General features: G+C 52.6%; 57 protein-coding genes and 3 pseudogenes (1 of these 60 running past the window's edge). 11 read left to right on the top strand and 49 right to left on the bottom strand.

All coding sequences use genetic code 11. The features are described 5' to 3' along the window. The 33 genes and pseudogenes from ACTNBU_RS01135 to ACTNBU_RS00975 all read right to left on the bottom strand — a co-directional run. Positions 1-119 carry the start of a relaxase/mobilization nuclease domain-containing protein gene (locus ACTNBU_RS01135; RefSeq protein WP_441029880.1) on the bottom strand. The gene continues 1,333 nt to the left of window position 1, outside the view, so 119 of the gene's 1,452 nt are visible here — the first part of the coding sequence; the start codon lies at positions 117-119; its stop codon lies off the left edge, out of view. A 100-nt stretch (positions 120-219) separates the two neighbouring features. Next, positions 220-510, bottom strand: a complete 291-nt coding sequence (locus tag ACTNBU_RS01130; RefSeq protein ID WP_441029878.1) for a CD1845 family protein — start codon at positions 508-510, stop codon at positions 220-222. A gap of 135 nt (positions 511-645) precedes the next feature. Continuing rightward, positions 646-981: a plasmid mobilization protein gene (locus ACTNBU_RS01125; RefSeq protein WP_441029876.1), complete on the bottom strand. Its 336-nt coding sequence runs from the start codon at positions 979-981 to the stop codon at positions 646-648. Between the two features lie 2 nt (positions 982-983). Continuing rightward, the gene (locus ACTNBU_RS01120; RefSeq protein WP_441029874.1) at positions 984-1,505 is read right to left on the bottom strand and encodes a DUF3849 domain-containing protein; all 522 of its coding nucleotides are present in this window, start codon (positions 1,503-1,505) and stop codon (positions 984-986) included. A 2-nt stretch (positions 1,506-1,507) separates the two neighbouring features. Further along, positions 1,508-10,288, bottom strand: coding sequence for an SNF2-related protein (locus ACTNBU_RS01115; protein WP_427796882.1), 8,781 nt, complete (start codon positions 10,286-10,288; stop codon positions 1,508-1,510). Positions 10,289-10,467: 179 nt separating this feature from the next. Further along, positions 10,468-10,686, bottom strand: a complete 219-nt coding sequence (locus ACTNBU_RS01110; RefSeq protein ID WP_427796881.1) for a transposon-transfer assisting family protein — start codon at positions 10,684-10,686, stop codon at positions 10,468-10,470. Further along, a complete protein-coding gene (locus tag ACTNBU_RS01105; RefSeq protein WP_441029961.1) occupies positions 10,683-10,991 on the bottom strand; it encodes a DUF4316 domain-containing protein in 309 nt (102 codons plus the stop codon). The genes ACTNBU_RS01110 and ACTNBU_RS01105 overlap by 4 nt, the downstream gene beginning before the upstream one ends. Next, positions 10,977-11,261: pseudogene (locus tag ACTNBU_RS01100) on the bottom strand (YodL domain-containing protein); the annotation flags it as partial. The gene ACTNBU_RS01105 and the pseudogene ACTNBU_RS01100, both read right to left, overlap by 15 nt. A 183-nt stretch (positions 11,262-11,444) precedes the next feature. Next, positions 11,445-12,869: pseudogene (locus ACTNBU_RS01095) on the bottom strand (LPD16 domain-containing protein); the annotation flags it as partial. Further along, positions 12,869-13,177, bottom strand: coding sequence for an immunoglobulin (locus tag ACTNBU_RS01090; protein ID WP_441029871.1), 309 nt, complete (start codon positions 13,175-13,177; stop codon positions 12,869-12,871). The gene ACTNBU_RS01090 and the pseudogene ACTNBU_RS01095, both read right to left, overlap by 1 nt. Beyond that, positions 13,174-15,225, bottom strand: a complete 2,052-nt coding sequence (locus tag ACTNBU_RS01085; protein WP_441029869.1) for a DNA topoisomerase 3 — start codon at positions 15,223-15,225, stop codon at positions 13,174-13,176. The genes ACTNBU_RS01090 and ACTNBU_RS01085 overlap by 4 nt, the downstream gene beginning before the upstream one ends. A 47-nt stretch (positions 15,226-15,272) precedes the next feature. Next, positions 15,273-16,253: a CD1107 family mobile element protein gene (locus ACTNBU_RS01080; protein WP_427796877.1), complete on the bottom strand. Its 981-nt coding sequence runs from the start codon at positions 16,251-16,253 to the stop codon at positions 15,273-15,275. Beyond that, a complete protein-coding gene (locus ACTNBU_RS01075) occupies positions 16,243-16,491 on the bottom strand; it encodes a DUF4315 family protein (protein WP_441029867.1) in 249 nt (82 codons plus the stop codon). Before ACTNBU_RS01075 ends, ACTNBU_RS01080 begins: the two co-directional genes overlap by 11 nt. A 12-nt stretch (positions 16,492-16,503) precedes the next feature. Beyond that, positions 16,504-18,255 carry a CD1108 family mobile element protein gene (locus tag ACTNBU_RS01070; RefSeq protein ID WP_441029865.1) on the bottom strand — a complete coding sequence of 584 codons (1,752 nt, stop codon included), beginning with the start codon at positions 18,253-18,255 and terminating at the stop codon, positions 16,504-16,506. A 35-nt stretch (positions 18,256-18,290) separates the two neighbouring features. Beyond that, complete coding sequence (locus ACTNBU_RS01065) at positions 18,291-19,058, bottom strand: BRO family protein (RefSeq protein ID WP_441029863.1); 768 nt, start codon at positions 19,056-19,058, stop codon at positions 18,291-18,293. Positions 19,059-19,074: 16 nt separating this feature from the next. Then, complete coding sequence (locus ACTNBU_RS01060; RefSeq protein WP_441029861.1) at positions 19,075-21,456, bottom strand: VirB4-like conjugal transfer ATPase, CD1110 family; 2,382 nt, start codon at positions 21,454-21,456, stop codon at positions 19,075-19,077. Beyond that, the gene (locus ACTNBU_RS01055; protein WP_273581553.1) at positions 21,410-21,808 is read right to left on the bottom strand and encodes a PrgI family protein; all 399 of its coding nucleotides are present in this window, start codon (positions 21,806-21,808) and stop codon (positions 21,410-21,412) included. Before ACTNBU_RS01055 ends, ACTNBU_RS01060 begins: the two co-directional genes overlap by 47 nt. 15 nt (positions 21,809-21,823) lie before the next feature. Then, positions 21,824-22,687, bottom strand: a complete 864-nt coding sequence (locus ACTNBU_RS01050; RefSeq protein WP_273581554.1) for a VirB6/TrbL-like conjugal transfer protein, CD1112 family — start codon at positions 22,685-22,687, stop codon at positions 21,824-21,826. Positions 22,688-22,774: 87 nt separating this feature from the next. Continuing rightward, on the bottom strand, positions 22,775-22,990 hold the full coding sequence (locus ACTNBU_RS01045) for a Maff2 family mobile element protein (protein WP_117445211.1): 216 nt from the start codon (positions 22,988-22,990) through the stop codon (positions 22,775-22,777). A gap of 214 nt (positions 22,991-23,204) precedes the next feature. Continuing rightward, on the bottom strand, positions 23,205-25,013 hold the full coding sequence (locus ACTNBU_RS01040) for a VirD4-like conjugal transfer protein, CD1115 family (RefSeq protein ID WP_441029858.1): 1,809 nt from the start codon (positions 25,011-25,013) through the stop codon (positions 23,205-23,207). Beyond that, on the bottom strand, positions 25,010-25,501 hold the full coding sequence (locus ACTNBU_RS01035; RefSeq protein ID WP_117445209.1) for a PcfB family protein: 492 nt from the start codon (positions 25,499-25,501) through the stop codon (positions 25,010-25,012). The genes ACTNBU_RS01040 and ACTNBU_RS01035 overlap by 4 nt, the downstream gene beginning before the upstream one ends. A 41-nt stretch (positions 25,502-25,542) precedes the next feature. Further along, positions 25,543-26,148: a DUF3846 domain-containing protein gene (locus ACTNBU_RS01030; protein WP_273581557.1), complete on the bottom strand. Its 606-nt coding sequence runs from the start codon at positions 26,146-26,148 to the stop codon at positions 25,543-25,545. A 9-nt stretch (positions 26,149-26,157) separates the two neighbouring features. Next, positions 26,158-26,640, bottom strand: coding sequence for a hypothetical protein (locus ACTNBU_RS01025; protein WP_273581558.1), 483 nt, complete (start codon positions 26,638-26,640; stop codon positions 26,158-26,160). A gap of 11 nt (positions 26,641-26,651) precedes the next feature. Continuing rightward, the gene (locus ACTNBU_RS01020; RefSeq protein ID WP_272040824.1) at positions 26,652-27,542 is read right to left on the bottom strand and encodes a ParB/RepB/Spo0J family partition protein; all 891 of its coding nucleotides are present in this window, start codon (positions 27,540-27,542) and stop codon (positions 26,652-26,654) included. A gap of 188 nt (positions 27,543-27,730) precedes the next feature. Further along, positions 27,731-28,669, bottom strand: coding sequence for a DUF6017 domain-containing protein (locus ACTNBU_RS01015; RefSeq protein ID WP_441029856.1), 939 nt, complete (start codon positions 28,667-28,669; stop codon positions 27,731-27,733). A 415-nt stretch (positions 28,670-29,084) separates the two neighbouring features. Further along, positions 29,085-30,758: a BREX-1 system adenine-specific DNA-methyltransferase PglX gene (pglX, locus tag ACTNBU_RS01010; RefSeq protein WP_441029854.1), complete on the bottom strand. Its 1,674-nt coding sequence runs from the start codon at positions 30,756-30,758 to the stop codon at positions 29,085-29,087. A gap of 16 nt (positions 30,759-30,774) precedes the next feature. Continuing rightward, positions 30,775-31,584: a TIR domain-containing protein gene (locus tag ACTNBU_RS01005; RefSeq protein WP_441029852.1), complete on the bottom strand. Its 810-nt coding sequence runs from the start codon at positions 31,582-31,584 to the stop codon at positions 30,775-30,777. 11 nt (positions 31,585-31,595) lie between these two features. Further along, positions 31,596-35,231, bottom strand: coding sequence for a BREX system P-loop protein BrxC (gene brxC / locus ACTNBU_RS01000; RefSeq protein ID WP_441029850.1), 3,636 nt, complete (start codon positions 35,229-35,231; stop codon positions 31,596-31,598). Between the two features lie 13 nt (positions 35,232-35,244). Continuing rightward, positions 35,245-35,820 carry a DUF1788 domain-containing protein gene (locus tag ACTNBU_RS00995; RefSeq protein ID WP_441029848.1) on the bottom strand — a complete coding sequence of 192 codons (576 nt, stop codon included), beginning with the start codon at positions 35,818-35,820 and terminating at the stop codon, positions 35,245-35,247. Continuing rightward, complete coding sequence (locus ACTNBU_RS00990; RefSeq protein ID WP_441029959.1) at positions 35,820-36,422, bottom strand: DUF1819 family protein; 603 nt, start codon at positions 36,420-36,422, stop codon at positions 35,820-35,822. Before ACTNBU_RS00990 ends, ACTNBU_RS00995 begins: the two co-directional genes overlap by 1 nt. Before the next feature lie 5 nt (positions 36,423-36,427). After that, entirely contained in the window at positions 36,428-36,661 is a 234-nt protein-coding gene (locus ACTNBU_RS00985; protein ID WP_441029846.1) for a helix-turn-helix domain-containing protein, read from the bottom strand. A 156-nt stretch (positions 36,662-36,817) separates the two neighbouring features. Further along, a complete protein-coding gene (locus ACTNBU_RS00980; protein WP_441029844.1) occupies positions 36,818-37,261 on the bottom strand; it encodes a hypothetical protein in 444 nt (147 codons plus the stop codon). Continuing rightward, positions 37,242-37,703, bottom strand: a complete 462-nt coding sequence (locus tag ACTNBU_RS00975) for an SLOG family protein (protein ID WP_441029842.1) — start codon at positions 37,701-37,703, stop codon at positions 37,242-37,244. Before ACTNBU_RS00975 ends, ACTNBU_RS00980 begins: the two co-directional genes overlap by 20 nt. A 152-nt stretch (positions 37,704-37,855) precedes the next feature. On the opposite strand from ACTNBU_RS00975, the gene ACTNBU_RS00970 reads away from it, so the two are divergent. Next, positions 37,856-38,179 carry a helix-turn-helix domain-containing protein gene (locus tag ACTNBU_RS00970; RefSeq protein ID WP_441029840.1) on the top strand — a complete coding sequence of 108 codons (324 nt, stop codon included), beginning with the start codon at positions 37,856-37,858 and terminating at the stop codon, positions 38,177-38,179. Positions 38,180-38,248: 69 nt separating this feature from the next. Here ACTNBU_RS00970 and ACTNBU_RS00965 read toward each other — a convergent pair whose 3' ends face one another. From ACTNBU_RS00965 to ACTNBU_RS00890, 16 genes are all read right to left on the bottom strand, one after another. Further along, positions 38,249-39,616, bottom strand: coding sequence for a relaxase/mobilization nuclease domain-containing protein (locus tag ACTNBU_RS00965; RefSeq protein WP_441029838.1), 1,368 nt, complete (start codon positions 39,614-39,616; stop codon positions 38,249-38,251). Next, positions 39,577-39,906, bottom strand: a complete 330-nt coding sequence (locus ACTNBU_RS00960) for a plasmid mobilization protein (RefSeq protein ID WP_441029836.1) — start codon at positions 39,904-39,906, stop codon at positions 39,577-39,579. Before ACTNBU_RS00960 ends, ACTNBU_RS00965 begins: the two co-directional genes overlap by 40 nt. A gap of 261 nt (positions 39,907-40,167) precedes the next feature. Beyond that, positions 40,168-40,827 (bottom strand): vWA domain-containing protein, encoded by a 660-nt coding sequence (locus ACTNBU_RS00955; RefSeq protein ID WP_441029834.1) that lies wholly within the window; start codon positions 40,825-40,827, stop codon positions 40,168-40,170. 95 nt (positions 40,828-40,922) lie between these two features. Beyond that, positions 40,923-41,345, bottom strand: a complete 423-nt coding sequence (locus ACTNBU_RS00950; protein WP_441029832.1) for a hypothetical protein — start codon at positions 41,343-41,345, stop codon at positions 40,923-40,925. Then, positions 41,342-42,850 carry a Y-family DNA polymerase gene (locus tag ACTNBU_RS00945; RefSeq protein ID WP_441029830.1) on the bottom strand — a complete coding sequence of 503 codons (1,509 nt, stop codon included), beginning with the start codon at positions 42,848-42,850 and terminating at the stop codon, positions 41,342-41,344. Before ACTNBU_RS00945 ends, ACTNBU_RS00950 begins: the two co-directional genes overlap by 4 nt. Positions 42,851-42,876: 26 nt before the next feature. Continuing rightward, a complete protein-coding gene (locus ACTNBU_RS00940) occupies positions 42,877-43,260 on the bottom strand; it encodes an MmcQ/YjbR family DNA-binding protein (protein ID WP_441029828.1) in 384 nt (127 codons plus the stop codon). Between the two features lie 24 nt (positions 43,261-43,284). Continuing rightward, positions 43,285-43,809, bottom strand: coding sequence for a WapI family immunity protein (locus tag ACTNBU_RS00935; RefSeq protein WP_441029826.1), 525 nt, complete (start codon positions 43,807-43,809; stop codon positions 43,285-43,287). Positions 43,810-43,862: 53 nt separating this feature from the next. Then, positions 43,863-44,228, bottom strand: coding sequence for a hypothetical protein (locus ACTNBU_RS00930; RefSeq protein ID WP_441029824.1), 366 nt, complete (start codon positions 44,226-44,228; stop codon positions 43,863-43,865). A 65-nt stretch (positions 44,229-44,293) separates the two neighbouring features. Beyond that, positions 44,294-45,298: an O-acetyl-ADP-ribose deacetylase gene (locus ACTNBU_RS00925; protein ID WP_441029822.1), complete on the bottom strand. Its 1,005-nt coding sequence runs from the start codon at positions 45,296-45,298 to the stop codon at positions 44,294-44,296. A gap of 28 nt (positions 45,299-45,326) precedes the next feature. Then, positions 45,327-45,602: a hypothetical protein gene (locus tag ACTNBU_RS00920; RefSeq protein ID WP_441029820.1), complete on the bottom strand. Its 276-nt coding sequence runs from the start codon at positions 45,600-45,602 to the stop codon at positions 45,327-45,329. Positions 45,603-45,628: 26 nt separating this feature from the next. After that, complete coding sequence (locus ACTNBU_RS00915) at positions 45,629-45,934, bottom strand: carboxylate--amine ligase (protein ID WP_441029818.1); 306 nt, start codon at positions 45,932-45,934, stop codon at positions 45,629-45,631. Then, complete coding sequence (locus ACTNBU_RS00910) at positions 45,931-46,650, bottom strand: hypothetical protein (protein WP_441029816.1); 720 nt, start codon at positions 46,648-46,650, stop codon at positions 45,931-45,933. The genes ACTNBU_RS00915 and ACTNBU_RS00910 overlap by 4 nt, the downstream gene beginning before the upstream one ends. Positions 46,651-46,690: 40 nt before the next feature. Next, positions 46,691-47,176, bottom strand: a complete 486-nt coding sequence (locus ACTNBU_RS00905) for a hypothetical protein (RefSeq protein ID WP_441029814.1) — start codon at positions 47,174-47,176, stop codon at positions 46,691-46,693. Positions 47,177-47,224: 48 nt separating this feature from the next. Next, complete coding sequence (locus ACTNBU_RS00900) at positions 47,225-48,049, bottom strand: hypothetical protein (protein WP_441029812.1); 825 nt, start codon at positions 48,047-48,049, stop codon at positions 47,225-47,227. Positions 48,050-48,059: 10 nt separating this feature from the next. Next, entirely contained in the window at positions 48,060-48,569 is a 510-nt protein-coding gene (locus tag ACTNBU_RS00895; protein WP_441029810.1) for an ImmA/IrrE family metallo-endopeptidase, read from the bottom strand. Positions 48,570-48,614: 45 nt separating this feature from the next. Next, complete coding sequence (locus tag ACTNBU_RS00890) at positions 48,615-49,034, bottom strand: helix-turn-helix transcriptional regulator (protein WP_441029808.1); 420 nt, start codon at positions 49,032-49,034, stop codon at positions 48,615-48,617. A gap of 205 nt (positions 49,035-49,239) precedes the next feature. Here ACTNBU_RS00890 and ACTNBU_RS00885 point away from each other — a divergent pair, with 205 nt between their 5' ends. From ACTNBU_RS00885 to ACTNBU_RS00840, 10 genes and pseudogenes are all read left to right on the top strand, one after another. Further along, positions 49,240-49,500: a hypothetical protein gene (locus tag ACTNBU_RS00885; protein WP_069432491.1), complete on the top strand. Its 261-nt coding sequence runs from the start codon at positions 49,240-49,242 to the stop codon at positions 49,498-49,500. Then, a complete protein-coding gene (locus ACTNBU_RS00880; protein ID WP_441029806.1) occupies positions 49,497-50,228 on the top strand; it encodes an ImmA/IrrE family metallo-endopeptidase in 732 nt (243 codons plus the stop codon). The genes ACTNBU_RS00885 and ACTNBU_RS00880 overlap by 4 nt, the downstream gene beginning before the upstream one ends. Next, a complete protein-coding gene (locus ACTNBU_RS00875; protein WP_441029804.1) occupies positions 50,225-50,470 on the top strand; it encodes a hypothetical protein in 246 nt (81 codons plus the stop codon). The genes ACTNBU_RS00880 and ACTNBU_RS00875 overlap by 4 nt, the downstream gene beginning before the upstream one ends. Before the next feature lie 68 nt (positions 50,471-50,538). Further along, complete coding sequence (locus ACTNBU_RS00870; protein ID WP_441029802.1) at positions 50,539-51,147, top strand: hypothetical protein; 609 nt, start codon at positions 50,539-50,541, stop codon at positions 51,145-51,147. 520 nt (positions 51,148-51,667) lie between these two features. Then, positions 51,668-51,910, top strand: coding sequence for a DUF6870 family protein (locus ACTNBU_RS00865; protein WP_441029800.1), 243 nt, complete (start codon positions 51,668-51,670; stop codon positions 51,908-51,910). A gap of 208 nt (positions 51,911-52,118) precedes the next feature. Continuing rightward, positions 52,119-53,753 (top strand): recombinase family protein, encoded by a 1,635-nt coding sequence (locus tag ACTNBU_RS00860; RefSeq protein WP_441029798.1) that lies wholly within the window; start codon positions 52,119-52,121, stop codon positions 53,751-53,753. 15 nt (positions 53,754-53,768) lie between these two features. Beyond that, positions 53,769-55,478, top strand: a complete 1,710-nt coding sequence (locus ACTNBU_RS00855; RefSeq protein WP_441029796.1) for a recombinase family protein — start codon at positions 53,769-53,771, stop codon at positions 55,476-55,478. Beyond that, positions 55,479-57,092 carry a recombinase family protein gene (locus tag ACTNBU_RS00850; protein ID WP_441029794.1) on the top strand — a complete coding sequence of 538 codons (1,614 nt, stop codon included), beginning with the start codon at positions 55,479-55,481 and terminating at the stop codon, positions 57,090-57,092. A gap of 5 nt (positions 57,093-57,097) precedes the next feature. Further along, a pseudogene (locus ACTNBU_RS00845) lies at positions 57,098-57,307 on the top strand (hypothetical protein); the annotation flags it as partial. A gap of 73 nt (positions 57,308-57,380) precedes the next feature. Continuing rightward, a partial coding sequence (locus ACTNBU_RS00840) for a transposase (RefSeq protein ID WP_441029792.1) occupies positions 57,381-57,671 on the top strand: 291 nt, incomplete at its 3' end.

Genomic DNA, 57,671 nt, shown 5'->3' with positions numbered 1-57,671 from the left:
ATCAGCTGGCCCTCCTGGGTTTTATCCGGATTTTTGCCGTAGTCCAATCTGTCGGACAGGCATTGCCGGATGGTTTTTCCCTTGTTCTGATGCATGGGGATAATGCGCGTTGTTGCCATACCGGTTCACCACCTTTTTCAAAAAAGAAAGGCTCCTGCCGGCAAAAGCAGAAGCCCTCATCAATGTAGTTACCTTGCGCCAAGTTGGCGCAAAGTTTCGTTATCCGTACACGCTGTCCTGAATCCAGTAGCGGAATTTCTGCACCTGTCCCAGAAGTATGATGGAGATCATCGGCAGTCCGAACGGGGTAAGGAGAAACGCCGCAATCAGTCCGCAGATGCCCTGGGCGGTCTTTCCGTCAAAAAGGATGCAGAGTGCGCCAAGCCCCACGGCAATGGCGATGAAATTCATAACAACAGCGGATATCTGAACCAGTTTCGACGCCAGCCAGACGAAAACGGACAAAACGGCAATCATCGGTGCGCAGAGAATTTTCAGTAATATTTTCATGGTCAGAGCCTCCTGTTCTTCTTTTCTGATTCTATTGTAATTCCGAAATTCAAAACGCTCAAGGATGCGAAGCCGGATAGCAAAAAATGCGGGCAGCAAAGCGCGCGGCTCTGCTGCCCATGGGGTGTATTGTCCTTATTTCAAGGCGGACAATTTGGTGAGAATATCGTTCAGACGGGCAGTGGTTTCTTTCTGAAACCCCAGTATTTCCTCCAAATCTGTATCGTAGATGCGTCCGGTATCATGCAGATGTCTGGCAATCTGATTGATATTGGCGTTTGCGCGCCTGAGCAGATGCAACATCTCCTGAATCTCCGGCATATCCAGCTTAATGACCATGCCGTCAATGGCCATCTTCCGCAGGAAGGCGCTGAGGTTCGTACTGCCCGACAGCGCCATGTTCTTTTGAATCAGATCATACTCCTCCTGTGTTGCCCAGAAGTGCATACTGATGTCCCTGGTATCTGCCATAATCAGAGCTCCTGCGCTTTCTCTCTGCCGGGTTTCGGCGCAGTGTCCGGCAGTGGCTTCTGGAGCTTTTCCAGAACAGACGGCTTTTTCCCTCTGGGGGCTTTCTCCAGTTCCTTTCGGAAATGGGTAATGAACAGATCCGTCAGTCCGGTATGCGGCCTGTCCACCACAAAATAGCAGTTGCGGTCTCCGCCCCAGGAATCGGGGTTGGGCACAACCGGCACGGTCTGCGCCCACTCCCGGTTGGCGCGGCTGATGCGTCCGTCCCAATCCTTATACTGCACGGTATTGGCCAGTACATATTGGATTCTCTCCATGCTGAATTCCGCGCTGATCGCATCAAACACTGCCTGAGAATTCAGACGGTTGTTGCCGTAATTCTCGGAAATGGCTTCCTCAATCGCCTCCTTGCAGGCGATGTTGGCCTGATAGGACTCTCTGTACAGCGGCAGTTCTCCATGCTCGCGGGCATAGGCTGCATCATGCCGGTATAACGGCGTATCCGTTGCGATTTTCTTTTCCATATTCAGCGAACCTCCTTCTCGGTTTCATTCTGTTTGGGATGACTGTCCCGCTGCGGCAGCGGGGCATGGAGTTTGGTCAGCACAGACGGCCTTTCGGATTTTGCTCTGACAGCAGGGCGCACCTCCGGCTCGCTGTCTGCAATCTCGGCCATTGCCTCCATCGGCGTCCTGTCATCGATATTCAGCTCAATATTCAGCTGCGCCAGACGGGCAGATTTTTCCTTCAGCTCCTGCTCCTGCGGAAAGGGCTTGCCCAGCTCCGCTTTGGCGGTTTCCATCTGCGCATAAAGGGAATCCAGCTTTTCCTGCACACGGGCAAGGCGCGTCTCCATGCCGGCGAGGGCATTATCGATGCGGATGAGATTGCCCCTGGGGTCTTTGCCCAGCTCCACGCGATGGGACATTTTCCCCTTGAGGGTCAGCACATACTGCTTTCCGAAATCCTCCAGCGTCAGAGACATCTGAAAGCCGCGGTAGCTGCCGATGGGCACCGGTTCCAGCCCCTTGACTTCCTTCATGGCATCAACCAAAGCTGCACCGGCGTTTTCCTTATCGGTCAGAACATCGCCCCGCACCGTCATGCCGGCAAAGCCGTCCTGCGGATGGGGATGTTCCGCCAGCGTCTGCATATCTGCCTGAAATCCTGCGATGAATCCCTTGTTCTGTTCAATCTGTTCCGGGAAGTGACGGAGAAGGTTGTCCTCCAACCGGTACTGCTGACTCTGATGGTTGGCCTTCATCAGCTTCAGCCGTGCCACATCCACATCCAGATCCATCTTCTCCTTGATGCGCTCGTCACCGGCACAGAGCGCCTTGATCTCCGCATAGGACAGCGCGGTTTCATCAATGTCCTCACAGCTTCTCACAGGGCTTTTGCTTGTCATAATCTGCGAAATAAACTTCTGCTTGTTTTCAAGCGTCTGCCAGAGATAAGCGTCAAAGGTGGCCTCCGTCACATAGCGGAAGATGTGGACTTGCTTGTTCCTGTTTCCCTGACGGATGATTCGTCCGGAGCGCTGTTCCAGGTCGCCCGGCCGCCACGGCGCATCCAGATCATGAAGCGCCACAAGCCGGTCCTGCACGTTCATGCCGGCCCCCATTTTGAAGGTGCTGCCCATCAGCACACGCACCTGACCGGAACGGACTTTGGCAAACAGTTCTTTCTTCCGTGCCTCGGTATTGGCCTCATGGATAAAGGAGATCTGTTCTCGCGGAATGCCTCTTGCCACCAGTTTCTCCCGGATGTCATCGTAGACGGTGAACTCCGGTTCCGGAGGGTCGTCCTTAACAGCACCTGCGACAGCATGAAGCTCCGGATCATCCAGATTACCGCCGACCGCCTTGGCTGCTTTCGCCGCTGGAGCACCGGTTTTGGGTGTGCTCAAGTCGCAAAACACCAACTGGGTCAGTTTGTCCGCCTGACCCTCGTCCCAGATGCGGTAGATGTTATCCACACACATATTGACCTTGCTAGACGGGTCATCCGGCAGATCAGGATTGATGATGCGCTGGTCGAGTCCCAGCTTTCTTCCGTCCGTAGTGATGCGGAGCATATTGTCCACGCTGGCGTCCACCGCACCGGCATGGACTTTGGCAGCGCGCTCTGATAACTCCTGCACCATCGCCTGCTGAATCTCTGTCGGCTGTGCCACCACATTGTGATAGACAGCTTCCGGCACGGGAAGGTGGAGCTGGTCGGATGTCTTGATGTCGGCCACTTCCTTGAACAGGGTCATCAGCTCCGGCAGATTGAAGAACTTGGCAAAGCGCGTTCTGGCACGGTAGCCGGTGCCCTCCGGAGCCAGCTCAATCGCCGTTGTGGTCTCACCGAAGGTGGAAGCCCAGCAGTCAAAATGCGCCAGTCCTTTTTTCTGAAGCGTGTCATGCTGGAGATAGCGCATCATGGTGTAAAGCTCAGTCATGGAGTTACTGACGGGCGTACCCGTTGCGAACACCACGCCTTTGCCACCGGTCAGCTCATCGATGTAGCGGCATTTCAGCAGCATATCGGAGGATTTCTGTGCATCCGTAGTTGAAAGTCCGGCCACATTGCGCATCTTTGTATAAAGAAACAGGTTCTTGAAGGCGTGTGCCTCGTCCACATAGAGCCGGTCAACGCCCAGTTCCTCAAAGGTAACAACATCATCCTTTCTTCCGGATTCCAGCAGCTTTTTCAGCTTGGTTTCCAGTCCTTTCTTCGTGCGCTCCATGGACTTGATGGTAAAGCGCTCCGCACGGCTGTTTTTCAGTTCTTCAATACCCTCGGTGACTTCATCGATCTGTTCCCGCAGCAGTCGCTCCTGCCGTTCCATGGAAACGGGGATGCGCTCAAACTGACTGTGCCCGATGATAATGGCGTCGTAATCGCCGGTGGCAATGCGGGCGCAAAACTTTTTGCGGTTTTTCGGTTCAAAATCCTTTTTCGTTGCCGCCAGAATGTTGGCAGACGGGTACAGCCGCAGAAACTCCGAAGCCCATTGCTCGGTCAGATGATTCGGAACCACAAACATCGGCTTGTGGCAAAGCCCCAGACGTTTGCTCTCCATGGCGGCAGCGACCATCTCGAAGGTCTTGCCTGCGCCAACCTCGTGCGCCAATAACGTATTTCCCCCGTAGAGAATGTGTGCGACGGCATTCAGCTGATGTTCCCGTAAGTGAATCTCCGGGTTCATGCCGCTGAAAGTGATATGGGAGCCATCATATTCGCGCGACCGGTTGGAATTGAACAGCTCATTGTAGCGTGTCACAAGCTCCTGCCGTCTGTCCGGGTCTTTCCAGATCCACTCGGAAAAGGCGTCCTTGATGGCCTGCTGTTTCTGCTGGGCAAGGGTTGTTTCTTTGGAATTGAGAACCCGGCGTTCCTTGCCGTCCGGGTCGGTCACAGTATCATAGATGCGCACATCGCGCAGGTTCAGCGTGTCCTCCAGAATCCGGTAGGCGTTGGCGCGCTCCGTGCCATAGGTCATATAGGCGTTTACGTCGTTGTAGGACGGCTGGGATTTTCCGCTGATGCTCCACTCCGCAGTGAACGGTGAGAAATGCACCTGGATACTCCGGCGCAGGTAATACGGCGGCTCAAAGGTTTCCTCCATAAACTGCTGGATGTATTTCTGGTCAATCCAGGTTGCTCCCAGGCGCACCTCAATTTCAGAAGCGTCCAGATCCTTCGGCTGGGAAGAACGGAGTGCCTCCACATTGGGCAGATAGGCCGGATCGGCAGATGCTGCCTGTTCCGCTTCCCGCAGTTTCTGGCGCACATTGCCGGAAAGATACTCATCGGCAGTCTGCCACTCGCTTTTCACCGGGTCCCGGAAGATAACGCCTTGCAGGCCGTCAATCAGCGATGACTCGTCCATGCCGGTCAGCTGCTGCATATACTCAAGATCCACGCAGGCTTTTTCGGAGATGGACAGCGCCAGCGCTTCGGACGGGGTATCCACGGAGGTCACAACCTCATGGGGTTTGATGGTGCGCTTGGTGAAGATATCTGCCTTGCGCTTCAGCTGTTTTTCCTCGTCCAGCTCCTCCAGTGTACACAGCAGGTAATAGGAGCTGTCGTCCTGAAATGCCAGCGCATTGGCGCGGCTGTTGATGAGGCCGTATTTTGCAGAAAAATTATCGTAGAGCGTGTTCAGCTCTGCCTGTGCCTGCCGGATTGCGCTGTCCGGAGTCATGGCGTCCATCTGGAGATCGATCAGGTGGTGCAGGCAGTCACGCAGTTCCACCAGCCCCTTGACGCGCTCCGATGCGGTCGCGTTCAGCGCCGGCCGGCTCATCAGGCTGTTCTGACGGTAGTAGACCTCTCCGTCCACAACGGTATAGCTGTAGTTTTTGACATTCGGGTCTGCGGGGATGCTATCCGAAAGCGCCTCGTCATCGCCGAGCTCCGGCAGCTCCGCCGTCTGATAGGTGCCGCGGATGTATTTCACTGCGTCGTGAAGCTGGTCGGCAAGCTCCAGTCCTTCGATGGGTTCTACGGTGAAATCCTGTCTGCCGTACTGGGTGCTTTCGGAAGACTGCCGCCCCAGAATCATCTCCGGGTGCTCCACAAAGTAGCTGTTGATGGCAAAGCCGTCCTCATTCCGCCCCAGATGTACCCAGTCCGGTTCAATCTCGATGGGGCAGTCCCGCTTCTGCAGGAAGATGATATCGGAGACAACATCCGTGCCCGCATTGGCTTTGAAGGCGTTATTGGGCAAACGGATTGCGCCCAGCAGCTCTGCCCGCTGCGCAATGTACCTGCGGACTTCCGGGGACTGCTTGTCCATGGTGTAGCGGCTGGTGACAAAGGCAATCACGCCGCCGGGGCGTACCTGATCGAGCGTCTTGGCAAAGAAATAGTCATGAATAGAAAAACCGAGCCTGTTGTAAGCCCGGTCATTGACCTGATACTGTCCGAACGGCACGTTGCCGATGGCAACGTCATAAAAATCCCGTCTGTCGGTGGTTTCAAATCCTGCCACGGTAATGTCTGCTTTGGGGTAAAGCTGCTTTGCAATCCGTCCGGTGATGCTGTCCAGCTCCACACCGTAAAGCCTGCTGTTCTGCATGGACTCGGGCAGGCAGCCGAAGAAGTTCCCGACGCCCATGCTGGGTTCCAGAATGTTGCCCGATTCAAAGCCCATATTCTCCAGCGCCTCATACATGGCATGAATGACGGTGGGACTGGTGTAGTGGGCGTTCAGCGTGGAGGCTCTTGCGGCCTCGTATTCCTCCGGTGTGAGCAGTTCCTTCAGTTCCGCATATTCCGCACGCCAGTTTTCCTTATCCGGGTCAAAGGCGTCCGCCAGACCGCCCCAGCCCACATACCGGGAGAGCACTTCCTGCTGCTCCGGGATAGCCTGAAGTCCTTCGGCTTCCAGCTGTTTCAGCAGCCGGATGGCGCTGATGTTTGCCTGATACTTGGTCTTGGCACCGCCTGTCCCCAGGTCAGAATCAGTGATGCGGAAATTCTGCGCGTTCCTGTGGGTCTGTGCCCTGTATTCTTCGTACATCGCCTGTTCTGCCGCACCGGTGTTGGGAAATGTCTTCCACTCGCCGCCGATCTGTACGGAAACCGGATTTGCATCGATAGCATCATCTGTGCTGACCTCCGGTTCGGGCGGCGTATGCTCCGGCTCTGTGTGCAACCGTTCTGTAACGATGTCATAGGGAAGTCCGGTCTGCTCGCCGGGGTAAACTGCCTCGGTCTCGGAAGTCATCTGCGGCTGTTCAAATGTTTCCTTGCCATTCAGCCTGTCGGCGTATTTCTGCGCCTCCTGCTCTGAACGAAACGTCTGATAGATGCCGCCCACATCATAATACTGGCCGTCCCGTCCCTCCGGCACGGAATTATCCCGGATGATGAACGGCTCTTCAAAAGCATCGGAAGTCAGCTCCACGGTAAAGCGAGGCTGTTCCAGTTCCTCAGGCAGCGCATCCAGCATATCCTGTACTTCCCGATAATGCTGGGAGGAAAAGCTGATGGTCCGTCTGTTGTACCCGGCATTGGCAACCAGGTAGTCAATCCCTGCCGCGTCCAGCTGCGGGCGCATCAGGGCAAGCTCTGCCTCGGTCAGTTCGGCTTCCAGATTCACCTGGGGCACCGTCGTCTTTTCCGGGAAGAGAATCCCGCGCACGGTCTCAACCGGTTCATTGCGGAAAATGGGAAAACCGGTTCCGTTCTGGAATGTAATGTCCCGCAGGGAGGCGCGGCCATCCCTGACCTCATCCACCGCAAAGCGCCTGCCGTCCAGTGTCAGTTCCGCGCCGATCAGGTCGTTATCGTCCTGAAAATGGGGTACAGACTCCATTTCCGCAGGTTCAGTTTTCTCCGGCGAAGCGATACCCGCCTGCATATCCGCCGCATCGTTTTCCTCGGTCTGCGCCTCATATTTGGATTGCTCCACATACTCCCATTCGGCAGCTTCCCGCTGGGCAATTTTCTCTTTTAGTTCGATCAGATAGTTCTCTGCCACCCACTCGGAATCGAAGTCGGCAGTCACACCTTCCTCATCCACATAGAGGCCGTCGTGCAGATCGTCCCAGATGCCGTAGCCATCGTCCGTTTCAATGACAGCGAAGCGTTCATAAGATTCGACCTCACTCTGGGCAGCAATCTGTTCCGCCTGCGCTAGCATCCGGTCGGCCTCGGTAAAGAAGCGTCCGTCATTCACCAGAATCCCCAACTGACGCTGCACTTTCGCCCACGGCAATTCCAGCATTCCATGGTTGGTAACAACGGAAAAGCTATCCGCACCGCCGAACTCATCTTTCAGCCATGCGGCAGCTCCGCGCTCCCTCCCATGCACCTGCATATAGTCGTTGACACGGGCCTTGCTTTCAAAACTGCCGTTCCAGCGGATGAGTGCATCGCTGATTTCATCGGCTGTGACAGGCTCCGGCGCAGCAGTCGGTTCAGAAACAGGCTGCTTAATCGGCTCGGACGCGGATTCTTCTATGACAGGAGGTTCCTCCTGCGCAGGTTCTTCAGGTTCAGAGATTTCCGGTTCATCGTGCATCCGCGCATAGGTATCCTTCTGCTCCTGGGTGAAGTACCTGTCCTTCCGGATGAGGGAGGAGATACGCTCGGCAACCTTCGTCCAGTTCAGCTCTACAGAGGCACATCCGCCTTTGGTCAGCCGGATGCCCTTGGCACTGTGATCTTCGGAGGAATGGTCTGCTCCGGACAGCGCGTGGGAGCGTCCGCCGATGCCGTACTCCTGTTTCAGAAAATCCGCTTTTTCCTTCATGGTGTGGTCTGCGGTAAAATAGGCGTAGATTCTGCCCTTTCCGCCCGCCACAGAGCTGCCGCCGGCAAGGACTTCGCTGATTTCATCCTCGGTGATAAAGCTTTGCGGTTCCGCAAATTCGGCAGGCCCGTCCGGATATCCCCGGCGCTCAGCGGAGATGTCCCTGACTCCCTGCCACAGCTCATCCATCCGGTGATAATGAAAGCGCAGAAGTTCTCTGTTTTCCGCATAGTCATTTAGGAATGTCAGGAATTCGCCGCGAAGCGTATCGACATAAGTGTTGTCCGCCATTTTCTCCGCAAGCGCTGCGGTGGCGTCCGGATAACCGGCAGGAAGATCGTCCATGGAGGAGAAGTAGCCCACCCGGTTTGCTTCCTCACTCAGGTCATGCTTCAGATAGAGCAGGCTCTGCGCCAGCTCGGAACGGACACGCCCACCAGCCTCGGCAAGCTCCACATTGGAAGCAAAGCTGCCTTCTTCCAGCAGTTGGCCGATTCTTTCCGCCGCAGCCTCCCATGTAATGACATGAGAATCAGCGGCGTATCTGGCCTCACGGCCTTTGTGCAGATGAATGCCGTCCCCGTCATACCACGCGGCATAATCGCCGTGTTCGCCCCGGATGCCGTAGCCACCATGGAATTCCCTTTGCAGCAGCACCGCGATTTCCTCAATCGGCTTCTGCTTCTGGAACGCATCCGCGATATGCTCTCTGGCATGGCTTGTGTTGCTGCCAAAACGGAGCATATCGTCGATTTCCGTCTGGGAAAAAGAAAAAGCGGACAGCACTTCGGTTGTGCGATCCGCTTCATCAATTTGGGATATCTGCTCCTGTTCCGAGAGGAAAAGGTTCAGGGAGAGCTGTTCAAACTCTGCCCCGGCAGTATATCCGCTATTCAGTTCTTCCGGAGGCTCCGGCTCACCGGCTGTTAATTGTACACCAGCTCGTTCAGAATGATCTCCTCGGCCTGTGCCTTCAGCGTATTCATCATGCCCGCCCATTTCATCGGGTCTCTGCGCTTCAGTTCCTCCGTCACGCCGGTCTGCTTCGCCATCTGCGGCATCAGCTCGTCCAGCCTCCGGTGCGCCGTCCCGTCGATCTCCCGAAGGTGCGGATACAGCTGCTCCGACAGCACCAGACGGTTCCAGAGAATCGGGCGATGCTCCTTCAGATACTGTTTCCGCATCTGACCGTACTTCCCGATGGGTGTCTCCTCCTGTTCGCTCAGTCTGATGTCCGGGATCAGATAATCCCCGTTCTGCCTGTACGTCATTTCCATGTTCTGTGCTCCTTTCCGCGATCTGTTCGCGTTCATAGTTTCGGATGGTCGCTCCGATTTCCCGCAGCACCTGCTGATTGATGCCGCTCACCGCCGTTCCCAGCGCGCCCGCCGTTTCCGGGGTGTTGAAATCGAAAACGCTCATAAAGTCTTCGTGTTCAAAGTAGTTTTCCGGCTCCAAACCGCAGCGCAGCATCAGGGAATAACTGATACTGACCTCGGCGGCATTCCGGAAGGCCACTCCGACGTTGAATTCATCATACTCTTCCAGAAAAGAATCCTCAAGGATGCCGAGAATGTCCCTGCGGTTGTCCTCCCAGTATTCCCGCGCCAGCTGAGAAGCCACGGTCTCCAGCTGATCGGCAAGGTTTTCGCCTGCCGGAACGCCGTAGTTTTTCTCCAGCATAGAAGACACGGCTGGAATATGCTCCTCCCGCAGTTCCCACAGGTTCAGGCTTCTGGAATTGGGCCGGGTGCCGGTATCCGAAACATCGAACACATAGCGCAGTCGCTCGCGGTCTCCGCTGGTATCGATGAGCGCGATACCCTTGGAACCGCGCCGCACATACCGGCGCATCGTATTGTTCCAGACGTCGAACTCCGCACAGGCGGTGGCGTCCGGGCGCTGGGCATGGATCATGACCTGTTCGTGATACGGGTATTTGTACAGCCTCGACGCGGTGGCGAGGAAGGACTGCCAGCGCTCCAGGCTTCCGGTCAACTGCCGCTGCGCCTCTTCCGACATTCTTCGGTACTCCTGCAATTTACTTACCATAGATCACGTCTCCTTTCAAAAGAAAAGAGCGCCCGTATCACACGAACGCTTTCTTCCTCCACATATTTTGATTTAGAACTATCCTGTTTCAGATTTCTGCGGTTTCCCGCAAAAATCTGAAATAGGAATCAAGCCGTATTCCGAAATCGGGTGCGTCTGCACCTTTTTTCGGAATAGAATCAGATATCGAAATCAGGGTAGAGCTCCAGCTGCCCGAACTCCTCATCGGTCATTGTTCCCAGTTTTGCAAGCGTCCCCTCGGTCAGCGACAACAGCTGTACCTCATCGCGCTCCAGGTACTTCTTCATTTCCGTGAGTTTCTGCATCAGGTCGGTACGGCTGCTGCCGGCGCTGTAGATGCACATCAGATTCATCTCGTCATTGGTGAAATTCGTCATATCAGATCCCTTTCTGCGCTTTTTGTCTGCGCGGTCTTTTCGCTTCTGGACGGCGCGGGTGCATGGAGCATGGCCAGAACGGAAGGCTTTTTGCCCGATTCAGAAACCTGCTTATCTTCCTGAACGACCTGTCTGGCCGCTTCAAACAGTGCCGAAAGATCGGGAGCCTTTGGCTTGACCTCCGGCTGTTCCTTTGGACCGTTGTTGATGATGCCGTCGATCATCCCGTAATCGTCCTCCATGGACATCTCCGCATTTTTCAGGTAATTGTCTGGCAGGAACGCCGGAAGCTGAACAAAGCCCACGCTGTCCACATAATGAGAGCTTACCGCACCCTGCTGCCTTAAGACAACAATGTCGCTGACGGACAGGCTGTGGCCGGTATAATCCTGCGGGTGGGCGGTGTTGAATTTCATGTACAGATCATCCAGACGGGCTTCTGTACTGCCGTCAGACGGGAGCGCCCCAGAATAGACTGCCTCGTAATGGTCAAATGCAGGCTCAAGCCCATGTTCCCGGAGATAATGAGAATTCATAAAGCGAAGCTCTGCCAGTTCCGGATCTCTGCAGAGCTGATAAATGCAGTAGCTGTCTGCCGGATTCTGCTGGAACGCTTTCTGCCATCTGTTTTCCGTGACGACAGGAAACTGCTCCTTTACTGCCTCCCAGTCTGCGCAGTCAATGCCGAAGATGCCGTCGTGGTTCAGTATCTCCGTCTGTTCAAAGGCCATCGCCTCGGTATTGTCCCCATAGAGAAGATATACCGGCACATCGCGTTCAAACAGTTCCATAGCGCGCTCCTTTGTCAGCGGGAGCATTGCATCATCCGTATAGCCGTAGGCGTTCCGCGCCTCCACGGAAATTGCCGGGTCAGCCGGAGTATCCGTCTCCGGCTCCAGGTTCTCCTGCACAGGCGGCTCGATGGCAATCGCCGCATCCCGCGTGACCTGCAATTCATCCAGTATTCCGATATCCGCAACCTGAAGCGGGGCGTTCTGCCCGATTTCATGGGAGGTGCAGATTTCCAACGCCGCCTCGGTCAGCGTGCTGATCTCCATATCCAGCTGACCGCCGTCGATTTCCTTCATGGATGCCTTATCGTAAATCGTGTAATCCACGCCGGTGTCCGTGCGCTGAACATGAAGATACCGGTCATCCACGGCATAAAGGCGTTCCATCGTCATGGCAGGTTCAGCGGCAATCAGCTCCGCTTCGCGCTCTTTCATAATTTCCGCATAATGGCGGTCGATATCGTTGATAAGGCCGTCGGCGGTCCTGCTGATTACCTCCAGACTTTCCCGAAGCTCCGGCAGGGTTTTGTCCTTTGACCAGGACGCGATATAGCCGAAGCTGTTGTCGCCGGTGGCAATGCCGTAATAGGCGCACACCGCATAGGAAATGCTTTCTGCCTGCACCTCCTCGGTACTGCGGGAGATTTCCGGAGTTTTCTCCTCAGTATCTTTGGTTCGATTGTGAAGCAGTGCGTGCGCCATCTCATGTATGACCGCAGATACCGTCTGCACCTCGCTCATGCCCTTGCGGATGGCGATGTCCTGATGCTCCAGGTCAAAGTAACCGTCCATACCGCCGCCCATCACTTCAACAGAGATGGGAACCGGAGAAGAGCGGCGCAGCGCCTCCATGAACACATCGTAATTCGCCACATTGCCCGACAGGTCATGTGCCAGCTGGGGCAAATGCTTGCCCTCGGTCTGTGAAACATCGAACACCGTCACCGGCTTGTACATGGGAATCTGGATGGTCTTTTCCTCCGTAATGATTTTCCCGTCCGCGTCCAGCATGGGAAGCTGCGTATCCGGGTCGAGCTTTTCCTGCTCGATTTTCTTTTTGAAGGGAGTTGGAGCAATGATTTTAATGCCGTGTTCTCCCTTGATGACATTTCTTCCGAACTGATTCTTCCATTTGTTGAAGCCTGCCACCAGCGTGGCGTCCGGCTTCTGCATATGAATCAGCACCTGATTGTTTACGCTGTAATGGTGAAACCGGCTCATGGTCTGAAGATACTGCGCATAGCTCTCCGACTGGAACAGCTCCTTGATGCCGTCCTCGATGCTTGCCGTGATCTCCTTCAGCCTGTCCCTGCTGCTCTGTTTTTCTGCCATATACCATCCTTTCCGGGAAACAGGGCACAGAGCCGAAGCCCTGCGCCCATCTCCCTGCATTATTCATCCGAAACGCGGCCTTTGCTTCTGTCCGGCGGGACGGTGCCGGCCTCCTTTGCGCGCCTGCTGGCCGCCTCGCGACGCGCTCTGGAAAACGGCTCACGGACGGAAACACAGCTTTTGGGCACGATATAGCTTTTCGCACCGGCGGAGGAGCGCTTTTTCTCCTCATACACTTCTTCCGGACATTTTCTGCAAAGGGCGTCCAGCTTTTTAATCAGCCTCCTGTCGTAGGTGTAGACGCTGGCGGTATCGTCTGCATCGGAAAACAGGATAATTGTTTCGCGTTCTGCGGGGCTCAGCTTCATGCGCCGGTTTTCTCTCTGTCAAACTCCAGTGCATAGCTGGATTTCTGCCCGTCGTCCGTCAGTACGAGGTAGGCGGAATAGCTTTTGCCGGTCTTTTCGGAGTACATGCCGCTGACAAAGGTTTTTCCATCCTTCAGAAGCGCCTCCGCCATCTTTTTCGTCAGAATGATATGCTTTGCGGACAGGTAGCGGTTGTCCTTCCAGAGCCCAAAGCGGCAGTCGCGGCGCTCACAGAAAAAGCCGGTCTTGCTCTCCGTAACCGGACCGCCGCAGCGGGGGCATTTTCCGACCACCGGGCGTCCGGACGGGAACAGCACCTCCGCACCGCTCACAGGCTCGTAGTCGCGCACCAGTTCGGAAACCATGCGGCTGATCTGCGCCATAAATGCCTCCGGGGAGAGCTCACCGCGCTCGATCTCCTTCAACATGATCTCCCATTCCGCAGTCAGAAGCGGAGACTGGAGCTGTTCCGGAAGCACCGTAATCAGGGAGATACCGATGTCCTGCGGAACCAGGCTGACCGCCTTTTTATTCTTCTTTCGCTCCACAAAGCCAGAGGAGACCAGTTTCTCCAGAATCCCGGCACGGGTAGCAGGCGTGCCCAGCCCTTTGCGCTCTACATCATCCGGCATCTCCTTTGCACCTGCATTTTCCATGGCGGAAAGCAGCGTGTCCTCGGTGTATCGGGCAGGCGGCTTTGTCTTTCCTTCCTCCAGTGAAACGGCAAAATTGTCAATGGACTGTCCTTCGGTCATCGGAGGGAGCACCTTTTCCTTCTGTTCGCCCGTCGCATAGCTTTTCCAGCCGGCGTTCAGCACCGTTTTGCCCTTTGTGGTGAATACCTGTCCGCCGCATTCGACGGTTGCTACCGTTTCCAGATAGGAGTACGGCGCACTGACCGCCATCAGCACCTGACGGGCAACCAACTTCAGCACCTCGCGCTCTCCGGCCGTCAGCGCAGAGAGTTCGGCTTCTCCGGCAGCCATCGTGGGAATGACTGCATGGTGATCGGAAACCTTACGGCTGTCGCAGACCTGTTTTGAAAACACATCTCCGACCGATACGCCGAGAATGCCGGCGGCGCAGGCAGCGACGGCCGGGACTCCGCTTTCCATATCGTCCGTCAGATAGCGGCTGTCGGTTCTAGGATAGGTGCAGAGCTTTTTCTCATACAGGGACTGAAGATAGTCCAGCGTCTGCTGGGCGGTGAAGCCCAGGATTCGGTTGGCGTCTCTCTGGAGTGTCGTCAGGTCATAGAGCGCCGGAGCTTTTTCGGATTTTTCCTTCTGCTCCACGCTGCGGATCACCGCCGATGTTCCTGTGCAGGCGGATTTCAGGCTTTCCGCATCCGGCTTGTTTTTCATTTTTTCACTGACCGCCGTAAAATCACCGGCGTCCAGCTTCACCGCGTAAAAGGGCTCCGGCTGGAAAGCCTTGATTTCCGCTTCGCGCTCTACCAGCAGCGCCAGAGTAGGTGACACCACGCGACCGACATTCAGTGTGCGGTGATACAGCACCGAGAAAAGCCGGGTAGCGTTGATGCCCACCAGCCAGTCCGCCTTGCTTCTGCAAAGGGCTGCGGCATAGAGCTTATCGTACTCGCTGCCGTCACGCAGGTTTTCAAAGCCCTCGCGGATTGCAGCATCCTCCATGGAAGAAATCCAGAGGCGCTTCACGGGTTTCACGCAGCCTGCCAGAAGATAGACGGTGCGGAAAATCAGTTCGCCCTCGCGTCCCGCATCGCAGGCATTGATGATTTCCGTCACATCCGAACGGCGCATCAGCTCCGTCAGCAGATCCAGCTGCTTTTTCTTATCGCGCCCGACGCTGTACTGCCAGCTTTCGGGAATGATGGGGAGCTGTTCACGGCTCCATCTGGCATATGCCTCGTCATACACCTCGGCGGAAGCCAGTTCCGCCAGATGGCCGAAGCACCAGGAAATGAGGAAATTTTCTCCCTCAAAATAACCGTCCCGGCGCTTGTCAGCGCCAAGGACGGCAGAAATGGATTTTGCCACAGAGGGCTTTTCGGTAATCACAAGCTTCATATCATTATCCTCTCTTTCTCTGATTAGCGCAGATGCGGTTTGCGCCATTACACTTCATCCGTTTCCTCCGGCTGGTCGTCCTCGATGACGTACTCTTCCTCATCATCTTCGTCATCATCGCCGAAGTCGTAGTCATCCAGATCATCGGGGCCCTTGGTATCCGGCTTCTGCTTTCTGAACTTGAACCAGTACACAGCGCCGCCCGCACCCAGACCGGCAATCAGCAGCAGGAGAAGCAGCGGTGCGGAGCTGCTCTTTTCAGGCTCCGGTTCTTCCGGCTCCTCCGGAACGACGGTGGGTTCCGGTTCCTCCTTTACCGTTCCGGTACATTCCGTCAGGTTGGTCTTGCAGACCGGACAGTTCAGGTCCACATCGCCGGCTTCACAGCGGTCGGTACAGGTGCATTTGACCGTGACCTCGCCGTCCTGCATCAGCGCCATCAGGTCAGCCTCGTCCACCAGATTCAGAAAATAGACGTTTTCGCCGTTCTTATCCCGGTCGATGACGATGTAAAAGGTGTTGTCATTCTTGGACTGCACCGTGATGAACTGCTTTCCGTCCGAAGTCTGGTACACGTCATCCACAAGCTCCAGGTTGCCGTCGGGCGTCAGCGGGGCTCCGGAACTCTCTGTACCGGTCGAACCGGTATCGGCATTATCCCCGGTAACAACCGTACCCTCGCTGACATTCAGATATCCGCCGTACACATAGCCCTCCTTTTCGGGCACGACGACTTTGTACCAGCCGTTTTCCTCGCCGATCACCGTGACGGTATCGCCGCAGGGAAGCTGACCGATGATGTTGTAGCTGGTGCTGGCTCCGTCGCGCAGATTCAGCCTGCCGCCGTTGGTCGTCACCGTTCCGATTTTTTCCGTCTGAACGGCAGTCTGACTGCCGGAGGACTGCTGTTCAGCAGCCTCCGCAGAATCACCTGCGTAGGCAAAGGCGGGAGCCGCCAGCGCCGTCATCATGGCAAGCGCTGCCGCCAGTGCGGTCAGCCCCCTGCGAAGCATCCTTTTAGTTCTCATGTTCATATCCCTCCGTTTCTTCATATTCATCGGTTGCGGGCGAATCCGCAGCCTTGCCGCTCAGAAGCGAGGCAAGCTGTTCCGGCGTCATACCGATCTCACGCACCATACCGATGATGTCGTTGTTCTCCAGCTTCGTAATCTGCTCGGAGAGCTTGCGGTTGCGGTTCTGAAGGTCGGAAATCTTTTCGGTATTCCTGCTTCTCTCCGCCTTCAGCTTTTCAATTTTCGGGTTCATACTGCTCCTTTCTTACGGGCTGGGCAGCCTTCCGAATTGCAGGAAGTGCTGCTGCCAGTAGTTCGTATCGATGCTCGTGTACTGGATGGGGTCGCCGCAGTGGATCATCATATTGTTGCCCACATAGATGCCGACGTGCGACGCGCCGGAGGTGTCATAGGTTTTCTCAAAGAAGATCAGGTCGCCCGGCTTGGCGTTGGCCGGAGAGACATAGGAACAGATATTGCGCAGTCCTTCGGCGCCAAGCCGCCCCACATTCCAGCCCACACCGCAGTGATTGATGACCCAGCTGACAAAGCCGGAACAGTCAAAACTGGTGCTGGGCGAGCTGCCGCCCCAGACATACGGATAGCCCAGGTACTTTTCCGCTTCCTGAATCATGGCCGCAAACTGTTCATCCTCCAGCGCGCCTGCCGGGATTTCATACCGGTACTGGTCGCCGTAATAGCGGTCAACGTAGGAAGAACCGGCGAACAGATCGGGCCGGTTGCCCAGTGTAGACATATAGGAGGCATACAGGGACAGATGATCCTGATCCATCAGATAGACCGGCAGATGGGACAGATTGAAGTTTTCCAACGTCACCGTACAGATGTAATAATCGTAGGGAACCTGCACTTCATATTCGTATTCCTCGATGCTGGTCGCGCCGGTCTCCGGGTCTGTAACCGTGTAATAGCCGGTGCGGGTCTCTGTTCTGTAACGGGTTTCAACCTGCACATCCTCCGTCAGCGTGTACTGGCGGTCGAAGATGGTCTGAAGCAGACCGCCTACCTCATCAATCGTCCATTCTCCCTCCCAGAGTGCGGTCAGCATGGAAATCAGCACATAGGGGTCATGTTCGATCTCATCCAGGTCAAAATGGTATTCGTCGTAATCATGGGTGCTTTCGTAATTGTCCAGATACTCCTGAAGCTCTGCCTCAAGCGCCAGATACTGCGCCTCCGCCGCCAGCATATCCGCATCGGCGCTGGGATAGGTGGTCAGCACGCCGGAGGATGTGAGCGAGCTCATCATCACGGAACAGCTGGACATCACAGCGGAGACAAACAGAAACATCATTCCGATGACGCCGAGAATCACAAAGCCCTTTTTGTGCCGGGCGACAAACTGAACGGCTTTGGATGTTTCCTCACCGGTTTTCTTCACAGCTTTGGCCGCAGCCTCGGACGCTTTGACCGTGTTGTCCGCAGCCTTTCCGGCCTTGGCCTCGGCGTAGGCTTTCTTGATGGCGCGCTTCTGCTGGAACCGGGAGACCGGGCTTGCGCCCCATTCCGGATTCTGAAGTTCTGCCTCCTTGTACAGTGCCTTCAGATTGGCCCGGTCAGCGGCGCGTTCTGCTTTCAGCGCTCTGGCATAGGGTTTATCCTGCAATGTGCGGTGGGCGGTATCCAATGTGCGGATGCCGCCCTCGGCGCTGCTGATGGCTTCATGGGAGACCGATGCGGAAACGCTGCCGTCCGAATCCTCGTGCAGTTCCCGGTGGGATACTGCCGAAACCGCATTGAGCGGAGTGACCGCTGCGGCATGGGTGAGCTTGGACGGGCGCTTTTTCTCGGTTCCCTCAAAAACAAGGCGCGTCACGACCTGATTCTCCTTCGGGTCATAGACGCGCTGTTTCTGAACGATCTTCTTTTTGGGGATTTTCGACTCAGCTTTTGTGAGTTTTTTCTGCGCTTTCTCCGCCTTTTTAATGGGCTTCTGAAGCTCCGACGCTTCCAGCTCCTCCTCTGTAAACAGAAGACGGGGCGAGCGTTTTGCCATGTGCATCACCTCGATTCGTATGGTTGTGGTATTGTTCAGCCGATGATCTCCGCGCGTTCGGCCAGAAATACCTGTTTGCCCTTGGGCGTAACCAGCATCTGCGTGCCGCGATGCCCGTTGGGCGCGATAAACTCACGGACAACAAACAGGCCGTTGCGGTAAGGAAGGGCGTGAGGATGCATGATACCTTTGCTGTCATAGTAGGCATATTTCTTTCTGACGAGATAGGCCGTGAACATGCTCTGGGGAACACCCAGCTCCTTGGCGGTGAGCCGGATACCGGTGCAGTCGGGGCAGTCTACCAGCGCATCGAAATACGCCGCCTTGGGAAGCGCAACGGTCAGCTGCGCTTCAGCCTGTTTCAGCTGCCCGGCCAGCTTTTTGTTGAGATTCCGTTCTTCCGACAGTGCCCGAACGACCTGCGCCGCCACATCGGCATTGCCTGCCGCCTGTTCCAGCAGCGCATCGGTCATATAGGCTCCATGTCTGCGGATAGAGGGGAGAACTTCGCTCGTCACCCAGTGCTTGAAGCGTTTGGCGCTTTCCAGTTTGCTGGAGAGGATCAGGCTGTAAAGCCCGGATTCATTGATAAGAATGCTCTCTTTCCGTTGATTTCCGTCAAAGACCATTCCTTTTGTCCGGTCTTCCGGCGCCACATGACGGTTAATATCTCGACTACCGTTTTGGTACCCGAGGTTATCCGCCACGTCTTTTCCAACGAACCAGGGAACTCCGTCCTCCGTGACGAAGGTACGGACACACCCGAACTCCTCATTCTGGAATATCTGCATCCTGTTTTCCATATCTTGTCGTCCTTTCTTATCCAGCCTGCTCCTGCGGCTTGGTGGTGATGATTCGGTACAGCTCCGTATCCTTCGGGAAGCGGTCTACAAACGGAAGAATCGTGCTGCCGTAAAAAAGAAGCCCTTCGCCTTCACCGCTGTGGGTGACATACGAGAGCTGATGGGGAGAAATATTCAGCTGCTTGGCGAGAATCTGCCGGTCGCCGGAAGCCTGGTTCAGCATAAACACATAGTCGGAGTTTTCAAAGATGTTCTCCACCTCGCGGGAGGAAAGCAGGTCTTTGACGTTCTGCGTGATGCCGGTGGGAATGCCGCCCCATTTTCGGAAGCGCTTCCAGATTTCCACGGTGTACGCCGCCGTCTGCTCCTCGCGGAGCAAAAGGTGCATCTCGTCGATGTAATAACGTGTGGATTTGTGCGCCTCGCGGTTGATGGTGACGCGGTTCCACACTGCATCCTGCACGATCAGCATACCGATTTTCTTCAGCTGCTTGCCCAGTTCCTTGATATCGAAGGACACGATGCGGTTTTCAATGTTGATGCTGGTGCGGTGGTTGAACACATTCAGAGAGCCGGTGACATAGATTTCAAGCGCTGTGGCGATGTACTGCGCCTCCTTTTCCTCCTGCGTCAGCAGCGCATTGTACAGATCCTCCAGAATCGGCATGTTTTCCGGCACGGGGTCAGCCAGATAATCCCGGTAGACCATGCGGACACAGCGGTCGATGATGGTCTTTTCCACCGGCTGCAAGCCCTCCTTGCCGCCTACGATCAGCTCGCACAGGGAGAGGATGAAGTCGGATTTCAGCGACAACGGATTCTCATCGTCGCTGTAGTTCAGGTTCAGGTCCATGGGGTTGATGTAGTCGCTTGAAGTGGGCGAGATTTTGATGACCTGCCCGCCCAGGCGCTCCACCAGTGTGCCGTACTCCGATTCCGGGTCGCAGATGATGATGTCATCATCGGTGACGAAAAATACATTGGCAATCTCGCGCTTGGCGGCAAAGGATTTGCCGGAGCCGGGCGTGCCGAGAATCAGGCCGTTCGGGTTCTTGAGAAGCTTTCTGTCCACCATGATCAGGTTGTTGGACAGGGCGTTGATGCCGCAGTAGAGCGCCTCCTTACCGCTCTGAAACAGCTCCTGCGTGGTAAACGGCACGAAAATCGCCACACTGGATGTTGTCATTCCGCGTTCGATCTCCACCTGATTGAGCCCCAGCGGCAGGCTGCTCATCAGCCCTTCCTCCTGCTGGAAGTCAAGCCGGGTCAGCTGGCAGTTGTATTTCTGGGCAATGGAGCCCGCCTGGAACACATTGTTCTCCAACTGCTGTTTGGTCTCCGCCACGTTCAGCACCAGGAAGGTCAGCAGGAACATGCGCTCATTTCTGGACTGCAGATCCTGCAGGAGCTTCTTCGCCTCGTTGCCGTAGGTGGCCAGGTCGCTGGGGATGATGTCCATATCATATCCGGCGCGGACGGCCTTTTTCTGCTCCTCAATGGTCATCTTCTGCAGATCGGTGATTTTGCGCTTGATGGTCTTAATGGCTTTGACCTGATCCACCGACTGAACATGCATGGTCACAATCAGACTGCTCTGCATATCCAGAAAGTCGGCCAGCATCCGGTCGTTCAGCTCCGGCGCGAGAATCTGGAGGAAGGAAACCTGCCCGATTTTCCTGCCCATGGTGAAGTTTTTGCCGTTTCGGAAGGAAAAGGAGCTGGGCGCGATAAAGTCCTTCACGGAAAGCCCGGTGGGAGCCAGCCAGTCCCAGTCAAAGAGAAACGGCTGCTCCTCGTCCATGTGGAAGATGCCGTGGAGCAGTTCCAGACGCTGCTTTCCGTTCATCGGGTCAGCCTGAACACCCAGCCGCTTGAAGTTGTTCAGCACATCGGTCTCAATGCGCTCCAGCCGGAGCTTGGCGCTTTTCAGCGAATCGGCCTCGATGCCGAAGGTCAGGTACTTGGTCTTGATGAGGCCATTGTTGCCCTTGGCCAGCTGATTTTTCAGCATCTGGGTGTATTCGGCGCGGATGCTGTCGTAGCTGTCGCCCTTCAGCGGAATGGCGATGCGCTCCGAGTAGGTATCCTTGTTCGCCGCCGTATTGATAAAGGACAGCTCAAAGCGCACGGAGCTGTCAAAGTAGTTGAGAAAGTCGCACCAGCCGTCAAAGATGGCGGCCTTGTCCTCGTTCTGATTCAGCTGGTAGTTGATGTCCTGGAACTGCACCGTCTTGGTGTAGTAATGATCGGTCACGCGACAGATGCCGTCCGGGAACATGCGCTGAAAGGGAATGGAATCCTGCGCGGATTTGTGTCTTTTGTCCTGTCGTCTGGCGTTCTGAATGGCAGCGTTAATCTGCTGCTTTTCCGCTCTTGTGAGCTTTTTCGCCTTGGACAATCTTCTGTACCTCCTTATCCAGTTTTTCCTGCCGTACTACGGCAGAATAGAAGTTATTTGTTTTGTATGGCCGCTCCTTCGGGCGGATAAAACTGACCTGCACGATATTGCGGATGATCTTTTCCAGCGGCTGCCCGTTCTTCTCATACATGGCGAACATGAAAAAAGGCAGCATGACAAGCACCATGAGGAGCGTTGCCGTACTGCTGCTGACGTGTCCCTTGATGAGAAAAAAGACCGGAAGCCCCACCAGAAGCCCTCCGCCGAAGCAGACGATCTGGCGCTTGGTCAGGTTGAAGGCGACCTTGGTTTTGACTGCGTTCATGTCCTTGGGTACGGGTACATATGCCATTCTGATTCCACCTCCTTAATGTGCGTTGAACACGCTCTTGGCCAGCGAGCTGGTCTTGAACAGCGTGAAGCACAGCAGCACGGTGTAACCCATAACCGTCCAGATTGCCATGGAGATATCGCTCTCCACGACCATGTTCTGCACAAGGACGGCATAAATTGCCACGCAGACGATGATTAAGAAGCCCTGAAACGCCAGTGCAAACAGGCTTCTGAGATAGTTCTGACCCATCTGGCTCCACTCGTGGTTCATCATGGTGGACATGGGGATCGGCGCAACCGATGTGACCAGGTAGATCTCGATCATTCTGCCGAAGCAGATGAGCATAATGATGATGGACAGGATATGCATGGTCACGCCCACGATCATGGACTGGAACCACAGGCCGATCAGGCTGGAAAGCTCCATGGCCATCAGCGTTTCCTCAAGTCCCTCTGTGACAAGCTCGATATCCGTATTGCCCACGATCATGCCGGCGGCGTTGTTCACTACCGTCTGAGAAACGTCGAACACCGCCATAACGATATTCCATGTGTTGGACACGATCAGAATGGCGCAGGCCGTCTTGAACACCCACATGAGAATCGACCAGGTGTCGAAATCATGCATGTTGTTCTTATCCATGATGATGCGGATGAATTCCATGGTCATGACCAGCGCCAGAATGATACCGGCTATGGGCAGGATCACGTTGTTGGAAAGGTTCTGAATCATACTGAAGATTCCGCTGTTCCAGCCCTGCGGGGTCTGACCGACCTGCACCGCAATATCTCCGACCTTCGTATTCACCGAGTCCACCATCCCTGTCAGGTTGGATGCAATCGCTCCGGCAAGAAGCTCCTTGAGCCATTCGGTCAGCGTGTTGAGCAATAAATCCAATCGGCATCGACCTCCTTTCCGGCTCCCCCTGCGCTATGGCAGGGGGAAGCCCTGGATTTTACTCACTTCTGTCTTGCTGTGCGGCAATTAACCGAAAAGACCGGTAAGCAGAGGAACAAGGGTCATGCCGATGAGGGCCACGCCGCCGCCCGCCATGAGCTGCTTCATGCCCTGGCTCTTGGCGCCGGGGTTGTCGTTGCCGTAGCCCTCCATGAGGTTCACGACACCCCAGATTGCGAGACCTGCGCCCAGAGCGATAACGAGAGTCTGAAGAACACCTACTGCGCTGTTGAAAAATGCCATATTCCGATTTGCCGGAATCCTGCGGGAGTATTACTGATAATGCTGTTTTCTCCGGATTGCAAAAGCCGGAACCGACTGTTTCAGCGCCTTTATGGCTGCTGAAACCTCCCGATTCCGGCGTCTCCTTTCATTTTTGAATTGATTTTGATGATTGCGTCTGTTCCGACTTTGCAGCGGGAGTCGGCGTCTTTTTTCGTTCATCTGATATCCTCCTTTATCCGCCGGCAGTTTCGCCGGCGTCCATCACGGATGCGTCGATGTCGTAAACATCATAGACCTCATCCGGTTTTGGCTTCAATCTGCGGGACAGAAAGCGTTCGATGTCGAACTCATTCCGTTTATCCGCATCTGACAGGTATTTGTAATTCGGGTGTTTGGTGATGTCGTACTTATCCGACAGGAATGGGCGTACACCGCGCAGCTGCAGGATGCACTTTCCGCCGTCCAGCACGGCCAGCTCGTCCACGGTGGCAAGGTCTTTGCCCAACTTCTGATAGTTCAGGCTGTGGCTGACCTCGCGCCCGCGGCTCTCGCCGGTGTTGAAGGTATCGATGGTCTCCTTGCCCAGCGTCTGGTTCAGTTCCTTCAGCGTGGTCGGCTCCTTACCGCCCAGGAACAGGGAGGTATCGCAGTTGCCGATGATGGTATCGGCGCTGTCCTTATACAGCGCTTTCAGCTGGGACTGCGCCTGAAGCACCAGGCAGGCGGAAATCTCACGGCTTCGGATGGTCGCCATCAGCTTTTCCAGATTGGGAATCTGACCGATGTTGGCGCACTCGTCAATGAGGCAGCGCACATGAATCGGCAGACGCCCGCCGAACTCGTCATCCGCCTTTTCACAGAGCAGATTAAAGAGCTGGCTGTAAATCATGGAAATGAGGAAGTTAAAGGTGCTGTCCGTGTCGCTCATGATGAGGAACAGCACGGTCTTCTGGGTATCGCCCTTTTTGGTTCCGCCCAGCGTATCCAGCTCCAGTTCATCATACATGGTGATCTCCCGAAGCTCCTGAATGTCAAAGGGAGCAAGGCGCGCACCGGCGGAAATATTGATCGATTTAGCTGTTTTGCCGGCGGCCAGCTTGTATTTTCGCCATTGGCGCACGGCAAAGTGGTTGGGGTCACGCTCGCCGAGCTCCCGGAATGCGATATCTACGTTGTTTTCAAAGGTTTCATCATCCTCACGCACCTCCATTGCATTGATGAATTCCACAAGTGTTGCGAAGTTCTGTTCCTCCTTCGGCGCTTCATAGTAGATGTAGCCGATCAGCGCCGTGTAAAGCAGGGTCTCCGCCTTGAGCCAGAAATCATCGCCTCCTTTTCCTTCGCCCTTGGTGTTGGTAATCAGGGTGTTGACCAGCTTCAGAATATCCTTCTCGCTGTGAATGTAGGCGAAAGGATTGTAGTGCATCGACTTTTTGAAGTTGATAGTGTTGAACACCTTGATCTTGTATCCTGCGTGCTCCATCAGCCGGCCGCACTCGACCAGGAGACTTCCTTTCGGGTCAGTGACCACATAGGAACTGTGGAGCTGCATGAGCTGCGGCTTCACAAAGAACCTCGTTTTACCGGAGCCGGAACCGCCGATGACCAGCACGTTTTTGTTCCGGGCTGTCTTGGGGTCCTTGGGCCGGCTGTTCATCGTCAGCCGCTCCGTCTGGGTCAGAATGATGTTGTTCCGGAAGTCCGGGTCCATATACGGTTCAATGTCCTCCGGCGTTCCCCAGCGGGCGGAGCCGTATTCCGTGTTCTTGCGGAACTTCTTGGCGTTTTTGCCCCGGACATACACAACCACCCACATGATGACCGCACCGGCGATGCCGATGAGCAGGTCAATCGGGTGGAAGCTGGGCAGCGGTGAGGCAAAGGCGCTGCCGAAGCCGTCAGCCAGATGCAGGAGTTTCTGGCTGGCGTCCGTGCCGGGGGCAAGGCGTATGCCCTGCGCCGCCTTGTCAAACAGGTATACGAACAGGACATAGGGCGCGTTCAGGAGCAGTTTCTTTTTCAGCTTTTTATCCAGTCTCATAGCTCCAGCCCCTTGTCCTTGTGCCGAACCCTGTCCTTTTTCACTGCCTGCTCCAGCGGATTGATCGCGCGCAGCTTCTGAATGACAGACGGACGTTCCTTCTTTTTCGCAACGACCGCCGAGTATTCCCGGAACGCCGCGTTCAGTGCGTCGCCGTCCCGTGCCTTGAAAAAGACCAGATACTTGGGAATCTCTTCGGTGGTATCCTTCTTGACGGCATAGTCGATGCCGTATTTCCGGGCCACGCGGTCAAAGTCCTTGATGTTTTTATCGCTGATCTCAATGTTCTGAACGCCCTGATTCTGACCGACCAGCTCTGCCACCGACTGTTTCCCGCGCGGCGTGATTGCTGCGGCCTGGGCTTTCTTTGCCTGCGATTTGCTGTGGTGATTCAGAAACTGACGGATTGCCCACTTGAGTGTGCGTCCGGTCAGCTTTGCGCCGGATATGGTCAGCGTGACGGTTCTGTTTTCAACCTCCTCCTGCAAGGTGCATCATCTCCTTTCTCTGCATACTTTCCGGACGGCGGTTACAGCTCCATGCCCGGCGCTTTCCTGTCCGGCTTCGGATTGGACGCCGTGGGCTCCGTGGGAATCGCCATGATGCTGCGCCCCATCTTCAGAAACGCCTCCGGCTTTTTGAATTTCTCCTCATACTTTTTCTGAAGCTCCTTCGGAATGGAGGAGAAGTGATCGCCCTCCGCACCGCAGATGAAAAAGGTTCCGGCGACAACATCGATGATTTTTCCGTCATCGTCCCGGATGGCGCGGTTCAGCGGCAGGCCGGAAATCTTGCCTTCCTCGTTGCAGACCAGCGTGACCGGATCACGGAAGAAGGGAGCCTCCTGAATGTAGCCGCCCACAACCTTCTGCATATCCTCAAGGGAGGAGCCGATGGTGGTCATTCTGGCATACTGTCCGGGCTCCACGAGCAGCACCTCAATGGGCTTGTCCGCCTCAATTTCCTGCCCGTCATTACAGCTGAACTCTGCGCCGACGAAGTGATCGGCATCCAACACCACATCACCCTTGTCCCACATTTCCTCGACCATTGCCTGCGCTTCCTCTTTGGTTGCTGCCTCAACCGTGATGGACTTCTGAAGTGTTTCGGTAATGGTGACTTCAAATTCTTTCATGGGCAGACCTCACAGCCCGAAGGCGCAGCGGATTTCCGCGCCGTTGGTCAGTTCGGCAGTCCCGTCCTCCAGCACCTGGGTGATCAGCTTTTTGTCCTCCTCATCCAGCGAAACAATATCGCCGTCCTCCAGCGCAAAGATGATGCCGGGGCCGGCAAGATAGCAGTCGCCGCTCTGGTCGATGATGACGTCATCGCTGTTAAAGGCGATGAAAATGCCCGAAACGGGCATCAGCTCCAGACTGTCCGCGCCGCCGCTGTTCAGCGCCAGCGTCAACGCCTCATACAGCGTCATGCTGATGGCCGCTGCGCCGGGAATGGCGTAGATGACCTCCGCCTTGCTTTCATCATCTTCGCCGTCGGCTTCCAGATGGATGCGCAGCGTTTCGGGAAAGCCGTCCATGCCGTCCAGATACAGGCTGTCCGGCTGACCGTCCTCCTCGCTGACATAGATGTTCAGATCTCCCTCAATGTTCAGTGTGATATTTGCCATAAAAACTCCTTTCAGCGCTCCTGTTGATGCGCTCTGTTTTTCTGCCAGGCTTCCAGCAGTTTGATGATGGTCTCCTGCATCTGCAGGGGTGTGTAGGACTTCGGAAAATACTTCCGCAGCACATCGCCGCGGATGGTTATGCGGTCGAGCTCGCTTTTCTTTTCCTCATCCATGATTTCGTACATGGCTTCCAGTGTGCATTGTCCGTTCTGGCTCAGGCGTTTGAGGCGCTGCGCCTGTGAAAGCGACGGCGTCGCCTGTGCGTAGTCCATGGCGTCGAGAAACTGCTCCTGCTCATGGGGTTTCAGGTAGGACAGTTCTACTGCCGGATTGAAGGCAAGCTCTTTTCTGTCCACCATATCCAGCAGCTGCGGAATCAGCTCCGTCAGACGGATAAACCGCTGTACCTGACGGGCGCTGTCGCCGGCCGGCTGACCGACCAGCTCTGCCGTTCTGAACTTTGCGCCAACTTGGCGCAAAGTGGGGTCGGTGCGCTGTCCCTGATGGGTCAGGGCTTCCATCTTCATGCGGTAGGAAAACGCCCGCTCGCTGGGAAGAATGTTCTCTCTTTGCAGGTTGCTGTCCACCATGGTAATCACGGCCGTATCATCGTCCATTTCCCGGACGATGGCCTTTATGTCCGCTTTGCCGGCAAGCTCCGATGCCCGGAACCTGCGGTGTCCGGAAACGACTTCAAATTTGCCGTCCTCCGCCGGGCGAACCAGAATCGGGTTGATTACACCGCCCGCCATGATGCTGTCGATGGTGTCCTGCATCAGCTCATCCTCATCGTTTACTTTGAACGGGTGGTTTTTGAACGGCCGGAGCCTGTCCAGCGGGAGCAGTACGACCTGTTCCGCAACCTCCCATTCGGGTTTCGGCTCTGTGCGCGCCTGTTCCAGAATTTCCTGTGCCTTGCTGCCGGTGTCTTTGTCCTGGGGAGCGGCCCGGGCCGCGTGTTCCGCTTCCGGCTTTTTTCGCCTGCCTGTCTTACCGGCAGTCCGCTTTGCCGGTGCTGCCGTGTCCTTTTCTTCTGCCAATTTGCATCACCTCCCGGAAATGACAGAAGCCGCAGCAGGAAAGCTGCGGCTCAGACAAAGCCGTTTGCCATATCGTGACGCACCAGGGCGTCGTAGTAATTCGATATGGTCAGCGGCGCGTTGTATAGGGAAGCCAGAAGGTACTGCTTGATGTTGCGTACCTTGCTGGCGTTCTCCTTGAAGGAACTCAGCACATATTCGATATGCGTGCTGTTGAGCTTGAGAAACTGGCTCTTGACTACCTCACGGGGCTTATCATCCCCGGCGATTCGGATGTACTGGCGTTTGGAGCAGATAGTATCGAGAAGAAGCTCCATGATCTCCGCGATGGTATCCCGGTCATACGGGTTGTTCTCCAGGAGAATGTCGTACTCCAGATTATCTTCAAGAATTGCCCGATATTGTTCCCGCTCATCCATATCCCGTCCCATCTTATCCACAGGTGCCTGACCGTGACCGCCACCTTGACCGGAAGGGAAAGGATAGGTTTCAGTCTCACTCAAATCAGTATAATTTGAATCAGTATTACTTCCTCGTGATTTTCGGGATTCCGGAGTCGTGAAATTCACGTCTGCTGAATCGTGATTTTCACGAGTCTTGATTCGTGATTCCGGTGCGGGTGGGACGCTGCATGTGGAGTTATCCACAAAGTTCTTGACGAAGATGAGATTGGGCTTGCCCAGCCCCTGCCGCTTGCGCTCTATGAGACCGGCTTTGCTGTCCAGCTCGTTCAGCAGCTTGGTGGCCTTCTGATCGGCACAGCCGATAGCCTCCATGACCTCCTCCAGCGTGAAGATGATGAACACGCGCCCCTGTTCGTCCAGCCAGCCGTTTTTACGGCTCAGGCTCATCCGATCCAGCAGAATACCGTAAAGGATTTTGGCCTCGGTGGAGATGGACTTGAAGCGTTCATCGGTAAACAGCGCCTTGGGGATACGGTAAAAGGCAAACTGATCCGCCTGGGCACCGTAGAAATAATCCAGCGTCACTTGGCGCGCCCCCTCTCAAGCGAGCGAAGAATCTCCTTCGTACACCAGCCGATGCAAGGCCCGCACTTACCATACGGACAGTCATCGCATTCGCTTACGGGTTTCGTTTCCGGCGTTGGCCGGTCATAATAGCAGACCTTCAGCATACAGCCGTGTCTGCCGTAGTAATAGCAGTACCGGCAGTCCTTCGGCTTGCCGTTTTCGCAGTAATCTGTCATAGCGTTCATCCTCCTGAAAATGGGTACAAAAAAAGCGCGTCTGTCCAGCCGTTAAAGGCATTCTCCCCGGAGGGAGAGACAGACGCGCAAGGCGTGTTCGTATTTGATTTTGGCAATAAAAAATGGGCTAAGCGTCCATCGCTTACTCCCAGTATAACATCAGCTATTTAGTTTCGGCACTGCCCAAATGCAAGGGCTTATGCCGCAAATTCCTTGAAATTACAGGCTTTTTCGGGTGTTAGTCCACAAATAACAGCCTCATTCGTCACTACCACATTGTACTGTTGCGCCAGCACCTCCGCCACGCGGATTAGCGGCAGGATGGTGTTCATGGCAGCTTCCCGATGGAGGCTGATGTCGTTCTGTATCTCGTCCACGCGGGCATACAGAGCGGCAAAGTCCACCGGTGCCACCGTCAGGATGGAGCCGTACTCCTTTGCATCGTGCAAATCATGGATGATGCTGTCCAGCGCCGCTTTTAACTTCGGGTCGTTGTTCATGAAGTAGTCCCGTGTGTAACCGTCAATGCCGTTGCTCTCGGCAATCGCATAGACATGGGGCTGGATGCCGCGAGAGAAGATGCGCCGGTCGTACTGGCGGGCTTTCATCATCACAGCAAAATAGGCGAGCTGCGCCGCCCGGTCATCAATGTCCAGCCCGAACAGGTTGTGTTCCAAGATGCACTGTGCTGCGTCGCGCTGGCTGTACCCGTCGTTTTCGTACATCCTCATCAGCACATCGAAGGCGTATACCAAGATATGGCCGCTGCCCATGCAGGGGTCAATGACCTTGATGTCCCGGACATCTTTGTATTCGCTCTGCTTCTGGATTTCGTTGAGCTGCTGGCGCACTTCCTTGGCCTGCGCGGCTTCCGGCAGATAATACTTCCAGCCCATCTGCCCGGCAATTTCCTCTTCGTTGGCGATGCGCTTTGCCTCAACCTCATCCCAGCTCATTTCATCGAGGCCATGACCGTCAGCAAAAACGCCCTGTTCTTTCCGTTTGTCGATGAAGATGCGGCCAAGGCTGTTTTCGACCATATAGCGGACGATCCAGTCTGGCGTAAAAAGCTGGGTGACGGCGGGGATTTCCTCCTTGGTAATCTTACCGTTCTTGGCAAAGGCGGCGTTCTTCGGCTCGGTGTTGTAATACTGGTATAGCCAGCCGATGATCTCCACCTGGCCTTGAATCTTCCCGTCATCGTCAGGATGCGTGATGTCAAAGTCCTGCTCCGGGATGTCATGGGTCAAGTGGTATACAACGCCCTCCTGATCGACAACAGAGAGATTCAACAGCAGCTCGGTGTAGTCGCTGGTCTTCTCAAACAGGGCGGGAAGAATTTCGTTCAGGGCGTTGCACTGCTTGATGAACAGCAGCCGGAACAGCTCGTCCAGTTTGTTTTCGGTTTTCAGGCGCAGGACAGTCTCTTCCTCGGCGGAGGTGAAGGTCAGCTCTGCGTCGAAGGGTGTTGTGACCAAATCCGGCTCGATCTTGCCGCTCTCCGAAGACAGAACGCGGATATGAGAGGGCAGATAGTCATTGACCTCCATGAAGCGGATCGCAATCAGCCGGTTGAACCATGTATAGGCGACCTCTTCCAGAATGTATTTATAAGCTGTGGCGTAGTTGCTGTCTTTATCTTTCTTGCGGATCACCTCCACCAGCTTCTTGCGCTGGGGGATTGCATCACCAGTGATGGCATACGGCTCAGAAGTCCCGATGTCATAGAACTCCATCGTCCCGTTAGACTGCGGCAGCGGGTCTTTGATGCCGTCCGCTGTGATCCCCATCAATCCGGCGCGGTATTGGATGTCCGCAATGAGCTTGTTCCGCGCCCAGATTGCAAAGTTTTTTATGGCTGTTTTGTTCATGATTCTTTATTCTCCTTCATTGGACGAGCTTGATAAATTCCTCTGCAAGTTCGTCTATTGTGAAGTCCGCAGTTTTCAGGGCAAACATATCAGCCAAGATCGGACTGTATTCCTTAACCTTGTCTTTCGATATATTATGCCATACAGGCAAGATAACTTTTTGCCCGTCCTCTTGTTTTGCAAAAAGTCCGTTAAGTTCTTTCCCTGTCCAGAATTTCTTGAAGTAAGTCTCGGAAAGAATTACAATGCCATACCGCGAGTGAACCAACCCATCGTCAATAGATTGCCGGAGACTGTCCCCAACAGTCATCTCGTATTTATCGAGCCATACCTTTGCGCCTTTTGCGATCAAGGCATCTGCCAATGGCTTTGCAACCGCTTCTTTATCCTCCCATGCGTGGGAAATGAAAAAGTCATATTCCTTTTCCTGTACTGCTGTTTGCATCGCATCTGCCTCCGATACCAATTTTCTTTGCGCTTCGATTAACGAATCGTGTTTATCTGTCAAAGACTTAAAGGCTTTGTCCTGCTCTTTTTGCAGTAGACTCTGCTGTTTAGCAAGCTCTGCTTTCTTCTTTCCGATTTTCTCAAGAATTTCTGTTTGCTTTTTCCTTGCCTTATCAGCCTTATCCGTTTCAGAAGCAATCGTCCGCTGCTTTGTCTTGAGTGAAGACAGAGAAGTATTTTTCGTTATAGACTTTTGGGTTCTTCTGATGTTTTCTTGCGCTTTGGCCTCCTTTTTCGCCTCTTCGGTGTTTTGCCGATTTAGGCGGGTGATTTCGGCTTGAAGCGACTTAATTTTACTTTCAATTTGTGATATTGACACCATTACTCTCCTTAGAACTCCACATTGACAATCGTGTCTTCATCCAGTTGCGCTTCCAGCGATTTCCGAAGGTTGTCCATGTAGCGGTCAATGTCCTCCTTGCTTTCCAGACGCCAAGAGGCCGTTCCCGTCATCATCTTGATGGAGACATTCTTTGTCTTGCGGATTTTCACCGGTGCAGGGGCAACGGTTGCTTCCGATGTGGGCTTCCCGCTCTGCTTGGCTTCCTCTGCCTTGCGGCGCGCCTCTTCCTCAGCCTTTTGCTTTGCCAGCTTGTTATCGAGGTCATCCATTTCATTGAGCAGCCGGAGTTTCAGAGCATCGGCCTTATCTGCGTAGCTTCTCAGCGTAGAGACATTGTTGCAGTGGGTGGCACCATCCCGAATTTCTTGGAACTTCTCAAAGTAAGCCGTTCTCTTCTGATCGTTGTACTCTTTGGTGGATAGTACCTCCAAAACACGCTTCCAAGCCTGATCGATCGAATCAATGACAGGGGCGGACTCCTGCTGCAAAATCTTCACATAGCAGGACATGAACCGCTCCCGTAGCTCAGGAAGCTTCGGGATGTTGGCATACGGCTTTTCCTGCCGGGTAATAGAGCGCATCTGCGCGACGATGTTTTCCAGCTCATCGTTGACGATATAGGTCTTGCTGTCATCATAGATCGCAAGCATATCCAGCGCACGGGCAAAAATTGTGGATTGTTCGCCCTCAAAGAAGGTCTTGACCGGTTCGTAGTCCTCTGCAAAGTCGAAGAAATCATCCCGCTTCTTGGAAACGGTTGTAAAGAAGTCCAAAGCAGACTGAATCTGAACGACAGACTGCATCAGCGCCTTCCCGTTGGACAAAACACGCTTGCCCGGATAGGGGTATTGCTTGTAATTGACTTCCAGCCGCTCGATTTCATAAATCGTGTTTTGCGCGTAACGCTGGAAGTTCTTCATGATGGTATCTTCATCTTCCGCCGCAGTGGCCGCGCCGAAGGTTTCCTTCATCACATCCCGGACAGCCTTTTTGTCCTTATCGCTGACACGGACGCGCTCTTCCATCAGGAGCTTTTCTGCAAACGCTTTTTTGGTGATAAACCCGATGATCTCTTCCTCGGTCTTATTATTCAGGCTGACCGCTGCACCGTTGACGGTGAAAGACAGGTCGCCGCGCTTAAAGAGCCTCGCTACCAGCCAATTCACATCGTCCTCCACAAAGCCGTAAGGAGCCTTCATGAAGCGATCCTTCACCGTCTTCATAGAAGTTTTCATGTGATTGCGCGTATTCATAGCGATAAAGCCCTGTACATCATCCAGCGCATGGGCATTGCTCTCTGTGCCGCCTTCCAGAGAAAGGGCAAGCTGGTTGCTCTGATGGAGCATCTTGCGGATCTCCGCCTCGCTCATCGGTGCGTCAATGTAGGAAAGCTTGTGGTAAACTGTCTGCACCAACCGGCCAATGGCTTCATTGATCCGGCTGCTGACTTCTTTCCCGTTTACGCGGACAACATCGCCATTTACATAGATGGTTGCTTCTTTCAGTGCTTCGGTCAGGTAGAGCTTGGCGTTTTGGTTGCGCTCCCGCATTTCCACACGCTTTGCCTCTTTGATCGTCTCGTACTTGGCAAGCTGTGTGGAAGTGTTTTTCCGAAGGAAGCCTTCGATTTTCAGGTAGGCTTGGATTTCCGTCAGGAACTCAGCATCATTGGGGAGAACGACAAGGACTTCTCTGCCTTGACCGGACATCATCCGAAGTGTACCATCGTCCGTGCTGCCGTCATACCACGGAGTCAGGACGCGAAGGCCAATGTCATAGTTCTGATTAGCCTTATAAGGGCGGTCATCCACAAACTGATTGAAGCCGAACGCATAGCGCCCATTGAATGCAGGGTAGGTGTAGCGCTTGCCGGGGAAGATGTCTTCAAAAATCATCTCCGCGACCTTGGTGATGATTTCCGGCGTTTCGACATTTTCCTTTTCGATCTCGTTGTTGACTTCCTGTTCCTCATCGGTTAGGAAGACATAGATGCTGCCGTTTTTCTGAATCAGCATCTGCCGCATCAGGACCTTCAGCGCTTCCTCCACACAGCCTTTCAGCTCAATCCGGTCATCGTCGATATTTTCAATCATCAGGCTGGTGATGTTGTCAATGTTCGCCTCAATTTCCAGCACATACTTGATCATAAAGAGGGTCTTGAGGACATTGATCGCAAACACATCCCGGTCCTTTTTCTCCGGGTTGATGTAGCTGTTGTCATAAGCCCTGATGATGACCCCGCTGTGGCTGTGATCCAGAAAGTTTTCCAGCGCATCATAGAAGCGGTGGAAGGGCACAATGACACCCATCTCTTCGTTCATGACTTTGACCGCAGACTCCTTGAAGAGCGCCAGCATGGAGCGCTCGCCACCGGAAAGGTGCTTACCGGAAGCCCCGTGGGTGCGGATAGAAGTTAATACACTGGACAGTAGATTGAACTGGTACGGCACAAAGGGGTATACCTCGGCAAAGTCTTCCGCACTCGCGTACAGCTTCTTTTCTGCGGTATCGTTGAATACGATTAGGTTTTTGATGATCGTCGCTTTCTGCTCATAGAGCAGCCGGAGCGACTGCGCAGCCGGTTCGGTCTTTTCAAGGATTCTCTTCTTGATAACGGCATCCACATTGGCAGAAGAGAGGGAGAGGCGGGTATCAAACCGTCCCTGAATTTTAGAGAAATCATTGCCTTTGACTTTTGTGATGGAGTCAATGTCCTGCTGGCTGGTAACGATGACCCATGCCTTGCCCATGCACTCCTTGCCCAGTTCCTCGGTCACGGTTTGGAGATTGAGCATCAGCTTAGAGTCATCGCCGATGTACTGCCCAATTTCGTCCACCAGAAATACAACATGGTGGTTGTTCCCTTTGCGGTCGATATATGCCTTGACGCGCTTGGCAAAGTCTTCGATGCTGATGGTATAAGGCTCCACCGCCTTTTCGCACCAGTTTCTTGCCGCCGATTCGCTCATGAAATCCATTGAAACAAGGGCATCTACAACGCTGTCCTGAATGAAGTCAAAGTCCTGCCGGGAGTCTTCCCACGGCTCGCCGTACTCTCCCTCAAAAGCAGCCTTGAACTCGTCGTAGCGTCCTTCTTCGGAAAGCCTCCGTTCCAGATCAGCGACATGAGGAATAGAACCGCAGAAGCCCTGCATCTGATTGAAGACTTTGAGGAATACATTGACAATGGCATCCTTGTTCTGTTTGCCGTTCGTTTCGCTCTTGGAATCGATGTTGAAGAGGATCACATCCGTAGGCGTATCAGCTGCCAGTTTCATGTCCGCCAACACCATCGGATCTACGATCTTCTTATCCTCAACAAAGTAATCCATCGCCCTTCTGTCGCCGACCTGACGGTTTTCCAAGAGGTAGGACAGGATTTTCAGGAAGTGAGATTTACCGCTTCCAAAGAAGCCGGAAATCCATACGCCCATCTTCGGCGTTGTCCCGACGATCCCTTTTTTGTAAGCCGAGTAGAAGTCAGCGAAGTGTTTTTGAAGTTCACGGGTTACAACATATTCGTCAAGCTCCTGCGATACATTGGCATCTTCGCCCTGCCCGACGATAATTACGCCTTGAATTTCGCGGTCGATCTTCTTGGCGAACATATCCTTTATTTTCATTACGCTACCTCCATCACTTTACAAGCCGGAAGGCTCTGTAATAGTTATCGTCTTTGATTTCGTTGAAGAGGATCAATTCCTGTTCATTATAAGTGCCGGGGAAGAACATCACCACCGGTGCGTGTAGATAGGACTGGTGGAGGTTGTTCAGTACATTATGGGAACGAAGAAGCGGATAGCTCTTTCCAACACCCGTCAAAAAGACGATGGCATTCTCCGGGGTGTGGTCAAGGATATACTGCACGATCAGGCTGTCATCCTCACTGACTTTCATCGAGTTGCTGACCGCCTTGACGATCCTCTGAATCCCGCGCTTCTTCTCAAACTCACAGCACTTCTCGATAAAGCCCTTCCCTTCGAGAAAGTCAATGATAATGTCATAAAGGTCAAACACAACCAGCTCGAATCCGTCTGTCCCTTTTGAGTTTTTATGCTTCATATATTCGATACGCTCGCGGACTTCCAGCTCCTTTTCAGGCGGATAGTCAAAAATCCAGTAGTTGACCTCGTTGGCTTTTCCGCTGCTTTGACGAAAAGATGGTTTTCGGATCGCCGCCTCCATTGCATCAAGTCTCTCTGTTAAATCCATTATCTTACCCCCGCAAGCGCCTTGACATAAACACCCATATCATTCTGGTTAAGCCAGCGTACCAGTTCCGGGTCTAAAATGGGTCGCAGTATTTTTCTGGCTGTTTTTGCTTTATCAATTACCCCGGCTTCGTACAGCATTGTTTTATAGCATCGGCCAAGCCGTACCAGTGTAGCGTCTGTCCACCCGGCCACTTTTTCATTTTGCTGCTGCTTATCTTTGAAGAATACGCGCACATCGCTGTCAGAAAGCTCGGTTGTGCCAAGGATCATCTTTTCGCGTATCACTTCATAGACAAAATCAAAGAACAGCGTATCATACGCCATAGCAGCAACCAGTGCAAAGAGCTTCTGTGTCGCAAGGTCACTGCGCATGAAAAGCGGAATGAAGCTCTTGTCCAAAGTTTTGATGCGGCCTGTGACGGTATGATAAATTTGATTGGCTCGAAGAGTAGTCGGAGCTGCAAACAGGTTCTCGTTCAGGGCAAGGGATTTTATCTGATTGATGTCTTTCCCTTCGCTCAGCAGCTCCACTACCTTTCGGAACTCTATGAACCAAAATGATAGCTTCACCGCGCCCGCACTGTATTCTTTTCGTTCCATCTCGATCACTCGCCTCCTTGATTGCAGGACTGTTTTTCCTCGCGTACAGCTTCGCAGATGTCCCCAATATCGCAATCAAGGTAATCGCAGATGCGCAGTAAAATAGGAAGAGCGACTTCCTCACCCTTATTGAGCTTGCTCATCGTACCGGCAGCGATGCCGACCTCTTTACGCAAAGTCACTTTCGATATGTCTCTCTGGATAAGCAGTACCCACAGTTTCTTATAACTTATCTTCATGTCAACGCTCCTTGTTTTCCGAGATGCAGCGAGGATATAAAAACACATTATAATTATAGCGGAAACACTCGAAAGCCGCAACAGGTTCTTTTGCGTATTTACAAAAAAAATTCAAGTTCTTGGAGCTTTAGACCAAAAACAAAACCCGAGTGCCATTCACTCACTCAGGTCTGACCATTGGGGCTGAATAAGCCGTCCTCTTTTGAATACTGCCTTTGTATAAAAGTCGAGGGACATGACCAAATCGTAGCCGTTGATATGGTCAAAGAAAGAGATGTCATCCGCCATCTGAATGATCTTTTTCAGAAAGCCCATCGCCGCACTGCAATTAAAAAAATAGTTGACGGATATGTGGCTGAAATGTTCTTCGATCTCAATATCCACCTCATAAGCATTGGACAGGTCTATGGCCGCTTTGATAAAAGCCTTGGCCTGCTTTTCACGCTGCGGCAAGGCGAGGTAAGAGACACCGCTGTAAATCTCTTTCATGATTTCCTCAAACGACGGAGCATGACTGCTATCGGTGAAGTTTGTCATCTCTGGCTCGATTTCCTCTATTGGTTCTTTGCAAAACTGTTTCTTATAAATTATCTCTCCCATCTTTTCTTTCTCCCAAATTGATGATTGTAAGTCCTTTCTTGGTTGCGCGTTGGAGTGTTTTTGCTGCACCTCCCCAGTCATGGGTCACATAGCAGATTGCGTATGTGGAGTTATCTACGAGGTAGCGGTTCCTTGCCGGGATGGCAGCTTTGAAATGGTACTTCTCGAAGCCTTCTGGATAGATCGTAGCGTCAAAATATTTTGGCTCAGCGATATTGAAGGTCAGGTAGGGGATGACAAGATAGTTCTTAATTTGCGGGTAACTCTTTTTCAGGTCGTAGACAATCCTTGCGCACATCCAGTCAAACCCGCCCATGCCTCCGTTTAGGAAATCGGTCACGCCCAATGCAATGATTTTTTCTATTTCCCTTCGGACTTCTTCGGTCTGGACACCGTAGCATTCTTTATGACCGATGAAGGTTGCAGTTTGCTCTTTGCCCATTCCAAAATGCACTCCTTTATAAAAAAGAATAGCACAATCCCACGGGCAAATCAACGCTAATGGAGAGGGTATCTTCCGTATAGAATCTGTATGAGGAAGAGTGCTGCGCCTATACTATCAGTGTATATTTCACGCTGACAGGAGGTGCTGTGATGAAGCTTGAATCCATCGGCAAAAACATCCGCAAATACCGACTGATGAAGAAGCTTCGTCAAGAGGACCTTGCGGAAAAAGCTGATTTAAGCATTAACTATGTAGGTGCGATAGAGCGGGGTGAAAAGACACCTTCTCTTGAATCCCTGATTGCAATAATCAATGCTCTCGGCGTTTCGGCGGACATGATCCTTGCGGATGTCCTTGATAACGGATATGTTGTGAAAGATTCGCTTCTTGCTCAAAAGCTGGACAAACTTTCTGCGGAGGATCGTTCTCGAATTTATGATGTAATTGACACGCTGATCAGACACGCAAAATAAGTCATGCCTATACAAAAGACAAAAGGCTCACCGAAATCCTATGAAGTGGTTCGGTGAGCCTTTTTCTGCTTATTCGAGTTCGCCGCTCCGAGATTTTTCTTGTTCCTTGGTCACAGATGGACTGAGGAAATCATCCACATTTGCCTTCATGGTATCGATCAAGCGCATCTCCTTTTTCAGTTTGGTTCTCTCATCGTAGAGCCGCTGCTGGCTTTCCGTGAGCTGTTGTTGTTCAGCTTGCAGGGACTTTAAGCTCGGCAATTTCCCATCTCCCTGCATGGCAAGCAGGGTGCTCTTTGCCGCCTCATAGATAACAAGCTCGGCTTCATGTTTGGCTCGAAACGCCGGTTTGTCTGCCGCCTTCATATAGGCATCATAAACCGGCTTGAGACGCTGGTAGTTCGAGATGTTTTTGATAAGCGGCTGGACTTCGCGCAGTCTGGCTTCAACGCTTTTCAACTCATCGCCGGTTCGGGCATAGGAGCTGTGAATGTCCTCGGCCTTCTTCTCAAGATCGGCATATTGCAGGAGGTTGTTTTCGGTGAGATAGTTGAGCGTCCGCGCAGCTTCTTTGAGAATGGTGAGCTTCGCCTTGTGCTCGTAGCCTTTGCTGCCGATGAGCTGGATGCGCTCCTGAATGTCGCTGATGAGGGAGATACCACGGCGAGAGGGCTGCATTTGACGCTTACGGCTCCCGCGCCCCTGAATACGCTCTTTGATCCGGTCCTCGGTGTAGTTGTCGCCAATCGTTTTTGCACGGGTAAAACGCTCCTGACCCTCAGCTCTAAAGGAGATGTATTTGCCGGGTTTGATTTCATATCCGGCCTCCTGCATAAGCTTCAAAAATTCATCCCAGTCCTTCGCTGTGATAACACAGCGGTCGATGGTCTGCTTTAGCTTTTGCTTCCAGCTCGTGCCGCGTTTGGCCTCCGTGTATTCCTTGTAGTCCATGCCCTTACTCTGCGAGGGCGGAATCACGGAAAGCCCATGCTCCTTGCAGATTTCGTCACTGAGCTGGCGCATTTCCCGGTAGGTGCGCCGGTTGCTTCGGTAGGCATGATAGTCCACAAAGTTGACGGCGTTGAAGATGATGTGATTATGGCAATGCCCCTTGTCGATGTGGGTAGCAATCACATACTCATACTTGCCTTTCAGCCATTCGTCGGCGAATTGCTTGCCGATCTCATGTGCCTGTTCCGGAGTGACTTCTCCGACATCAAAAGATTGAATCAGGTGCCGGGCAATTACCTTCGGCATCTGCATTCCCTGTTGGACAGCGAGATTGCGCGTCCACTCAAATTCTTTTGCCGCAGCATCGCTGGCAGCACATCCGAAAGAGGAAACATAGAGCTGGTCATCCGTCTTCTTCGGATCAAGGATGTAGGCAAGCGCCTTGTTTACAGTTCCCCGGATTGGCTTGATTTTAGTAATTGCCATATTTCCTTTTGCCTCTCTTTCAGCTCAGTGACATCATCCTCGTAGAGATTTCCCTTTGAGTTGATGCGGCGGCAAATCTGATTGATATTTGACGCAGCACGGCTGACAGCGGCAGCGAGCTTCTTCTGCTGAGTGTAGTCCACCTTGATGATATAGCCGTCAATCGCCATCTTGCGGAGATAGGCTCCCATGTTTTTAGTTCCGAGCTGCGCCATTTTAGCCTTTATGATTCTTTTTTCGTCATCAGATACGAAGAAGAGTATCTGATTTGGCCGTGTTCTGTTTGCCATAGGCCATCCGTCCTTTCGTAAAGTTAGAGGGTTTGGGAGACATCCCAACAAGCATATTGAAGAGTAAGGGCAGGGTTCCTTTACTCGAAAATCGCCGTGTGTATATACACCGGCTGTGCTTGCTATTCTCTCAAAATCGTATTCTCGGTGCTTCTCCCCGTAAAAATCCCCTTCACTTTACAACGGACATTTTTTGAGCAAATTAGCGGTATGGACAAGAAAAAAGGCACTCGAAAGCGCCTTTCCTCATGCTTGTGCAGCTTATTTCTTTCTTCCTTTTCCGCGTTTCTCATAGTCCTCGTCGATCCGGCTCTTCCAATCCGCACTGAGCGGGGCGCTGCTACGGACGGCGGAGATCGCCTCGCTCAACACCTCATAGTTGAGCTGCGTTCCCTCGCTGTCAGAGTTGTAGTTGACGGCGCGGTCTGCTCCGATCCCGAAGTGCCGTGCTGTTTCCACTGCGTCGATGTTTGCACCGAGGAACAGGAACTCCCAGCCAAACTTTGCCTTCTGCCGCTGGATCATTTGCTTCACACGGTCACTGCTGTAAAACCGGCTCGCATTCTCCATCCCGTCTGTGGTGATGATAAACAGTGTATGCTCCGGGACATCCTCCGATCTGGCATACTTATGAACTTTCCCGATGTGATGAATTGCGCCACCAATGGCATCCAGAAGAGCAGTGCAGCCGCGAACGGTATAGTCCCTGTCCGTCATCGGCTGAATATCCCGGATGTTTACCCGGTCATGGATTACCTCGATCTCATTATCGAAGAGAACAGTGGAGACGAGTGCTTCGCCGTCCTGCTTCTTTTGCTTGGCGATCATTGAGTTAAAGCCGCCGATGGTGTCGGCTTCCAGTCCACACATTGAGCCGCTGCGGTCAAGGATAAAGACGATTTCGGTTAAGTTCTTTTTCATGATGATTCCTCCCATATAGAAAAACCGGACTGCTTTTGCTTACAGTCACAGTATAGGAGAAATCGTCTTCGGTTTGGTCGCATGGAAAGCGACATTCAAAACATATCACGGAACAGTTCATTCTCGATGTCGGCAACATCATCCAGAGGAATTTTTGTGCCGTCTGTGAGCATCATCCAGCGTTCAAACTCGTTTATTTTTTTAAGGTTTCCGCCCTTAGTCACATACGCTCCGCCGGACTTTTTTGCGTCCGGGATGAAGTAGGTAACGGTCAGAGTGGGATGGTCGCCGAGCCTTTCCATGAGGATCTGCTGCTTCCTGTCCAGTGTTTCCTTTTCCTCTTCGCTGAGGTCAACCTTATCATTTGTGAGCCGTGCGGTTTCATGAATTGCGTCATCATATCCGGTGAGAGCGGCAAACGGCGAGAACTGTGCAGCCCTGTCCAGCATCGGCATCTGCGGCCTCTTCGATGAGACATGGTGCGGAAGATTGATGATGTCTTTGTATTCATCACTCATGCCTTGTGTCCTCCGATCTGCGCGTTCCGGTCTTTCGCGGTTGCGCCTTCCTCAAGGTTCATCCCTTTGAGAATGGCGTTCTTTCCAAACTTCTTTTTGATAGTGAGCATGGCTTGCTGTACCCGCTTTTCTTTCGCAAGCTCTTCATCTTCCTGCTTCCGCTTGGCATCTAACGCCGCATAATCAGTGAAGAGGTCAAGCTGCTCGTAATCTCCGTTTGCTGAGGGGGCAGAGGCTTCATCAATCACATGGGTTGCCGTGACATTCAGCCGCCGGATAAGCAGATTCTTGTCTGTGATCCGGTCAAAGAGTTCACCGGCTGAATCCATAATCCGTTTTGTGGAAGATGTGTACCGCCCCAGATTGATTGTACCGTGAGAATGCTTCGGTATCTGCCGCCCGTAATGGTCTTTTACTATATCGCCGTGATACTTCTTACGGCGCTCCGGGTCGGTCAGGTTCTCAATGTCATAGCCTATCGTGACAACAAGCTGGTCGGTGACAAAGCCCTTGCTCACTAAATCCATTGAAAGGTTATCCGCCATTTCCCGGAGAACGAGACGCGCCTTGTCTGCCTCATAAGGCTGGTGTAGTACCTGTCCCGATCCCAAGCTGTTGCTTTCCGGTTTGTACGCCTTGACTGCCTCAACGGTGCAAGGCTCCCAGCCCCAAGCATGGTCAATCAGCAGCTCCGCGTTCTTGCCGAAGAGCTTGTAAAGCAAGTCTTCATCTGTGATGGAGCGGCGGGCGACATCGCCCATCGTGAACATTCCATTTTCCTCAAGCCTTTTGGCGTACCCTTTGCCCACACGCCAGAAGTCAGTGAGGGGCTGGTGTGACCAAAGCGTTTTCCGGTAGCTCATCTCATCCAGCTCGGCAATACGGACTCCGTTCTTATCTGCCGGAATGTGCTTGGCGACAATATCCATCGCCACTTTGCAGAGATAGAGGTTTGTGCCAATCCCAGCGGTCGCCGTGATGCCAGTGGTCGAGAGGACATCCAGTATGATCTTCATGGCAAGGTCATGGGGAGACAGGCCGTAGGTGGCGAGGTAGTCCGTGACATCCATGAACACTTCGTCGATGGAATAGACGATGATGTCCTCCGGCGCAACATACTTCATGTAAACCTGATAGATACGGGTGCTGTACTCCATGTAGTACGCCATGCGCGGCGGCGCAATGATGAAGTCAATGGCAAGGGAAGGGTTCTCTTGCAGCTCGGAGAAGAGATACGACGAGCCTTCCAGCTTTCGCCCCGGCGCGTCGTGCTGCCGTCCGGTGTTTGCTTCCTTGACACGCTGTTTGACTTCAAACAGCCTTCCGCGCCCGGAGATGCCATAGCTCTTGAGCGAGGGCGTGACCGCAAGGCAGATGGTCTTATCCGTCCGGCTTTCGTCCGCTACAACAAGGTTTGTGTCGAGCGGGTCTAAGCCGCGCTCACGGCACTCAACCGAAGCATAAAAGCTTTTCAGGTCGATTGCGATATAGGTGCGCTGTTTCATGCTTCGGTTTCCTCCTTTCAGCGGTATCAGCTTTGCTTGGCTTTTCTCTTTATCTTGGGCGCAGTTGCATCATAGCTCATATCCAGCAGCATCTTGATCCGTTCATCCGGCACACTGCCGTCTAAGGCGACTGAGACCCAGTTTGCTTTGCTCATGTGGTAGGCTGGGAAGATTCCGGGTTCTTTCCGCAGCGAGCCGATGAGGATGGGGTCGCATTTGAGGTTCACCACATCAAGGGCATCTGTGCCCTCTAACCCCAGTTTGTCTTTAGGCACATCCATCACGACTGCAAACCACTTGCGGTTGTTTGAATGCCGGAACACACAGAAGAGCGGATGCTTTACAAAGAGATATTCCTCATCAACGCCGTATTCATCTGAGATATACTGTATAAACTGCTCTCGATTCATTGCTCTGTGTTCCTCCATTTTGACTTAGGATGATATGATACCTTTGTCCATGAGCACTTTTATCTCAGGGGCAGTTTTCTGTAATTCACCCATTACAAGCCGTAGGTACAGCAATAAGCTCTCTATGTCCGTTCTATCAAGAGTGACGGACAGGTAGTTGGCTGTCAACCCATCGTGCCAGAATGAGATTTTCCACTCCATATCAATATCTACAATTTCGCAACCTGGCCTCACATAAAGGACTTTGGGATTAAGCCGTACATCTTGCTTGGGGGTGAGAACGAAGTTAAAGTCAGGCTCCATACAGTTGAACTCAGTTGGAGCGTCAAGGCGGTCATTCAGCAGATCGTCCAGCGATTTTGCAAGGTCTTCAATCTCACGGGCAAGGAAAACTTCACCATCGTTTTCACAATAATTAAGCCACTTGTCGGCTACAAATGAAAAATCAGTTTTGCACCATACCGAAAGCCAGTCTTCTTCGGATGTTTTTCGGTAATTCTTGATCCGCATTGACAGTCTGATGCCGCTCAAATCGAGCTTTAGCCACATAGTTTCACCTCTTCCTCGCGTTCTTGTTTGGCTCAAGCCCAAACGAACTGATTTCATTCATTGGTTACAAACACCATATCGCCCTGATGGTAAATTTCCAATACACATTCGCAATGCTGTCGATTTGACAAAAGAAAGCCGTTGTACTTTGTTATGTGATCTCCGTAGGTTTCCTCCAGGACAGAGAAGCCGAACTGCTCATATCTGCTGACGAAGTCATTCAAAAACATCTTTTCGCCGGTGAAAGTGCCGGTGTTTCCAGTAGCGCCGAGAAGATAGGCAAAACTCCATTTCCACTGAACATCATAAAATTCCACATATCCGTCCAGTTGGCAATATGGAGGGGTAGTCTTCACCATGCCAGATTGGGTTCGCAGCGTCAATTTATTCCCCTCAGCTTTCAGCGCGATAACATTCATATCGTGCAAGCTATATGGAACGCAAATGTTCTCACGATGCAATCTTACCACAACTCTGCCCCTCCTTACGCTCCGAGCAGGCTCTGGTCAAAGGCAAAAAGCGCCTCGTTGATCTCGAAGATGTTGTAATTTCCGTGCTCAATGAAAAATTCGATGATGATGTCAAACTTGTTGGAGTGCGAAAGGGCAAAGCCCGCCTTCATGAGCATTTCTTTGGTTTCATCCAGCGGCAGCTCCAAGGCAATCGCAAAGGCGAGCGCGGTGGGCTTCGACGGCTTATATAGCTTGTCTGAGCGAATCTTCGAGAAGAGCTTGCGGTCGATGTTCGCTTTCTTATAGCACTGCGCATCAGTCATGCCTTTCTCGTCAATTTTCCGAAGCAGCATTTCCGAAAAGCTTTCGTCAATCTGCGCAAGGGCGTCATCCAGCGTTTTTGCACTCGCTGCCATTGGAGCAAGCGGAACACCGAATATCTCTTCTTCCGGCTCATCCGAAAGCATCTGCATCCGGCGCAACTGCTCTGAACGGCTGTCGGTATGCTCGTCTACATAGTTATCGTCTATGTATGCGGCGATGTCAGAAAACAGCTTCTCGCCAATCTGATATGCCTTGCGGTCAAAGATTACGATATAGACCGTCATGTCGTTTTCCAGAAGAAAGTCGCTGATCGTGTCTATGGCAACCTTCAACGCCTGGTCTTTCGGGTAGCCGTAGATACCCGACGAGATCAGCGGAAAGGCAACCGTCTCACAGCCGTGTTCCTTCGCCAGTGCCAAAGAAGTGCGATAGCAGGAGACAAGGTTTTCCCGTTCTCCATGCTTGCCGTCCCGCCAGCGCGGCCCGACGGCATGGATCACATACTTGCAGGGCAGCCTATATCCCTTTGTGATTTTCGCGCTGCCGGTTTCGCAGCCGCCCAGCGTCTTGCACTCGGCAAGTAGCTCCGGTCCTGCAGCTCGGTGGATGCAGCCGTCAACACCGCCGCCTCCCAGAAGGGAACTGTTCGCCGCGTTGACGATAGCATCCACCTTCATCTTTGTGATGTCGTTTCGTACAATTTGGAGAGGCACAATACCACCAGCCTTTCATTTTTCAAACTCAGAGAATACATAGCTTTTCTGGATCATAGCTCTGTGTGTCGAAGATTTGCCGTATTGTCAACCCGGAAAGAGAAAAACCGGCAATTCTGGAAACAAGAGCTTCCTTCTCATCAAAAGGGCATATTGTTTCTAAGAGAGTGTGTTCCGTATCATCACACAAATGCCAAAATCCTGAATGGTTCGTGATGGAATACTGTCTGCCGCCATAGGCAAACTCGATTTCTCGTCCATTTCTCAAATAATCAGCAAGTTCGTTGAAGACAATATTATTCACGGATTCACGCCTCCCTCAACAGGCCCTTATTCTTCCGCCTCTAAGATACCAAAATCAATCAGGATGTTCTTATCCGCATTCGGCGGATATACAATGCCAGTCATCTCATACTGATAGCGCCGTACCTTCCGAAAATCTTTGACCGGCTCCGGTGCATAGGCCGCTGTTTCGCATCGCTCATATTCCGGCATACCGGCAAGGTCATCCGCAGCCGCTTTAATCAAAGCATCGGTCACTTCGTCAATGTTCTTTCCGGTTTCAACGGCAACCAGCTCATGTTTCTTAATGTCCTTGTCAAGATCGCCAAAAGAGCGGTAGAGAATGTATTTCATGAATCCTGTTCCTCCGTTTTCTTTTCTTCGTCCAGCACCTTTTCGAGAAGAGCGGTCAGCGTCGCGCAAAGTTTCTCTACACTCAATGCTTTCTCATCGCCCTGCCGCATCAAGTAGCTGATTGCAGCCTTGAAGGCCGTTGTCCTGTCCACTTTGGTTTCGTTGTCAAACCGGTCAAGGATTTCCTTGATCAACAGGGCAATAGCCTCATCCTCCGGAGACAACTCCGGTATATCGAACATGGAGGCCAGCTCTTCATCCTCCATGAGCGTTTCGTATTTCAGATAGGCTTCATGTTCCTCTGACATCAGCTCTTGAAAATAATTGATCATGATGTGGAAACGGTAGCCCCCATCTTTTTCGGGCGTAATGCAAAGGTAGTGCGCTTTTTCGCCGATGTCCTTTACAAAGGCCATATCCTCGGCATCATCAAATTCCAGCATTTTCAGATAGAGGTCAATGTGCGCGTCCCAGTGCTCGTAGTCCACAACGCCGCGAATCCTGCCGTGGTGCCTCTTTGCATAGTCATCACACAGTTTGAGCAGATATTCATAGTTTTCCTTATCCTCCGGCACAATGACCTTCGGGATCGCATCCATCTTCTTTGTGAACTCTTCCATAAAGCCGCCGGGGGCAAAGGCTCGTTCAAAGACAGCCCTCGCACGGCCATCCTTTTCTGCAATCTCATAATTGCGTTCAAATACGGTATTTTCCATTACTTATTTCTCCATACAAATCTCATTATCTCTAACTAACTCAGTTTATCGGCAGCGGAATGTTCAACAGGAACATCGCAGCTAATGCCAAAATCCAAGGGAGAAAAATGACAGGCAGAAGCAGGATCGCCTTATGATTCTCATAATGGTATTCTTCCACCGAAAACAGCTTATCAGGATTGTCTAAATAGTATAGATACAGATAAACAGGCGGTCTGGTCGGTTCTTTGAAGTAGGCATGATATTCCCGCTCTTTACCCTGTATTTCGTACCGGTAGGTGGCACTCCAATCATACTTCCCAACTTCGCCTTTTGGATGCTTTTTAACAAGAGCAGCTTTAACCACATGATCCTTGCCTCGCGCAATATCCCGTTTGCGCTCCCAGCTCAAACGGGATGATATTTTGCCATAGAGTGGAATTGCGATTATATACCCGCCAATCAGAATTGCGAATACAATTCCCCACTTTATCCAGTTGATGGGATCATCGGAAAATACGCCTGTTAGCGCCTCCGTTATGCTCACCATTACACCTCCCCACATAACGCCGCAAAATGGCTATGAGCCAAATCTTCAAGATAACTGAAAATTTCGCAGTAGATTCAGGGATAGGATATTCAGATACAGGAAGCCCATCTCTGAAATAAAGTCAACATCAATTTCAATAAACCGTTCCCGAAGCTGGTTGTAGACAAGCCTCATCAAATCCAGCTCAGGCGGCATATCAAACAAATCCAGCTCGCGGATTGCTTTCTCTGCATCCGCCCATGTTTCTGCCGTCTCGACCTTCGCGCTGGTCATCACTGCTGTCAAAATCTCACTCACAAGCAGCTTGCCGTCCCTCTGGTCGATCTCATCCCTAAATTGTGCGAGGCTTTCTTTTTTGTCCTCAAGGGGGATGATGTCGCAATTATCATCGCATTCCAGCGCGATGATTTCTGCAATCATTTCCCGCCAGACAGCATAACCGGCGTTGATCATGCCATCTTCCTCGTTGGTCTTCGCGTAATTTTCACAGTATTCGTCATAGAAGCTCTTCCCGTCCAGTTCATGGTGAACGCAGTAGATATGCGCCAGCTCATGCAGAAAGATGTGGAGCAGTTCAACCGGATGATAGGGTATGTCCGTGCGGAGCAGGATGCCGTCCTTGCCACCGTTATCCATCCCGATAAAAGAGGACGCCCGGAAGTCAAAGTAGCCTTCCTCCTGATACCGGTCGTTCAGCCGGTAAGGGAAATACTTGGAGCAAAACTGCTCAAAGATTTCTTCCTGATCCTCAGTCATGAAACAAGTAAGGATGATGTTATCCCCGGAGAAGTCTGCATCCATCTTGTCGTTAAAAATCTCTATGGCACGGGCAAGATAGGAGTCATAGTTCAAATCGTTCGTCGCCTCCATCGTAAAGTCGTTATTTCAGGAAGTCGCTCTTATGCTCAATACGCCGGAGGTCATATCCGGTTTCCGCCAAGTGGGCGATTTTCAATGCTACAAGGTTAATGTCCGTTTCCATCGCCCGTGCGATCTGTTCGGATGTATAACCATAGTCATAGATGTACTCAAGAATCTCATCGGTGTCGAGCAGGATTTCTGCGGCAACGATGTTCGCCTCATACTCCGGCTTTGTGGTCATGTCATATAACATGAACTCCTGTATTGCGCTTCCTTTTGCCAGATTGCGGTGCAACTGGTCATGCCCAAGCTCGTGAGCGCAGACAATCCGCTGCATCTGACCGCTCAGGTTTTCGTTTATGAAGATAAAACGGCTGCGCTTGATCACCCGATACATCCCTTTCAGAGGGCCGAAGTCCTCACAGAACAGGACTTCGATACCAAGCTGCCGTGCTATGCTAAACGGATCTCGCGTCCCGCAGCGCTTTACAAGTCTGCTGCCGACCTTCGAGAGATTTTCAGCATTCATCGTCTCACCTCCCGCTGATGGGGACATCGCAAACAGCGAATAACCTTACTGTTCGCTTGTCCCCTTACGGTATTTCTTTGGAGTGTATTTCTTGTTCTTCTCTTTGGCAATCCAATAGGCTTCGTTCAGCGCCTTCATCGCGCCATCGAGCGCTTCGTCACTGAGCCGACCACCAGCGAACATACCGGTCACTTCACTGACAAGCTCGTCTATATCTCTGGCCGCTTTAGAGCCGCCCTGTTCATGAGCTGCTACTACCAGCAAACCGTTTTGACCCAGAAGGTATTCCGGCGTAGTATTCAACACTTTTGCCAGCTTCTCCACAATATCGAGCTTTGTCGGTCTGCGGTTGCCAAGCTCATAGTTCTGGATGGTTCTCGGTGTCACAGATACTTTTTCGGCGAGCTGCACTTGCGTAAGGTTCGCTTCCAACCTTTTCTCTTTCAGCTTATCCTTGAAACTCATAAGGCACCTCTTTCTAAAAACTTTTCTGAACACGAACAGAAATTTCGTCAAAAGCATTGACGCGAAAACACTGTTCATGCTATGCTGTAATCAACGCGAACGCCTCGTTCGTGATTATGATACCACACGAACAGTGTGTGTGTCAACAGAAATAGACGAGTTATGCGCGGTTTTGCGTAACTTTCAGGACAATAGGAGGTAGGCTATGACGAACACACATTGCCGTAAGGCTTATGTTTCGGTCAACTTGGATGTTGACGAAGAAGGAGTATGTCATCCTCGGTTCATCCGATGGGAAAACGGCCTGATCTTTCAGATTGACCAAATCCTGTACAAATGCCGTGCCGCCTCCAAGAAGGTAGGCGGTGGGGGCATCCGTTATACTGTGATGATCCGTGGAAGGGAATCTTATCTCTTCCAAGAAGGCAACAAATGGTTTGTAGAAGCGAAGGAGGGAGCGAGATGATTTTATCACACAAGGAAATTGAAGAGATCGCGGTGGCGGTCACCAAGGACTTCAACGAGTTCTTTTTCGGCCCTGATACCGATGGGGCGCGTTTGCCTCGCGGTACGCCGATTGACCAGTTTGCCAGCGAATATCTCGGCCTCAATGTCTCTTTTGCAGACCTGTCTGCCGATGGAAGCATCTGTGGACTGACGGCTTATGCAGATACCGAGTACATTATTGAGAAAGACGGGATGCAATATTCCATCCCGCTGCACCGCAATCAGGTCTTGATGGATGCGAGCTTTATTCAGCCTTTCCAGATACGAAAGCTCTGCGGGAAGCGCCGTTTCACGCTTGCCCATGAGTGCGCCCATCAAATCCTGTTTCAGATGGAGACGGATAAAATCAGGGAAGCCTGTCGGCGGAAATACTCTGCCCGGACAGCCTATTCGCTGCGGGAACTGAAAACCCGTGAAGACTGGAATGAGTGGCAAGCCAATGTCTTAGGGGCGGCGATCCTGATGCCCCAGCGGGAAATTGACCTTGCCGTTGCGTATTATGCCAGAGGCAGGAAGCTCATCAGCTACGATGGAACCTATGCCTATTGGGATAAGGTCGCCCTTGATAGAATCTGCCAGCAGTTCGGCGTTTCCAAGACAGCCGCAGTCATCCGGCTGAAACAGCTCGGCCACTTAGAAACCCGGCCATACAGTGAGTATAAAGATCCGTTGGAGGTGTGGGCATGAAGAAAAACATCCGTGTCTCAGAGCCTTCACCGGAGATGCAGGAGAAAATCCGCAGGGCGCGAAGCGCCATTGTCAACCAAAAGATGCGCATGGTGAAATGCCCATATTGTGGGCATAACGCTATCGCCGTATTCGAGGATTCCCGTGGACACATACAGGCCAAATGCAAAGCCTGTGGCCGGGAAACCGTATTTGATGTGATCAACATGAGACGGTTATTCCTCCACCTTCACAGAAGGTAAGGAGATAACAAATACAATTCAATATTTTATAGCTGTGCTGTGGAGCCGCTGATTGGTGAGTCTTCCTAATGCCGCATGAACAGAGTTTTCTAAGCTCTGTTTTATCGGTATGGGAAGATCAACTCACCGTCATGCGGCTCTTTTTAAGTCTTGTCCATCCGCTGCTTCGAGCCAGCGGAAAGGACAAGACAATGAAAAGAATCCCCAAAACACCAGTTGAGTTCGACTACGACCTTTGGACTACCGAGGACGGCAAGTGCATGGTGCGCGTGAAGGCCACCGGCGAGACTACGGAGGTTGACCGCGAGGTCATGAAGATGCTCCGCAATGAGGAAAAGAAGCTCCGGCGCTCCTATGATACCGGTGGATCGTCTGTCAGCGAAGACGGAGAAGAAACACAACCTTCCGCTGTACTGTCGCTGGACGCTGTGCCGGAGGATGATGTAAAGGCATCTGCATGGCTGGAGTCACCGGAAAAGATGGAGGAAGACATTATCACCGGCTTGCTCGAACAGAAATTTATCCGCAGCCTGACGCAGCCGCAGCTTGATGTGTACATGAATTGTATGCGCGGCAACACGAGTATGCTGTCGTATGCCAAGCGGAACGGCCTTTCGTTTTCCACTGTCAAAGACACACGGGATGCGATCCGAAAAAAATTCAAAAAAATTTTTTGAGAGACCCGCTAATTTGCTCAAAAAATGTCCGTTGTAAAGTGAAGGGGTCAATCAAGACCAGCTTCACAGTACCTTGAAAACAGAATATCCAGTGCTGCGGATCTTTCCTCTTTTCTCGAAGCGACTTGCCTTCTGCCGCCAAGACCTTCCTACGGGAAGTGAGCGATCAACAGAGAGGCTAAACTGCCGTGTGGTGCGGCTGTTCGCCATGATGGAGAAGTTGGGTATAATGATACTTCCGTCCCCGGGTTGCCGGGGGCGGCTCGGAGCGTTCCTCGGAGGGGTGAGAGTCCCATGATACCGATTAACCGTTGGTAGTCCGTAGCATTCCCAGAGCCGCAAGGCTCTTCCGGCAGGGGCGCGAGCTGCAAATATGCCGGAACACGAAACAAACCAATTAGCTACATTCAGCATACAAGTTTTCAGGATGAAAACTATGTGGCGGAGTGTCCCCAACAGGTGCTCCGCCATATCCTTTTGTCCTGAATACAGTTCATATCATCCGGGAGGTGTTTGCAATATGATGAGTATAGAAACCATGAGAAGCGTCAATCCGAGGACGGTTGACCGCAGTACCCTTGTCCAACGGGACAGCATCCGGCTTGAGCCTTCGGCTCCGCAGAACGACCGGCTGCGGGATTTCATCCAGCAGATCAAAAATCCATATTGTTATCTGGACGGAAAGACCGTTGTGAAGATTAGCTTCTCGAAGACAGACACCACCTTGGAGGACTGTCTGGAACATTATCTGAGAGGGCTTTGATTATGAACAAACTGAATCTTTTCACCCGGTTCTATGGACAAGCGATTGAGCCTGTGATACAATGAAGTCAGGTCAAAAAAGAATACACGGACTAAGCCGCTGCCCTTGAGGGTCATGTGGCTTTGTCTTGTTTTCTCATAGTAAGAAGCAGAAGCCTTCGTCTTTCTGATTTGTGTATCACACCAAACAGAAAACGGAGGTTATTTTTATGTCCAAGAAAGTTTACCGGACAGCGATTTACTGCCGCTTGTCCCGTGAGGATGGAGACAAAATCGAAAGCAACTCCATCGTAAGCCAGCGCGCCATCTGCGAGGACTACATCGCAAGGCATGACGATCTGGAAATTGTCTGCGAGCCGTTCATTGACGATGGGTACAGCGGCGTTTCCTTCAATCGTCCGAACTTCAAGAAGCTCGAAGACGCGATCCGCAAGGGTGCGATTGACTGCATCGTGGTCAAAGACCTCAGCCGCTTTTCGAGAAACTACATTGACGGCGGACGGTATCTGGAAAAGATATTCCCGCAGCTTGGCATCCGCTTTATCGCGGTCAACGATGCTTACGACAGCCTCACCGGCGATCCGCAGTCGGATTCCTTTGTCATCCCGTTCAAAAACCTCATCAACGATTCCTACTGCAAGGATATTTCCATGAAAATCCGTTCCAGCTTGGAAGTCAAGCAGAAGAACGGCGAGTTTGTCGGGGCGTTCGCGCCTTATGGCTACAAGAAATCGCCGGAGAATAAAAACCAGCTCATCGTCGATGAGGCCGTCAGCGAGTATGTGCAGATGATCTTTGCTATGTATAAGGACGGCTTCTCCATCGGTCGCATTGCCGCAAGGCTGAATCAGATGGGTGTGCTTTCCCCAATGGAATATAAGCATTCGGCTGGGGTGAAGTTCGATACCGTCTTCAAGACCGGCGACACTGCAAAGTGGACTTACAAAGCTGTCCAGCGCATCCTCACCAATGAGGTCTATATCGGTGTCCTTGCCCAAGGCAAGCGCGGCACGCCAAACTACAAGGTGCGCGTTGTGCAGCCGAAGGATGAAACCGAGTGGGTTAAAGTTGAGGGAGCGCACGAAGCGCTTGTCTCCTATGAGGACTTCATGGCAGTCAAGACCATGATGAAGCGGGATATGCGCTGCTCGCCGGATCAGGATGAGGCGCACCTGTTTTCAGGCTTCCTGTTCTGTGGGGACTGCCAGCAGTCCATGACGCGCAAGACTGTCCCGTCGAAGACGAAGAAGTACATCTACTATGTCTGTTCGACGAATAAGCATAACCGGACCTGCAGCCCACACAGCATCAGCGCAAAAGAGGTTGAGAAAAAGGTATTCCGTGCCATCCACGACCAAATTGAGCTTGTGGTCAATCTGGAAAAAGCACTTGAGATGATCGAGCGGCTTCCTTCTCAAAACCGCAAGGCGTTCAACTATGAAGCGCAGATTGCAAAGCTCGAAGAAGAGATTGAGCGCTATCAGAAGCTCAAACTCCGGCTGTATGAAGACCTTTCAGACGGGATCATCGACAAGTCGGAATACTTTGAGTTCCGCAACAGCTACACCAAAATCATTGAGGAAAAGCAGGAAGCCCTTCTCCGCGTGAAGAAAGAAATGAAGCAGTCGGTCACAACTGGGGCTACGGAACGGAATTGGGTCACACTCTTCAAGCAGTATGAAAACATTGAAGAACTGAACCGCCGCGTCCTCATGGCGCTGGTTGACCGCATCCTGATTTATGAGAATCACGCGATAGAGATTGTCTTCAAGTACAAAGACGAATATCAGCAGACACTTGAATATGTTCTCGGTTATGCCGACGAACTTGCCATTGCCGGATAAAGGAGGGATGAGCGCATGGCACGAAAAAGCAGAAAACTCGCAGCGGCAGAGCAGGTCTGCGAAGCAGCACCGCTGCAAATCTTCCCGACGGCCATTTATGCCCGTCTCTCTGTGGAGAACAGCGGCAAGTCTGAAAAGGTGGATGTCATCACCAATCAGATAGAGATATGCAAGTCCTATATTGCAGGGTGTCCTTACCTCGATCTCGTCGATGTCTATGTGGATAATGGACGGACGGGGACGGTTTTCGACAGGCCGGAGTTTAACCGGCTGATGACCGACATCAAGAGCGGAAGGATAAAATGCCTTGTAGTCCGCGATCTCAGCCGCTTTGGCCGTGACTACATAGAAACCGGCACCTACCTTGAGCGTATCTTCCCGCAGATTGGCTTGCGGTTTATCGCCATCAAGGAGCATTATGATAACTTCGATACAGACGGCTCAAACGAGGGCCTGATGATCCCGCTGCAAAACATGATCAACGCCCTGTACTCGAAGGATATTTCCCGGAAAGTCTCCACCGCCCTGAAAGCGCAGATGGAGCAAGGGACTTTCCAGAAACGCAATCTCCCGTATGGCTATCGGTGGAATGAAGACCATACAAACATGGTCATCGACGAAGAGACGGCGCAGTATGTGCGGCTCATGTTCCAGTGGAAAATCGAGGGCTGGTCAATCCCGATGATCCTTAACGAGCTTGACCGGCTGGGTGCGCCAAATACGGAGCTGCGGAAACGCCAGAACGGAACCCGCAAAGGCGACGGCTGCTCCTGCAAAGGCTGGTACAGTTCAACGCTGTACGGCATCCTGAGCAATCCGCATTATGTGGGTGATACCGTCCTTGGCCGCTCCATGAAGGCGATCTACAAGGGTATCAAATCCCATAATGTCAAGGACAAAGACAAGTGGATTGTGTTCCCGAACACACACGAAGCGCTTATTTCCCGTGAAGAGTTCCAGAAGGTGCAGGACATCCTCCAAGCGGCTTCTGAGGCTCGCCAGACGAGTATGCAGAAAACCGAGGAAATCCGGGCAACGCTCGTAAACCTCTTCGAGGGGAAAATCGTCTGCGCTGATTGCGGGAAGAAGATGTACTTCCACCGCAAACGGATCGACAAGGACAAGCGGAAGCGCTGGTATGCCTTCTATGAATGCAGTACCTCAGTAGGTCGGCGCTATGAGCATTGTACTTCCCATTATACGAGGCAGGACACGCTTGAAGCCAATGTGCTTGCAGCAATCCAGCTTCAAGTCGAAGCAGCGCTTGACTATGACAAGCTGCTGGATAAGCTCAGGGGCAGCGAGGGCGAGAAAAACATCCGCGATCAACAGAATGCTCTCATTACAAGCCTGAATCTGCGGCTCAACGGCGTTTCTAAGAAGCGGACACGCCTCTACGAGGATTATGCCGAGGGGCTTCTGGATGAAACGGAATACTCCTTTGCCAAGAAGAGCTATGACGAACAATACGCTGACCTGTCCCGCCGTCTGGACGAGGCAGTACAGCGCCGGAGCAAGTTCGACGAAGCTATGTCGGTCGATAACAAGTGGATTACCTTGATGAAATCCGTCAGCACAGCAACGCAGCTCTCTCAGGATTTAGTAGACGAGGCTGTTGAATTGGTCAAAGTCCATGAGGGCGGCGCTGTGGAACTGGTCATGAAGTACGGTGACATCTACGAGCTGACCATTCAGAGTATCAAAGAAGTTCAGGAGGCGATGTAAATGAACAAAGACTACACAATCGGCATCTACATCCGCCTCTCTATGGCTGATGAAGATACCGGAAACGGAAGCAAGGCCGAGAGTGACAGCATCGGCAACCAGCGTATGCTCATCAACCGCTACCTTGACAACCATCCGACGCTTTCCAAATATCCGAGGCTTGAGTTCGCGGATGATGGCTATACCGGGACAAATTTTCATCGTCCTCAGTTCTCGGCGATGATGGAGAAAGTCCGGCACGGGGAGATCAACCTGATCTGCGTCAAAGATTTTTCCCGCTTTTCTCGTGATTACATCGAGACGGGCAATTATCTCGAATGCACTTTCCCGTTCATGGGCGTTCGCTTTATCTCCATCAACGACGGCTATGACAGCGACGATTACAAGGGAACAACCGGTGGCCTTGAGGTTGTCATGCGCAGCATCATCTATGCCGCATACAGCAAGGATCTTTCTGTCAAAACGACAACCGCGAAAATCCAGATGATGAAGCAAGGCAAGTATGTGGGCGGCTACGCTCCTTACGGCTATGTGCTTCATCCCGAAATCCGCAACAAGCTCAAGCTTGACCCGGAGGCCGCAGAGGTCGTGCGCAGGGTCTTTAACGAAGCCCTTAAAGGACGGAATACCTCACAGATTGCCCTTGGCCTGAACGATGATAACATCCCTACGCCCGGGCAATATTTCAAAGGCAAACATCCTGACAAGAAAAAGTATAGCCGCATGAGCGAAAAGATAAGCTGGACGGCCTCTATGGTCTACAAGATCCTAACGAGTTATGTTTACACTGGGGCAACGGTCGGCCACAAGCGAAAATCCGGCGGCGTAGGTTCTCGGAAAACTATTTCTCAAAAGAAAGAGGACTGGATCATCGTCGAAGGGATGCACGAAGCGATTGTCAGCAAGGAAGAGTTTGAGCTGGCTCAGGCAGTCATCCGGGGTGGCGAGAAGAATCCCAAAAGGAATCTGCGCTATTATCCCCTCAAAGGTCTTGTGTGCTGCGGAAACTGCAAACGCGCCCTTACCCGGCGAAAGCTCCGAAATGAGGGCGGATATTTCTATCAGTGTACTCACTCAACACATGACCGCGATACGGAGTGCCCCGTTGGTGAAAAATACAGCGAGTCATGGCTTGAGAACGCGGCTTACAAAGCGATTGGGCAAATGCTCACACTGGTCGAAAAGAAAGCCGTCAAAGAACATGAGATCAGCAAGCGGAGAAAATCTGCTATCTCAGAATGTGCCGATACAATCCGCGATCTGCAAAAGCAGTCTGAACAGCTCAAGGGAGTAAAGCTCCGGCTGTATGAGAAGTACACTTTGACCAGCATCACAAAGGCGGAATATCTCAAGCGAAAAGCGGAGGTGGACGCCAAGATAGCCGAAAATGAAGAAGCAATCCGGCAAGGCCATGAGCGGATGCAGGAGCTTGATTCTGAGCATCCCTGTTCCGATGAGAGGCTTGACAAGGTGGTCGGCGATTTCCAGAAATGCGAAGGGCTTACTTACGAGCTTGCCCATGCGCTGATCTCTGTTATCTATGTTCATGGACAGAACAACATCGAAATCGTCTGGAAGTTCAAAGACATCTTTGAGAAAGCAGAAATCAAATAGGCTGAATGTTACAAGCCGTTCACGGGTGGTCATCCGCCTATGAACGGCTTGTAAAATCTCAAAAATTTTTTAGTTCCTACTTGACACAAGAAGACCTCTCCCGGCTGGGCCGAAACTACATTGAGGTGGGCAAGCTCACAGAGGAATTTTTTCCGCTCAACGATGTGCGGTTGGTGGCTGTGTCCGATGGCGTGGACAGCGACGAGGGCGAGGACGGAGACCATCCCAAATTTTGTGTAAACCTCCGATGTGGTGTAGAATAGAAGCACCACATCGGAGGTATTACATATGGCCAGAAAGAATCGTACCCCAGAAGAAAATGCACGTCGGGAAAAAATCAGAGAACTGCTGCAGATGGCAAACATCGGCAGCATGGATGACATTCAGAGCCTGTTTAAGGAGGCAATCTCAGAATTCATGGAGAATGGCCTGGAGGCAGAGCTGGATGATGAACTGGGCTACAGCAAGTATGACTACAAGAACAAGGACACGGACAACAGCCGCAACGGTCACAGTCATAAAACACTGCGGACCAGCTTTGGAGATGTAGCGGTATCGGTGCCTCGAGACCGAAAAGGC

The organism is Dysosmobacter sp. HCP28S3_G4 (genome assembly GCF_052065175.1).
Taxonomy (GTDB): domain Bacteria; phylum Bacillota; class Clostridia; order Oscillospirales; family Oscillospiraceae; genus Oscillibacter.
This window is presented reverse-complemented; position numbering and strand designations above follow the sequence as displayed.

Coding starts and splice junctions, on each gene's coding strand:
- pglX (WP_441029854.1), bottom strand. CDS start 30,758: ATGAACAAAACAGCCATAAAAAACTTTGCAATCTGGGCGCGGAACAAG.
- ACTNBU_RS01025 (WP_273581558.1), bottom strand. CDS start 26,640: ATGGCAAATATCACACTGAACATTGAGGGAGATCTGAACATCTATGTC.
- ACTNBU_RS00900 (WP_441029812.1), bottom strand. CDS start 48,049: ATGGAGGCGACGAACGATTTGAACTATGACTCCTATCTTGCCCGTGCC.
- ACTNBU_RS00950 (WP_441029832.1), bottom strand. CDS start 41,345: ATGAGTGATGAATACAAAGACATCATCAATCTTCCGCACCATGTCTCA.
- ACTNBU_RS01045 (WP_117445211.1), bottom strand. CDS start 22,990: ATGGCATTTTTCAACAGCGCAGTAGGTGTTCTTCAGACTCTCGTTATC.
- ACTNBU_RS00980 (WP_441029844.1), bottom strand. CDS start 37,261: ATGGGAGAGATAATTTATAAGAAACAGTTTTGCAAAGAACCAATAGAG.
- ACTNBU_RS00855 (WP_441029796.1), top strand. CDS start 53,769: ATGGCACGAAAAAGCAGAAAACTCGCAGCGGCAGAGCAGGTCTGCGAA.
- ACTNBU_RS01070 (WP_441029865.1), bottom strand. CDS start 18,255: ATGGCAAAACGCTCGCCCCGTCTTCTGTTTACAGAGGAGGAGCTGGAA.
- ACTNBU_RS00955 (WP_441029834.1), bottom strand. CDS start 40,827: ATGAAAAAGAACTTAACCGAAATCGTCTTTATCCTTGACCGCAGCGGC.
- ACTNBU_RS01090 (WP_441029871.1), bottom strand. CDS start 13,177: ATGAAGCTGAGCCCCGCAGAACGCGAAACAATTATCCTGTTTTCCGAT.
- ACTNBU_RS00965 (WP_441029838.1), bottom strand. CDS start 39,616: ATGGCAATTACTAAAATCAAGCCAATCCGGGGAACTGTAAACAAGGCG.
- ACTNBU_RS01080 (WP_427796877.1), bottom strand. CDS start 16,253: ATGAGAACTAAAAGGATGCTTCGCAGGGGGCTGACCGCACTGGCGGCA.
- ACTNBU_RS01125 (WP_441029876.1), bottom strand. CDS start 981: ATGGCAGATACCAGGGACATCAGTATGCACTTCTGGGCAACACAGGAG.
- ACTNBU_RS00850 (WP_441029794.1), top strand. CDS start 55,479: ATGAACAAAGACTACACAATCGGCATCTACATCCGCCTCTCTATGGCT.
- ACTNBU_RS00890 (WP_441029808.1), bottom strand. CDS start 49,034: ATGAGTTTCAAGGATAAGCTGAAAGAGAAAAGGTTGGAAGCGAACCTT.
- ACTNBU_RS00995 (WP_441029848.1), bottom strand. CDS start 35,820: ATGGATTTAACAGAGAGACTTGATGCAATGGAGGCGGCGATCCGAAAA.
- ACTNBU_RS00930 (WP_441029824.1), bottom strand. CDS start 44,228: ATGAATGTTATCGCGCTGAAAGCTGAGGGGAATAAATTGACGCTGCGA.
- ACTNBU_RS00960 (WP_441029836.1), bottom strand. CDS start 39,906: ATGGCAAACAGAACACGGCCAAATCAGATACTCTTCTTCGTATCTGAT.
- ACTNBU_RS01040 (WP_441029858.1), bottom strand. CDS start 25,013: ATGAGACTGGATAAAAAGCTGAAAAAGAAACTGCTCCTGAACGCGCCC.
- ACTNBU_RS00985 (WP_441029846.1), bottom strand. CDS start 36,661: ATGAAGATAAGTTATAAGAAACTGTGGGTACTGCTTATCCAGAGAGAC.
- ACTNBU_RS00975 (WP_441029842.1), bottom strand. CDS start 37,703: ATGGGCAAAGAGCAAACTGCAACCTTCATCGGTCATAAAGAATGCTAC.
- ACTNBU_RS00915 (WP_441029818.1), bottom strand. CDS start 45,934: ATGAAATACATTCTCTACCGCTCTTTTGGCGATCTTGACAAGGACATT.
- ACTNBU_RS01120 (WP_441029874.1), bottom strand. CDS start 1,505: ATGGAAAAGAAAATCGCAACGGATACGCCGTTATACCGGCATGATGCA.
- ACTNBU_RS00940 (WP_441029828.1), bottom strand. CDS start 43,260: ATGAATCGAGAGCAGTTTATACAGTATATCTCAGATGAATACGGCGTT.
- ACTNBU_RS01130 (WP_441029878.1), bottom strand. CDS start 510: ATGAAAATATTACTGAAAATTCTCTGCGCACCGATGATTGCCGTTTTG.
- ACTNBU_RS01085 (WP_441029869.1), bottom strand. CDS start 15,225: ATGAAGCTTGTGATTACCGAAAAGCCCTCTGTGGCAAAATCCATTTCT.
- ACTNBU_RS00935 (WP_441029826.1), bottom strand. CDS start 43,809: ATGTGGCTAAAGCTCGATTTGAGCGGCATCAGACTGTCAATGCGGATC.
- ACTNBU_RS00895 (WP_441029810.1), bottom strand. CDS start 48,569: ATGAATGCTGAAAATCTCTCGAAGGTCGGCAGCAGACTTGTAAAGCGC.
- ACTNBU_RS00970 (WP_441029840.1), top strand. CDS start 37,856: ATGAAGCTTGAATCCATCGGCAAAAACATCCGCAAATACCGACTGATG.
- ACTNBU_RS00990 (WP_441029959.1), bottom strand. CDS start 36,422: ATGGAACGAAAAGAATACAGTGCGGGCGCGGTGAAGCTATCATTTTGG.
- ACTNBU_RS00945 (WP_441029830.1), bottom strand. CDS start 42,850: ATGAAACAGCGCACCTATATCGCAATCGACCTGAAAAGCTTTTATGCT.
- ACTNBU_RS00910 (WP_441029816.1), bottom strand. CDS start 46,650: ATGGAAAATACCGTATTTGAACGCAATTATGAGATTGCAGAAAAGGAT.
- ACTNBU_RS01115 (WP_427796882.1), bottom strand. CDS start 10,288: ATGGTAAGTAAATTGCAGGAGTACCGAAGAATGTCGGAAGAGGCGCAG.
- ACTNBU_RS01075 (WP_441029867.1), bottom strand. CDS start 16,491: ATGAACCCGAAAATTGAAAAGCTGAAGGCGGAGAGAAGCAGGAATACC.
- ACTNBU_RS01055 (WP_273581553.1), bottom strand. CDS start 21,808: ATGGCATATGTACCCGTACCCAAGGACATGAACGCAGTCAAAACCAAG.
- ACTNBU_RS01065 (WP_441029863.1), bottom strand. CDS start 19,058: ATGGAAAACAGGATGCAGATATTCCAGAATGAGGAGTTCGGGTGTGTC.
- brxC (WP_441029850.1), bottom strand. CDS start 35,231: ATGAAAATAAAGGATATGTTCGCCAAGAAGATCGACCGCGAAATTCAA.
- ACTNBU_RS01030 (WP_273581557.1), bottom strand. CDS start 26,148: ATGAAAGAATTTGAAGTCACCATTACCGAAACACTTCAGAAGTCCATC.
- ACTNBU_RS00865 (WP_441029800.1), top strand. CDS start 51,668: ATGATGAGTATAGAAACCATGAGAAGCGTCAATCCGAGGACGGTTGAC.
- ACTNBU_RS00885 (WP_069432491.1), top strand. CDS start 49,240: ATGACGAACACACATTGCCGTAAGGCTTATGTTTCGGTCAACTTGGAT.
- ACTNBU_RS00875 (WP_441029804.1), top strand. CDS start 50,225: ATGAAGAAAAACATCCGTGTCTCAGAGCCTTCACCGGAGATGCAGGAG.
- ACTNBU_RS00870 (WP_441029802.1), top strand. CDS start 50,539: ATGCCGCATGAACAGAGTTTTCTAAGCTCTGTTTTATCGGTATGGGAA.
- ACTNBU_RS00860 (WP_441029798.1), top strand. CDS start 52,119: ATGTCCAAGAAAGTTTACCGGACAGCGATTTACTGCCGCTTGTCCCGT.
- ACTNBU_RS01110 (WP_427796881.1), bottom strand. CDS start 10,686: ATGACGAATTTCACCAATGACGAGATGAATCTGATGTGCATCTACAGC.
- ACTNBU_RS00880 (WP_441029806.1), top strand. CDS start 49,497: ATGATTTTATCACACAAGGAAATTGAAGAGATCGCGGTGGCGGTCACC.